Source organism: Pseudomonas sp. Irchel s3f7, from assembly GCF_900187615.1.
Taxonomy (GTDB): Bacteria; Pseudomonadota; Gammaproteobacteria; order Pseudomonadales; family Pseudomonadaceae; genus Aquipseudomonas.
On sequence record NZ_FYDO01000004.1, the window covers coordinates 1 to 56,357 of the forward strand.

Consider the following 56,357-nt stretch of genomic DNA (forward strand, 5'->3'; position numbering starts at 1 on the left):
GGGCTGGAGCACAATCTACGTCACAGGCATAAAGCCTAAGGAGCTGCACGGCTTCCAGAACCCTCCCTCGATGATCAGTCGAGAACTATCGCTCCTGATGGAGCGATAGTCGAGATACAAGGAGCTGCGGTGTCAGATCTGACTGTAGCGCTTGCGATAAGCGCCCGGTGACACGCCGAAGCGCGATTTGAAGGCCGACGAGAAGTAGCTCGAATCCGAGAAACCCCAGGCATAACACAGTGCCGAGAGCTTCTGCTCGACATCGGCGCGGCGCAGGTTTTCGGCGCAGAAATCCAGGCGGCGGTGCTTGATGTATTGCGCCACCACCAACCCGCGCTTGGAGAACATCCGGTACAGGCCGCGCACGGATATCCCCACTTCACGGGCGATCAGCTCAGGGCACAGTTCTTCGTCGCTCAGGTGCGCATCGATGAAGGCGATGATCTTGCGAAATTGCCGCTCATGGGCGTCGGCACCACAGTCACGGGAGCTGATGCCCGGCAGCAACAGGCTGGCGAGCGCATCGAGTACCGCTTCGCTTTCCTGCATGTCCAGGCCTTCCTGCTGGCGGGTGTCCAGCACCAGCTTGTTGGCCATGGCCGCCAAGGGAGTATTGGCCGCGATGCGCGTGGCGCAATTGACCGCATTGAAATGCGACCCACGCTCGACCACCTGGCGCGGCAGAATCAATGACAGCTGCCGGCAATCGTCGTTGTAGATCATGTCGCTCGGACGGCTGGCGTCGATCAGGGCGATGTCGCCGCAGCCCAGTTGCGTGCGGTTGTCGCCCTGCTCCAGGTGCGAGCTGCCGCGCAACTGGAACACCGCGTAATAGTGGCCGTCGCTGCTAGTGCTGACGTCCTTGCTGGTGCGATACAAATGCACGTGCGCCATGTCGACCACACTCAGGTTGATCGCACCGCTGCGAAACTCCGCCAGTTCGCCATAGAAATCAGTATCCAGCGCCCGGGCATCGAAACGCCCACAGGCCTGGTTCACCTGGCTCAACCAACTTTCGAACGCCTCGTTGCGCACCGTCGATGCTGTAATCATGTCCGCAAAGCCTCACGTTTTTGTTGTTATTTTTCGACCGCTTCATCGAGCGGTTCGTCAAAACGGTTATTTCTGTAGCCATCTCCTCCCTCGACGGCCGCCGGGCGCCCATTCAACAGGCTCCGGCCCAAGCTTTCCAGTGAACTTTCGGTTTAAAGGTCCAGTACCAGACGAGCGGAAAGCGCCCGTGATACACACGCGCAAATCTGCTTGTTGGAGGCCTTTTCCTTGTTCGACAAACAGTTGTCGCGGTGCTCCGGCAAACCGTCCAGCACCTCGACGATGCAGGTGCCACAGATACCTTCGCGGCACTCGGTGTCGATGTCGCAGCCATGGGCCTGCAACACGTCGACCAGGCTGGTGTTGGCCGGTACTTGCAGCACCACGCCGGAACTGGCCAGTTCGACTTCGAACGTGCCGGCCGGGGCGCTGTTGGCGGCCGGGTCTGCAGCGAAGTGCTCAAGGTGAATGGCATCGTCCGAGCGACTGCGGGACGCCACTTCCACCACTTTGTTCATGAACGGTGCCGGGCCGCAGGTGTAGACGTGGGCCGCCGCATTGGCGCGGTTCAGGCATTCGCTCAATGCGCCGTCCAGATCGGCAGGTTCCACGCCGTAGTGAAACTCTACGTTATCCGCGAAGTTCGTCGCCAACAGTTCGGTAAACGCCGCGTACTGCGCCGAGCGGGCGAAATAGTGCAGGCGATACGGTTGGCCGCTTTCCGCCAGTTTGTAGGCCATGCTCAGCAGCGGCGTGACGCCGATACCGGCGGCGAACAGCACGTGCTCGCTGGCCGTTTCATCGAGACGGAACAGGTTGCGCGGTGCACCCATTTCCAGCTCCATGCCCTCTTCCACTTGCTCGTGCAAGGCCAGCGAGCCACCCCGCGACTGCGCTTCTTTCTTCACCGCCACCAGATAGGCGCGGCGATCCTGTGGCGGGCTGCACAGCGAATACTGGCGGGTCACCCCGGTCGGCCCGGTCAGGTCGACGTGGGCACCCGGTTCATAGGTGTCGAGCGGCTGGCCGTCACTGCGCACGAGGCGAAAGGAACGGATATCCAGCGCTTCGTCGACGATCCTTTCGATTTTCACCTTCATCATGGCATCACCTGAATACAAATTTTTCGTTTAACACAGCCCCCTGTAGGAGCTGGCTTGCCGGCGATGGCGGTCTTGATTACTGCATCGCCAATCCGGGCGCCATCGCCGGCAAGCCGGCTCCTACAGAGGGCCCATCTGCCACAAATCTCACTCATCCCGGGCCCTTGTAGGCGCTGGCTTGCCGGCGATGGCGGTCTTGATTACTGCATCGCCAATCCGGGTGCCATCGCCAGCAAGCCGGCTCCTACAGAGGGCCCATCTGCCACAAATCTCACTCATCCCGGGCCCTTGTAGGAGCTGGCTTGCCGGCGATGGCGGTCTTGATTACTGCATCGCCAATCCGGGCGCCATCGCCGGCAAGCCAGCTCCTACAGAGGGCCCATCTGCCACAAATCTCACTCATCCCGGGCCCTTGTAGGAGGAGCTGGCTTGCCGGCGATGGCGGTCTTGATTACTGCATCGCCAATCCGGGCGCCATCGCCGGCAAGCCGGCTCCTACAGAGGGCCCATCTGCCACAAATCTCACTCATCCCGGGCCCTTGTAGGAGCTGGCTTGCCGGCGATGGCGGTCTTGATTACTGCATCGCCAATCCGGGCGCCATCGCCGGCAAGCCGGCTCCTACAGAGGGCCCATCTGCCACAAATCTCACTCATCCCGGGCCCTTGTAGGAGCTGGCTTGCCGGCGATGGCGGTCTTGATTACTGCATCGCCAGTCCGGGCGCCATCGCCGGCAAGCCGGCTCCTACAGGGTTATTTGTCCTGCCATAAAATCTGCTGTCAGCGCATGAACAAGCCGCCGTTGACGTCCAGGCACGCGCCGCTTACGGAGTTCGCGTTGTCGGCGATCAGCAGCAATACGCTGTCGGCGATGAACGTCGGGTCACCGAGGGTGCCGGACGGGATCATTTTCAGGATCTGTTCCAGACGCTCCGGGGCCACACTTTCACGCACTATCGGCAAGTCCAGCGGACCTGGGGAGATGCTGTTGACCGTCACGCCTTGCGGTGTCAGCTCGCGGGCGAAGACCTTGGTCAACGTTGCCACGCCACCCTTGGCCGCCGCGTAATGCGCGCCGGTGGCGGTGCCGCCGTTCTGCCCGGCCAGCGACGCGATGTTGACGATGCGACCGAAGCCGCGCTCGGCAAAGTGCGCGCCGAACACCTGGCAGGCGACAAAAGTGCCGCGCAGGTTGATCGCCATCGACTCGTCGAACTCTTCCGGCGTGATGTCCATCAGCGCCGCGACTTTCGACACACCGGCGTTGTTCACCAGAATGTCGGTGCCGCCCCACTGCTCAGTGAGCAGGTCGCGAGCACGCTGGAAGTCGGCTTTGCTGCGCACATCCAGCTCGATGGCGACGGCAGTAGCGCCGCTGCCATCCAGTTCGGCGGCCAGTTGCTGCACACCTTCAAGGCGCACATCGGCCAGTCCGACGCGATAACCCGCTGCGTGCAGACGACGGGCGATGCACTCGCCCAGTCCGCGCGAGGCACCCGTTACAAGGGCTACTCGACTCATGATGTTGTCCTCACAAAAGGAAGCCGAGCGCGCTCAGGCTGTCCGTGGAGTTGATCAGCCGCACCACTTTGCGCTCCAGGGTCGGCACGCCATCGGTGAAACGAATGCGGTGGTTCAGGTCGGCCACGAACGGCGTGTGCACGCCGCGCTTGTAGGCGTACAGCACCTGCGCCGAGTTGACTTCGACGATGTCGCCCGCCGCTTCCACCAGGCGGAAACGCGAGATGGTGCGAATGGTCTTCGCCGCGTCGACGGCCGACGGCGAGTAGCCGGCGGTCAGGCGTTCGATGCGCAGATCACGCATGCGCGCATCGTCGTAGGCGTAGTTCAGGGTCGCTTCGAAATCTTCGGTGTCCGGGTCGATCGGCACGATGTACTTGCCGCTTTCGCTCCACAAGGTCGCCCATTCGGCGTAGTTCTTGTGGTCGAGCAGTTCGGCTTCGCGCCAGATGAATTCGATGGCCTGGGCCAACTGGCCGGAAAAACCGTTCAGGGTGTCTTGATTGCTCATTGGCTCATCATCCTTTTCCACATGTCGTAGGCACCGCGCATGCCGCCTTCGTCGGTGGCGTGGCTGACCTTGTCGCCGTTTTCAGCGGTGATTTCGCGGTTCAGGCCGCGGTTGACCAGGATTGGTGCGTTGACGCCGGCATACGAGCCGCGCTGTACGCGGTCCCAGGCTTCGGCATCGTCAGGGCTGCCGAAACCGAACGGGCCCTGGAAGTGCTCGTGGATACGCATGCGTTCGCGGTTGGCGATTTCCGGGCCGCCGTCCATGCCGAGCGCCACGTGACGGATTTCGGTTTCGGTGACCGACACCGGGCGCAGTACGCGGAAGAACGACATCGACATTGCCACGTTAGGGAACAGGTTCAGGTTGAAACCCGCGCCGTGCAACGAGCGCACGATGCGACGGACCTGATCGGCCGGCATGGTTTTCGACAGCTCTTCAGTGACGTGTGCGAAACGCTCCTGCAACTGTTCGGTGCCGTCGTCGTGATCGAGATCGACGTGCTCAGGCACCATGACCATTACGCTGTGGCCGTTGCCCAGGGAGTGGGTCACGGCTTGTTCGTCGGTCATGAACGAGAGCATTTCCGAGGTTTCTTCATCCACCGACGACATGAACGACTTGTGCACGATCGGGAAGTGGTAACCGTCGGTGGTGTTTTCCAACTGGATCTTCCAGTTGCCCTTGAAGCTGAACTTGTGTTCGCCCTGGGTCTTGATCGGGTAACCGGCGCCCTGTTTCATGAACAGGTCCATCCAGTGTTTCGCGCCGCCGAGGAAGTCTTCCAGCGGTTCGATGTCGTCGTTGTAGCTGGCGAAGACCATGCCGGCGTAGCTTTCGACGCGCAGGCTGGTCAGCGGCAACTCGGATTTCTCCAGGATGCCTTCGTAGCCATCCGGATACGGCAACGCACGCAGCTTGCCGTCCAGGCCATAGGACCAGCTGTGGTACGGGCAGGTGAAACCGGTGGCGTTGCCCTTGTGCTTCTCGCACACGGTGGCGCCACGGTGACGGCAACGGTTTTCCAGCACGTTGATGTTGTTCTTCTTGTCGCGCACGACGATCACCGGGCGACGGCCGATCATGGCGGTCTTGAAGTCGCCGCTGTTGCGCACTTCGCTTTCGTGGGCAACCCACACCCAGGTGCGGTAGAAAATCTTGTCCAGCTCGACTTCGAACAGCGCCGGGTCGTTGTACAGCGAGACGTCGACGCGGTCATGCTGGACCAGGTCTTCGGGGCTTTTCGACGATGCGATCAGCTGATATTCATGAGTGCTCATGCGGTTCTCCTCATGGCTTCTTTTTATGATTTGGTTTTAGCAGCCGGTCGTTGACCGGCCATGCTGAGTTGCAGCTGCGCACCGAAGGCGCAGACGAGTTCGTCCTGACCTTTACGGCCAACGATTTGCAGGCCGACGTTCAATCCGCCGCAATCGAGTTCCACCGGCACCGTCAGGGCCGGATGACCGCTGAGGTTGAATGGCCGCACCAGCGGGGTCATGCCGGCCACGGCTTTGCTACCGGCGCGGGCCTCGCTGAGGGTCGGCGGCAGGGTCGGCATCGTCGGCAGCAGCAACACCGCAAAGTCTTCCAGCGCCGCATCCACTTGTTGGGTGAACGCTGTGCGCACGGCTTCGGCCTGGGCCAGGTCTTCGCGGGTGGTACGGCCGGCCGCCAGCAAACGTGTTTCCACATCCGCGCCGATCAAGCCTTTACCGGTCAGGTGACCGAAGGCCGCCCAGTTTTCAAAATTGATCACGGTCAGGCCGGCGGCGAACGCTGCTTCGAACTCGCTTAGATGCAGGTTGCCGCGACGCCATCCGGCGCGGTCGGCGGCGGCACCCAGGCAAGCTTGCAGGTGCGGGTCGCAGCCCACGTCCAGAAAGGCGACCTTGGCACCGGCACCCGGCAGGCCCTGCATTTCAAAGCCCGGGCAAATCACCTGCATCGCGGCAATCAGGTCGCCCATGGATCTGGCGAACGGACCGACGCAATCGAGGCTCGATTCCAATGGATGGGCACCGACACGGCTGACACGGCCATAAGTCGGCTTCAGCCCGGCAATCCCACAGCACGCCGCCGGCACCCGCACCGAACCACCGGTGTCGGTGCCGATGGCGATGTCTGCCAAGCCCGCCGCGACCGCCGCAGCCGAACCGCTGGACGAACCACCCGGCACGCGATCCGGTGCTTGCGGGTTGATCGGCGTACCGGTGAAGTCGTTGATGCCGGTGACGCCGAACGCCAGTTCATGCAGGTTGGTCTTGCCGACGATCTGCCAGCCAGCGTCGAGGATCGCATCAACCACTTCGGCGTTTTTCGTCGCGGCCGGTGCATCGGCAAACGCACGGCTGCCCGAACGGGTCGGATAACCGGCGATGTCGATGGAATCCTTGATCGCAACGCGTTTGCCATTGCCACCGAGGAGGAATTCGCTGATGAACGTACTCATGCGCTCAACTCCGTATTGAACAGACGCTGCGTACGGAAATGCGCGATCAGCCAGACGCCGTCGACACAACGAAAATCGATGTTCAGGCGGGTGCCGAACAACTCGTTGCGTCCATCGGCGTAAGTGGAAACCTGCTGCATGATCCATTGCCCTTGCGCAGCCTTGCCGTCGACCACAATCGATTCGCTGGTGAGGTAATGCAGGTTCAGCTTGAAGTGGTCGGACGGCGGCAGGTAACCACCGACAAACGCCGCCACTGCTTCACGCCCTTGATGCTGACCGAAGGTCTGTGCGGTCTGGGTGCCGAGGCCTTCCCAGATCGCATCTTCGGTGAACAACTGCGCCAACTGGCTTTGATGAATCGCCGCCCGCGGCACGTCGCACAGGTCCATGTAGCACGCCATCAAGCGGCGCACGGCACTCTCCCCTTCAAGCGTCGCCAGACGCTGCAGCAAGGCCTCGTTCATGGCTTACACCTTGGCCGCATCAGGAATGGTCAGCGGGCGACCGATGCGCGCTTCGATCTTGGCGTAGCGCCACAGGCTGTACTGGCCGACCGGCGTGGTGCGGAACAGGTTGCAGGCGTCGATCACCGACTGGTGGCAGTCAACGTCGGCCATGATGTACACGGTCCACGGCGAGGTGGTGGACGGGCCGACCATCAGACGGTCGTCGTCCATCGCGCCGAGCACGTTAATGCCGGGCATCGCGCCGAGATCGCCCATCATCTGGCTGAAGCCTTTCCACACGCTCAAGCCTTCGCCGGTAGGCAGGTCGAAAAAATTCTGGGTGATGCCGATGCAGAAGACGACGCGCAACGGTTCCTGGGTAGCTTGGGACATGCTGTTGATCCTTGAAAAAGTGAAAAATGAATAGGGTTCAGATGTAGCCCGGGAACGGCTGGACGCCGAGGAACACCGAGCCGGCGCCGTCGTACAGGCCTTCGCTGAGGAACGCGTGCTGGGTCACCACCATCGAGTCGCGCAGGTAGCGTTGCAGCGGATGGCGCAGGTAAATGGCGGTGGTGCCCGCCAGGCTGTAGGCGCTTTGCACGACTTCGGCACCGGCCTGGGACACGTGAATCGCAGACAGGCGCAACAGGCTGGTCTGCTCTGGCGTGACCGGGTTGCCGGCAACGATCGAGTTCCACACCTGTTCGGTGGCGTTGTAGAAGAAACCGCGTGCGGCGCTGAGCTTGGCTTCAGCCTTGGCGATCTCGATGCGCACGTAGGCGCGGTCGGACAATTTCGGCGCGCCGGTAATGCCGCTGCCGCCAGCCATACGGCTGATTTCGTCGAGGGCCGCACGGGCCAGGCCGAGGTTGACCACTGCCAGCACTTGCGCGGCGTAGGCGATCGACGGGTAGCGGAACAGCGGTTCGTCGATGGTCGAGGCACCGCCACGGATGAAGGTCCAGCGCTCATCAACGTGTTGATCGGTCACGCGCAAGTCATGGCTGCCGGTGCCTTTGAGGCCGACCACTTCCCAGTTCTCGACGATGTCGACCTGCGCCGGACGAAACACTGCGGTGCGTGGCTTGCCGCCGGCAGCGCCGATGCCAACGCCCAACAGGTCCGCGCCTTTGCAGCCGCTGGCGAATTTCCAGGTGCCATTGACCTGATAGCCGCCTTCTACGGCCTCGGCCGGTTGCAAGGGGAACAGGCCGCCAGCGAATACGAGATCAGGGCTTTCGGCGTAGAGCTCAGCCAGGGTTTCCCGTGGCAAGGCGGCGAGATAAACTCCGGCGCTGCCGAAGCTGGCCACCCAGCCTGCCGAGCCGTCGGCTTCGGAGATGCGTTCGATCATTTCCAGGAACAGTGCCGGTGCCAGGGCGTCACCGCCGAAGCATTTCGGCGTGGCGGCGCGATAGATGCCGACCTGCTTGAAACGCTCGATCATGTCCCGCGGTACGTGGGAACCTTCGTCGAATTCATTGCGACGCTGGCGAACTTCTTCCAGTACCTGCGCAAAGGCTTGGCTGTCGACGACATTCTCGTCAACGCCAATCAGTGCGTCTTGTTGCGCAACCGCTGAACGCAGCATGGGGCATTCTCCGTTTTGATTATTGTTAGTGGGCTGAACCGGTATCTTCTGTAGGAGCGAGCTCGCTCGCGAAAAAGTCTGAACAACGCGGTCATTCAGACAGGACGCGTTTTCGTTGACGTCCATCGCGAGCAAGCTCGCTCCTACAGGTAGCCGTTTCGTAGCCTTTGCATTGCGGTCCAGTGTAAAAACCGAGTCCGGCCGCAACTATTGGTGCGTGCAGCCCCCCGGCTAAAGAAAACCCCTAGTTCGACGCCGGTTACCTCTGAGCGCATCCCCATGCGCGAGCGGGTATAAAAAGCCATACTTCTGACTTCACCGGTCGGACCCCTCTGCCGCCAAGGGCTGTGCGATGTATTTGCCAAAACCGAACGACTTTTATGCGCTGATCGAAGCCATGCCGCTGTGCATCATTCTTCACGATGCGCACACCAAGGAAATTCTCTGGGCCAACGCTGCCGCCCTGGCGGCGCTGGGCTTCACCCTGGAAGAACTGACGCCGCTCAAAGCCCCGGACATGACTCGCAACGCACCCAAGTACCGCCGTTCAGTGGGTCTCCGCTGGCTGGAAGGCGCCGCGCGCACGGGCCAACGGGCCATCGAGTGGTGCTATCGGTCCAAGCAAGGCGTGGAGATTCTGTCCGAGGCGGTGGCGACGCTGGTGCACCTGGACGGTCGCGATGTACTGATGGTGCAGTTCCGCGACATCTCCAAGGAAGACAAGGTCAAGCGCGACCTCAAACGGTTCGAAAGCCGACTCACGGCCTTCATGCAAGACCTGGCCGAAGGCGTGGCCGTACTCGGGCCAGAGGGCGATATCCGTTTTATCAGCGACTCCGGCGCGCTCCTGCTCAACAGTGAAGTGCGTGAGTTGATGGGTAAAAACTTCCTGGCCTGGTGCGACGATGCTTCGCGCCGGCGCCTGCTGCAACAGCTTGCCAACGAGACACCGGAACACGCGCCGTTCAGCGTCCACTATAAATTGCAGCGACGTGACGGCCAGTGGCGCTGGCATCACGCAACGTGCCGCTACATCGAGATCGAAGACGATCTGGTCGGTCACCTGCTGTTGTTCCGCGATGTCACTGAACAGGTGCAGGCAGAAGAAGCACGGCGGGTCAGCGAGCAGAAGATCGAATACCTGGCGCGCTACAACGCCATGGGCGAAATGGCCGTGGCCATCGCCCATGAACTGAGTCAGCCGTTGGCGGCGACCCGTAACTTTATTGAAGGGGCCGTGATTCGCCTGAGCAAATCAGCCGATGCCGACCAAGGCGTGGCCTGGGGTTTGCAGAATGCGGTGCGGCAAATCGAGCACGCCTCTGTGATTATCAAGAGCGTGCGTGATTACGTGGTCAAGCTTGAGCAATCGGAGGAACTGGTCGACCTTAACGAGCTGCTGCGTGAAACCCGCTACTTCATCAGCCTGCGCGCCGATCCGAGCCTGGTGCGCGTGGAGATCGTGCCCTCGCCCGTGCCGCTCCGTGTGAGCTGCGAGAAAGTGCTGATCGGCCAGGTAATCCTCAACCTGGCGTTCAATGCCATCGAAGAAATGGCCGACCTGCCGACCGAGCGGCGCTTGTTGCGCATTCAGGCCAGTGCCGACAACGGCGTGGCGCTGGTGCGGATTGAAGACAGCGGCCGAGGCATTCAGGCCGCGGCGCAAGAGAAACTGTTCGACGGCTTCTTTTCGTCCAAGGTCAGCGGCAACGGGATCGGGCTGGCGCTGTGCAAGAACATCATCGGCCGCCACCGCGGTGATATCTGGGCGCAAAACCAGGAGCCGTGTGGCGCGGTGTTCAGCTTTTCCCTTCCCCTCGTCTGACACCCCCCTTTTTGACATACACATTCCCTGTGGCGAGGGAGCTTGCTCCCGCTGGGTCGCGAAGCGGCCCCTGAATTTCCCCAATCACACCTTGCTGGCAGGTTTTGCGGCTGCTGCGCAGCCGAGCGGGAGCAAGCTCCCTCGCCACAAATGCTCCTTTGCCCCCCGCCTTATCAGCTTGTGCAGCCACTTTCATGACACTGGCACAGACACACAAACACTTGGCAGGCAGCGCAATTCACCCGGTCGCCGCTCAAGGCAGAATCAAACGGTAAAAATCTGCCAAAGCATCCGCGATCCGCGTTACCAACAATTCAGGAAGTTCCCCTTATGCGAACAAACAGGATCTCCGTACAGTCAGCGCTAGGCCTGAGCCTGCTTGTACTCGGTTTGAACAGTGCCCGTGCGGATCTGCCCGCCGGTACGATTGGCCAGACCGTTCTGGCGTTCCCGCCCGAAGCTCACCGCGCATTCGTTGTCGACGTCGAGTTCGACAGCTTCGTGGCTGGCCGCGTGACCGTTGTCGATCCGGACCAGAAACGCATTCTCGGCATGGTACCGACCGGTTTCGCCGCACCATCGGCCCTGAGCCATGACAAGAAAACCCTCTTCGCCGCCGATATCTGGTATTCGCGCGGTACTCGCGGTACTCGCACCGACGTGCTGACTGCCTGGGATACTTCGACCCTGTCGCCGGCCTGGGAAGTGCTGATCCCGAACAAGCGTGCCGAGTCGCTGACCCAGCGTTACTCGCTCAAACCAAGCGGCGACGACAAGTTCGTCTACGTCTACAACTTCACCCCGTCGACGTCGGTGACCGTGGTCGATACCCAGGCCAAGGCCGTTGCCACGGAAATCGCCATCCCCGGTTGCGTGCTCAACTACCCAATCGGCAACCGCCGCTTCGCCTCGCTGTGCGGCGATGGCAGCCTGCAGGTGGTGACCCTCAACGATCAGGGCCAGGAAACCGCGCGCAGCCGCACGCCGTTCTTTGATCCGAACGCAGAAAAACTGGTCGAGCGCGCCGTCAATGTCGGCGACACCTACTACTTCACCACCACGACCGGCACCGTGCGCCCGGTGGATTTCGCCGGTGATGCACCGAAAATCCTGCCGTCCTGGTCGCTGATCACTGACGAAGAAAAGAAAGCCGGTTGGGCCCCGGGTGGCTGGCAGCTGATGGCCGTGTCGCCGAAGCTGAACCGCTTGTACGTGCTGATGCACGACGCCCACGAAGCCATGAAATGGGAAGACCCGAGCCCGCTGATCTGGGCGTTTGATCTCAAGACTCACCAGAAAGTCGCGACCCTCGAAGCACCGGTGCCGGTGTGGAGCATGCAGGCGACCGGCGATGACAAACCGCTGCTGCTGGGCACCGACGTCGAAGGCGGCTTGCAGATCTTCGACCTGAAGACCAACAAGCTCACGGGCAGCATGCCGAAAGTCGCCAAAACCGCGACTCAGGTCATGAGCTACTAAGAGGTTCGGCCATGCACATAGATCCGATCTTCATCATTGCCAGCGCCGTCGCCATTGCGGTGTTGCTGGCCAGTGCCGCGACCCACAAGGTGCGCGCACCGGCCCGCTTCAGGAAGCAACTGGCCGACTACCAGTTGCTGCCCGAAGTGCTGGTACGTCCGAGTGCGCGGTTGATTCCATGGGTGGAACTGGCCATCGCGTTTGCCCTGCTGGTGCCGGTCAGTCGTGGCTACGCCGCAGTAAGCGCCGCCAGCCTGCTGGCGCTGTACGCCGCGGCCATCGGCATCAACCTGTGGCGCGGTCGCGCAGACATCGACTGCGGCTGCGCCGGGCCTGATCAGGCGCAACCACTGCGCCCGGTCCTGCTGCTGCGCAACAGTGCACTGGTAGCGCTGGCTCTGGTTGCCAGCCTGGCGCCGGTCGCCCGCGACCTCAACGTGTTCGATGGCTTCGTGACCCTGGCTGCGGCCGCGGTGGCACTGCTCATCTACGCCGCGGCCGATGGCCTGCTGGCGAACTCCCCTCTTCTGCTCAAATTGATTGGTAGGTAACTCAAATGGAAGGCTTGATAGTTTCCAACGTTCTGCTCTGGGTGCTGCTGGTGGCCGTGGCGTTTGTCGTCATGGGCCTGGTTCGTCAGATTGGCGTGCTCCACGGCCGCCTGGCCCCGGCCGGTGCGCTGATGGTCGACAAAGGTGTGGCCGTCAACGAAGCCGCGCCGCAAGTCACCGCTTCCGACCGAAATGGCCGCCCGGTGAACTTCGGCTATGCCGGTGAAAAATCGCAACTGCTGTTCTTCCTCTCGCCGACCTGCCCGATCTGCAAGTCGCTGCTGCCGGCAATCAAATCCATCGCCAAGGAACAGGCCGGTACGCTCGACGTGGTATTTGTCAGCGACGGCGACATGGATGCCCAGCAAGCGCTGATCCGCGAGCACAAACTCGAAGACGCCACCTACGTAGTCGGCCCGGAAGTGGGCATGACCTACCAGATCGGCAAGCTGCCGTACGCCGCGCTGATCGACAAGTCCGGCACCCTGCGCGCCAAAGGCCTGGTCAACTCTCGCGAGCACCTGGACAGCCTGTTCGAAGTCGAGAATTTGAAGCACGCCACGCTGCAGCAGTACCTCAATGCGCAACCGCACGCCCACGATCACGACCACGGCCATAGCCACTGATAAGGCAGGGAGACCTTTATGAAACTGCTGGATCTGTTGTTTGAGCGTTCGTCCCGCCGTGTCGCCGACACTACTTCGCGCCGCAAACTGCTGGCGCGCATGGGTTCGCTGATGGTCGCCGGTGCCGCCCTGCCCCTGTTGCTGCCGCTGGACCGCACCAGCAAGGCCCTCGCCGCAGAGCCGGCACAGGCGGGTGATCCCGGTGATCCGAACAGCTGCGACTACTGGCGCTACTGCTCCATCGACGGCTTTCTGTGCAGCTGCTGCGGCGGGTCGGTAACGTCCTGCCCTCCGGGCACAGAAGCCTCGCAAGTGACCTGGATCGGCACCTGCCGCAACCCGGCCGACGGCAAGGACTACATCATTTCGTACAACGACTGCTGCGGTAAGCAAAGCTGCGCCCAGTGCGCCTGCACCCGTAACGACAGTGAAGAACCGGCCTATCGCCCGTTCAACAACAACGATGTGAACTGGTGCCTGGCCGCCAAATCGCACATCTATCACTGCACTGTTTCGGTCATCCGCGGCGTCGCCGTTTAAACGCGCACTTTCCGCCGGTTGCTCACGCAATCGGCGGTTTTTTTATCGGTCAATAACAGTCAACTGTGGCGAGGGAGCTTGCTCCCGCTGGAGTGCGCAGCGCTCCCAAAAGCTGCGCTTGCCTTAACTCTGGCAAATGGTTTTGGGGCTGCTTCGCAACCCAGCGGGAGCAAGCTCCCTCGCCACAGGGTGCAATTTCTTTCAAGCTGACTTTTTTCTTTATCGGCCACAACAACAAGAGAGGCCCTTCATGCGCACGTTGCTACTCCTCGGTCTCGTCTGCACGCTGACCGCCCCGCTCGCTTTCGCCCGTGCCATTCCCAACCCGGCGCAGGGCCATGCGCCGGGAAACGAAGAAGTCCAGAAGCCGATCGCCCAGGCCGGTTACAGCAATACCGTGAATTACCAGCTGCAATGCGCCGGTTGCCACCTGGGCGATGGCAGCGGTTCTGCCGCCAACGACACGCCGCGGATGAAGGGTTTTGTCGGCAACTTCCTGAAAGTCCCCGGCGGCCGCGAATTCCTCGTGCGTGTTCCCGGCATGTCGCAATCGGCGCTGAACAACGCGCAACTTGCCGACCTGCTCAACTGGTTAATGCGCGAAGACGGCATGGCCGGCAGCAGCCGACCTGCGGACTACCAGCCTTACACCGCTGAAGAAGTCACGACATTGCGCGCCAAGACCATGCTCAACCTACCCGGCACCCGTGGCGATTTAATCAAAGCCATGCGTGCCCAGGGCATCGACATCAATGACGGTATGAATTACTGACCATCGCGAGCAAGCTCGCGCCTACAGGATCAGGGGCCTCAATCACGCAATCACTGTCGCATAGACCGATCGATCAACATTTCCCCCGGACAGAATCACCCCCACCTTTTTGCCCTGCATCGTTTCACGCTCCTGAATCAGCGCAGCCAAGGCCGCCGCGCCCGCCCCTTCGGCGAGGTTGTGGGTGTCGGTGTAATACACGCACATGGCCTCGGCGATCTGCGCGTCAGTGACCGAGACGATCCGCGCCGCGCCAGCGGCATAAACGGCAAACGCTTCGGGGATGGGTTTGCGCACGGCCAGACCGTCAGCAAAGGTATTGGCCGAAGCGGTTTCGCGGAGGCTACCCGCCTCGAACGATAGTTTTGCAGCTGCCGCCTCGCTGGACACCACCCCCACTACCTTTGTGCTCAAGCCCAACGCGTCGCGGGCAGCAATCACGCCACAAATCCCCGAGCCACAGCCAATCGGTACATAGACCGTGTCCAGGTCCGGCGCGGCCTTGAACAGCTCCAGCGCATAAGTCGCCACGCCTTTGACCAACTCGGTGTGAAATGGCGGAACCAGGTAAAGGTCATGCACTTGCGCCAGGCGTGCAGCCTCTTCACGGGCCTCATCGAAATCACGGCCATACTCGACGACCTCGCCACCAAAGCCGCGCATGGCCTTGTTCTTTTCGACCGAATTACCTTCCGGCACCACGATCAACGCTCTCAATCCCAGGGCGCTCGCCGCCAGTGCCAGACTCTGACCGTGATTGCCGCGAGTGGCGGTGACGACGCCTTTGACGTCTGGGTGCTCGCGCTTGAGCCAGTGCATGAAGGTAATACCGCCGCGCACTTTGAAAGCACCCGTCGGTGTGTGGTTTTCGTGCTTGACCCACACCGTGCAACCCAACCGCTCGGCCAGCAAGGGCCACGCGTACTGGGCGGTGGCTGGCATCACTTGGTAAACGTGGCGAGAAGCTTGTTCGATATCGTCGCGGGTCAGTCTGTGCATGAGAGGGTTCCCTGAAGTTTTGCCCAGTCTAGACTCGGCTGCCGCGTGGCGGCTTTCAAAAAACTGACCTGACTTTTGTGCTTCCACTTCACTACTATGCGGTTATGAGCCATCGAAACCGTCCGCCACCACTGCTGCCCTCTGAACCGGTCCGCCGCATCGAGGCCGGGCCATGGGCGATTGAATTGCTGCCCGCCTCAGCCTACGCAACCCGCTATGTGGCCACCCAATCGGCAATTGGCTTTGCCTTCGACAGCCAACGCGGCCTGCACGCTATCGGCAGTGACCGGGTGCTTCCCTTCGAGGCGATGCCCAATGGCCTGGCGTTCGTTCCTGTTGGGTGTGATGTTTTGTCCGAGTCGCCCAAGGGTGGTGAATACCTGCGGGTGATACGCACCGACGGCATTCCACTGGTGGGTGATCGCGCCTTCAACAATCGCCTCGACCCGCAAGCAACAACCCTCGCGCTGCAGATGCGCAGCGCGCTGTTACGGGCCTCGGTTGAAGACGATTGGGAGGCGTGGGCGCTTGCTTTGTCTGATCGGGTAAACGCTAGCGACGCGTTAGCGACGCCGCCCCATGGCTCGATAACCGGTAGCCGCATGCGTCTGCTCGATGAGTTCATCGACGCCGGCCTCGACAGTCCGCTGGGTGTACCGGCCATGGCGCAGTTGCTTGGATTGTCCGAAGGCTATTTCATCCGGGCCTTCAAGCACGCAACAGGCAAAAGCCCCCACAGCTACCTGATCGACCGCCGCCTCGCCAAGGCCCGCGCCTTGATGTGCGATTCGACCGCCAGCCTGTCGGCGATCGCCCACACCTGTGGTTTCAACTCTCAGGCGCACATGGCGACCACCTTCAAGCAACGCCTTGGCGTCAGTCCGGCGCAGTTGCGAGGTCACTCGAAGAGTTTTTAGCGCCTGGGTAACGGTAGATTGTTGCTAGGCGCATGACGCGGCAATGCGATCGAAATCAACGCTGCAAACAACACAAATGCACTCGATATCCATAAGCACGCTTGCAGTCCATACACCTGATAAACCCAACCGGAAAGCACCGTGCCGATCAAGCGCCCCATCGCGTTCGACATGTAATAGAAACCCACGTCCAGCGACACCCCGTCTTCCTTGGCATAGGACACGATCAAGTAACTGTGCAACGACGAATTCACCGCGAACAGCACGCCGAAAACCATCAATCCGCCGAGCAGCACAGCCTGTTGCGAAAGGCCGGTGTTCAGCCCTAGGGCGATTGCCGCAGGCAGGCCCGCCAGAGCAAGAGCCCAAAGAAATGCCGCACGACCATCGGGCACATGCCCACGTTTCTTGCCCGTGATGTTGGGCGCGAACGACTGCACGATGCCGTAGCCAATCACCCAGGCTGCAAGGAAGCCGCCAACCTTCCAGAAGTCCCAGCCGAAGACACTGCTCAGGTACACCGGCAACGCCACCACAAACCAGACATCGCGGGCGCCGAACAGAAACATACGCGCCGCCGAGAGGATATTGATCGCCCGGCTCTTGGAGAGAATGTCGCGAAACTTTGGCTTGGCTTTCGCTTTGCCCAGATCCTTCTTCAACAGGATCAAGCTGCCAACCCAGATCAACGCCAGCACGCCCGCCATGGCCAACAAGGCACCTTTGAAGCCGATCAAGGCCAGCAAGGCGCCGCCAAGAAAGAAGCCAACGCCCTTGAGTGCATTCTTCGAGCCGGTGAGGATCGCCACCCACTGGTAAAGCTTGCCCTGCTGCCCATCGGGGACCAGGAGCTTGATCGAGCTTTTGGCACTCATCTTGTTCAGGTCTTTGGCAATCCCCGACACCGCCTGAGCGCCCATCACCCAGGGGATGGTTAGCCAGGCCACCGGAACCGTGAGCATCAGCAGTGCCGCAACCTGGAGGCCCAGCCCGATGTTCATGGTTCGGTTCAGGCCCAGCCGGGCGCCGAGGTAGCCACCCACCAGGTTGGTGATCACACCAAAGAGTTCGTAGAACAGAAACAACGCCGCGATTTGCAGCGGGCTGTAGCCCAACGCGTGAAAGTGCAACACCACCAACATGCGCAAGGCGCCGTCGGTGAGGGTGAAGGCCCAGTAGTTGCCCGTCACGAGCAGGTACTGCCGCACTTGCGGCGCGAGGGCTGACAAGGCTTTCATGACCGCTCCTTAAACGGCCAGACCGACCATTTTGGCCAGCTCGACAGTACGGTTGGCATAGCCCCACTCGTTGTCGTACCAGGCATAGAGTTTGACCTGGGTGCCGTTGATGACCATGGTCGACAGCGCGTCGATGATCGATGAGCGCGGGTCGGTGCGGTAGTCGATGGACACCAGCGGGCGCTCCTCGAAACCGAGGATATCTTTCAGTTCATTCTCGGAAGCGTCCTTGAGGAACTGATTCACCTCTTCGACTGTGGTGGGACGCTCGACTTCAAAGACACAGTCCGTCAGCGAAGCGTTGGCCAACGGCACGCGCACGGCGTGACCGTTCAGGCGCCCACGCAGCTCCGGGAAAATTTCGGCAATAGCCGTGGCCGAGCCGGTGCTGGTCGGAATCAGGCTCATGCCTGAAGCACGTGCACGGCGCAGATCCTTGTGCGGTTGATCGAGAATGCTTTGGGTGTTGGTCAGGTCGTGAATGGTGGTGATGGAACCGTGGCGAATGCCCAGCTTCTCGTGGATGACTTTCACCACTGGCGCGAGGCAATTGGTGGTGCAGGAGGCGGCAGTGACGATGCGGTGCTGCGCCGGGTCAAACAGCTGATGGTTAACGCCCATCACCACGTTCAAGGCGCCTTGCTCCTTGACCGGCGCGCAGACCACCACACGTTTCACGCCTTGGTCTAGGTAAGCCTGAAGCACTGCGACGGTTTTCATCTTGCCGCTGGCTTCAATCACCAGATCGCAGCCCGACCAATCTGTGTCGGCAATCGCCTTGTTGGCCGTTACTTTGATCCGTTGACCGTCGATGATGACGCTGTCGCCCTCGGCGCTGGCTTCGTTGTTCCAGCGGCCATGCACCGAGTCGAAGTTGATCAGGTGGGCATGAGTCGCCGCGTCACCTGCTGGATCATTGATCTGCACGAATTCGAACTCTGGCCAGCTCCAGGCCGCTCGCAGAGCGAGTCGACCGATCCGGCCAAAACCATTGATGCCAACTTTGATAGTCATGTTGTTGTGCTCTGTATCTGTTGTCAGAGGGCGTTCGACTGGCTGTCGAACGGGCCGGTGTATTGGATGTGGGCAGGATGCCGAGTGCCGCGTGGACGTTCATCGGCTGATCCTCAGATGGAGCGCTGATAGACACGTTTCATGGATCAGGTGATTTTGCTTTCACAGCACGCGGCTGCGCGTTCAGGACGGTCGCCCATGTCATCAAGGCGTTTGGCATCAGGGCTCAACCAGTGCTTGTTGCTTTCCAGCACAGTGGTCAGCACGAGATGAACCCAATCGGGGAGATTCGGGTGCAGCCGGTAATACACCCATTGGCCTTGCCGCCGGTCCGACAACAGGCCGCAGGTGCGCAGCTGCGCCAGGTGCCGGGAGATTTTTGGCTGACTCTCGTTCAACGCGCAGGTCAGCTCGCAAACACACAGCTCACCTTCACGGGTGATGAGCATCATCGTGCGGACCCGAGTGTCGTCAGCCAGGCATTTGAAAACAGTGGTCGGTGTCAAAGGCTCAGCCATATCGAGGCCATGGGCTTTGCTGGTCAAGGTGAAGTCTCGCCTAATATGCGGTTTGGCGAATATATGGTTATCCGCATATAAGGTAAAGCGGCAACGAACGACTAATCCATGAAGTCGATTGGCTGTCGTCCTGGAGATGGCGGGACAGAGGGCAGTCCCTCCCCCCGCCTCGATCGCAGCGACGCTATTGGCGAGTCATTTAATCGCCCATTTACTTACGGATCTGCAGCACCCGAAACGGCGAAAATGTTGCAGGGCACTTGATACAGCACATGCTCCGTCGTACTGCCCACCCATTTGCCCAGTCCCTTGCGATGGGCATTTCCCATGACGATCACATCGGCCCGGTGATGGGCTGCAAACTCGGCCAACGCTTTGCCCGGTGGCCCTTCAACGAAGTGTTGTCGCTCAAGGGGCACACCGTAGTGGTCGGCCAATGCGCTGAATGACTTTTGCAGCGACTTGCGCACATCGCTGCTGAAACCCGGCATCGTCACGGCCCCCGCGCCAGCGTCGGATAGATGCGTCTGCGACAGATCGTAGGCATGCAACAGATGCAACTCCGCGTTGCACTGCATGGACAACCCGTTCGCCGCCTGGATGATGCGGTCGTTGATGCCGGTGATCTGAGTCTCGGGGTGTGATGGATCGACTGCCGCCACGACCACCCGTGGCAGTGGGCACCTGACTTCGCTGACCAAGTGCACCGCCACTGGACATTCGCGCAACAGGTGCCAATCCAGGGGCGTGATGAAAACGCGTTTAAGCGCAGACTCGTGTTGCACGTCCTTGATCACCAGATCCGGCTGCATTTCTGCCACATGCCGAAGTATTTCTTGCAACGCGGTTCGCGTGACAAGCACTTCGGTACTCACCGTGACCCCGCGCCCGCGGATCAGATCGGCTTCATCCTTCAACCATTTTTCGTTCTCTTGCTGACAGGCCTCACGAAAACGCGCACCCGCACTCGTTAACTCCAAGAGGTGGGAGTCTTCGATGAACACCGTGATGTGCAGCGCCGCGCCCGTGGCCTCGGCAATGGCGACAGCTCGCTCCAACGCCGGGGTATGACGCATGGCGGGACCGACTATCAGAAAGAGTCGTTGATATTGGCTCATGTAACACCTCCAAACGTTCCGGGATATCCAGCGCCCCCAGCACTCTGGTCAGTCACGCCACCGACGATTGACTATCGCCTCAACTTTTTGGATCGACACTATCAATATACGCCTGGATACCATGGCGTGCCTGCCTTGTAGAGCACAGCTCCGGCGTGTTGCTGCGGCTGTTTAACCAGGCCATAACCAAAGGTAAACACATGCTGATTTAGTCAACCTTCAAACGGTGGGAGTATCGGCCACCATGATTTCGCGCCTGCGCTTGATCCGTCGCCAGTTGCGCCCTTCCTTCCCGAAATCAGAAGATTCGAACCAAGTTGCCCCGATATCAGCCCTTCAGATGGACCGGCGGGCAGGCACCTCGAGAGCAGACCTATACTGCCAAGTCATGTTGGGTCAGTGACAGCTTTGATCTCGAGGATAGGCGACATGGACCTTGATCAATTTGAAATGCTCCTCGGCGACATCTATGAGTCCGCCTGGTCAACGGCACACCGGAGCAAGGTGCTGAACCGGCTGGCGCAAATGACCGACTGCACAATTGCGCACCTGTATATTTCCGACCATCGCACCCGCAGGATCCTCGAGTCCTACTGTGGTGGGGATGAGCGGCCACTCAAAGAAAATGATATCGCTGTAGGTTCGCGTGGAAAATCGCATCCAGTAAACAAACATATAGCTTCGCAAATCGAGTTTCGGATATAGGTCTACGCTTCTCCATTTACACACACTTGGAGACACCGCGATGATCCGAGCCCTGCTGATCGCTTCCATGCTAGTTGCCGTCAGCTTTCCAGCGACTGCTGAAGTGACGCCATTCCCTTCATCGTTTCGGACGCAAGACATCGCAGTAGACGGTGCCAAAATCCATGTGCGCGTGGGCGGCAAAGGGCCGGCTGTCGTGATGCTGCACGGCTTCGGCGATACCGGTGATATGTGGGCGCCTTTAGCCGCCGACTTGGCCAAGGATCACACCGTTGTAGTGCCTGACCTCCGCGGCCTGGGCTTATCGTCTATTCCGGAGGGAGGCTACGACAAGAAAACCCAGGCGGGCGACGTTCGTGGGGTGTTGGCGGCGCTGGGCATCGAGAACGCGGTGATCATTGGCCACGACATAGGCACCATGGTCGCCTTTGCCTACGCCTCTCGCTATCCGCAACTGACCGATCAGTTGGTGGTGATGGACGCGCCTGTGCCGGGTATACCACCGTGGAACGACATTGTTCGCTCGCCAATGCTCTGGCACTTCGACTTTGGCGGCCCCGACGCCGAGCGTCTGGTGGCCGGCCGCGAGCGCATTTACCTCGACCGTTTCTGGAACGAATTCGCAGGTGACAGTGCCAAGGTCGATGAAGCCACCCGACAGCACTACGCCAAACTCTATGCCCGCCCTGGCACCATGCGCGCAGCCTTTGCCCAGTTTCGCAGCATTCGCCAGGATGCGGTGGACAACGAAGCGTCTATGAAGACAAAGCTGACCATGCCGGTGCTGGCCGTGGGCGGCGAAAAGTCCTTCGGCAACAACGAAGCGATCGTGATGCGCAATGCCGCAGACAACGTCAAGGAGCTGGTAATTCCGGGCGCAGGACATTGGCTGATGGAGGAAGCGCCCACTCAAATCATCCAGGCGATTCGCGATTTTATAACCCAGTGACGGAGTCTGAGTCTCGCCCGGCTCGACTCCGGAGTTGAATCTGCTGCGAGAGGCGAAAAAAGGCGCCGTATTGGCGCCTCAAAGTTATTAAGCGATTTTGATCACAACCTTTCCAAATGCTCCCCTCGCGAGATGCTCGTAAGCTTCTCGTGCTTTCTCGAACGGATATACCTGGTCGATCACGGGACGGATCTTGTATTCGTTGAGGAACGTATTCATCCGGTCGAACGATGAGCGCGGCGCTACAGCGATACCGCGAATGGTCGTCTGGCGAAAGATAAGTGGCATCAGATTGAGTTCAACGGTCTGGCCCGGCTGGATTTGTCCAAAGTCCACTAGCGAATACCAGGCCGTGAGCGCAGCAATAGGAAGTGTTGCGGCCTCTTCGTCGCTCATGTTGTCAGGTGCACCGACGGCGCTGTCCTCATGGATAATCATGTATTCGGCCAAACCACCGGGCAATGGCGAGCCGAAGCAGTACTTGCCGAACTCGGCAGCTTTACCAAAGCCGCAGAATCGCTGGACATCGGGCGACCTCAGGTCACTCGGTATATCCAGGAGTTGGAGAGGTCATTAGGTGTGCGCCTGTTCCAGCGCACCACGAGAAAGGTGGCACTCACCGCCGAAGGCGAGAGGTTCTATGAGCGGGTACAGGAAATTCTGGCGGGTATTTCTGCTGCGACCTCGATGTTCGACCGATCCGGAGCAACGCTCGCAGGCCGACTTCGCGTCGATATCCCGACCGCTTTCGCGCAAATGAAATTCATCAAAAGCCTTAAAGAATTCACCGCCTCCTACCCCGGTATCAACATGGTACTGGGCGTGACTGACCGGGCCGTCGATCTGATCGGTGAAGGCATCGACTGTGCGTTGCGTATCGGCGATCTATCGGATTCGACTTTGATTGCTCGCCCTATTGCGATGGCGACCATGGTGACGTGTGCAGCGCCCGAGTATCTGCACGAGCATGGTGAACCCGAAACACTCGACGATCTGGCCTCCCATCGTGGCGTTAACTTCTTGTCCGGTCAGAGCAACAGGACATTGCCTTGGCATTTCTCGGTAAAAGGTCAGGATCGCGCGTTTGTGAGTAACGCCGGCATCACCGTCACCGAGTCGAATGCGTACGTTCAGTGCGGGGTGTCGGGCTTCGGAATAATCCAGGCACCAGGAATCACCGTGGCCAAGCATTTGGACAGTCGCGGCTTGGTGGAAATTCTAAAGCCCTATCGACCAGCCCCTCGGCCTGTGTCATTGCTGTACCCAAGCCGGACGCATCTGGCGCCACAGGTTCAAGTTTTTATTGAGTGGCTGCGAGAGCGTTTTCCGCAGCTTCATTCTGACTGGCTGAAACCATAGCGATCATTGAACCAGTTCCGTGAGCGCCTGCTCTGGGCCGGCTGCAGCCCTTCGAAACAGGCAGCAACCAGTCAAACGCAGCCACTCAAGACGCCTAAAAATCCAAAGGTCGTTCAGCTTTGTGCTGAACCACGTGAATGTTAAACCGCCCCGACAACGCTTACGGGTAGGCCGGGACTGTCTTTGCCTGCTCGATCAGCCAATCGATGAGCAACGCTATCTCAGGGACATCGCGACTCTCTTCGTTGCAGATACAGAAATAATCCATCCCCGTCGGCACTTTCAGTGCAAAGGGCTGCACCAGGCGGCCCTCGTCCAAATCGCGTAATGAATTGATCTCGTCGCTGAGTGCAACACCATAGCCATCTCGCGCCGCCTGCAGGGCAATGCCGAAATCTTCCAGATGAACATCGGCATCACCTGGGTAAGGCAAGCGCGCCTCAAGTAGCCAGCGCCGCCATTGAGCGCCATCATCCTCATGCAACAGGCGGTGGTGAACAAGGTCGGACGGCTGCTTGAGCGCACGCGGGCCGCGCAGCAATTGCGGGCTGCAGACGGGAAACATATGCAGGCTTTGCAGTGGCCGCCACCAAAACCCCTCCCACGTCGGAGCGTCGTAGAGCACGGCGATATCGGCCCTGCGCCAGTCCACTTCGCTGATGTCGTCGGCAGTAATGACGCGCAGGTGAATGTGCGGATGTTCTGCACGGAAGGCGAATAACTTCGGCATCAGCCAGGCCGCGCCAAAAATCGGTTCCGTGGAAACGGTCAGGACTTTCGTCACCGGCTCCTGGAAGTACGCCTCGGAAATCTGTCGCACCCCTTCGGTGATCTCGCCGATGCCGCGGGCTACCGAGCGTTGTAGCGCCAGGCCTCGTTCGGTCAGCACCAAGTGGCGGCCCTGCTTGTAGAAAAGATCGATGCCGAGTGAGCCCTGTAACGCTCTTATCTGCTGACTGACAGCCCCGGCGGTGACATGCAGCTCAGCGGCAGCCGCACCGACATGGCCCAGCCTTGCAACACATTCAAATACGCGAAACGCATGGAGCGGAGGTAAGGGCATGCGGGTCAACCGTTTAGTTTTTCTGCCTGTTTTCCTGTCAGTTTATATAGATTTATTGGAATACGAGCAACCGCAACAATTCATCCGGAGCCAGGCCAAAAACAATAATTCAAAAGGTGAGAAATTGATCAAGCACAAACTCCCCCGTTCGCTCCTCGCTACGATCTGCAGCCTGGGCCTGCTGACTGCTAACGCGTATGCGCAAGAGCGCACGCTGCGTGTCTACAACTGGTTCGACTACGTCGCCCCGCAGACGCTGGACAACTTCAAGAAGGAGAATGGCGCAAATCTGGTCTACGACATCTTCGACAGCAACGAAACCCTGGAGACCAAACTGCTTACCGGCCACTCCGGCTATGACGTGGTGGTGCCGTCCGACAGTTTCCTCGCCAAGCAGATTCAGGCCAACGCTTTCCAGCCACTTGACCGCAGCAAGCTCCCCAACTGGAAGCATCTGGACCCGCAACTGATGAAGCTGATCGAGGCCAACGATCCGGGCAACCGCTTCGCCGTGCCTTACCTGTACGGAACCGTGCTGATCGGTTTCAACCCGGCCAAGGTCAAGGCTGCGCTCGGCGAGAACGCGCCGGTGGACAGCTGGGATCTGATCTTCAAGGAAGAGAACATTGCCAAGCTCAAACAGTGCGGCGTGGCCCTTCTCGATTCGCCGACGGATATGATCCCCATCGCCCTTCACTACCTGGGTCTGCCGCCCAACAGCACTCAGGCCAAGGACTACGAGAAGGCCGAAGAACTGTTGAAGAAGATCCGCCCCAACGTCGCCTACTTCCACTCCTCCAAGTACATGACCGATATCGCCAATGGTGACATCTGCGTGGCCGTGGGTTATTCCGGCAGTTTCTCCCAGGCGGCCAATCGCGCCAAGGAGGCCGGTAACGGCGTGGTGGTGGACATGCGCTTGCCCAAGGAAGGCGCACCGGTCTGGTTCGACGTGCTGGCCATCCCCAAGGATGCGAAGAACCCGGAGGATGCCCATGCCTTCATCAACTACTTGCTGCAGCCGCAGGTGATCGCCCCGATCAGCGACTTCGTCGGTTATCCCAACCCGAACAAGGACGCCACTGCCCTGGTCAGCCCGGAAATCCGCAACAACCCCAATCTCTACCCCGCCGCCGACATCCAGACTTCCCTGTTCCCGCTGGTGCCACTGCCGTCCAGTGCAGAACGCGCTCGCACCCGTGCATGGACCAAGCTCAAGTCAGGAACCTGACAGTAAATTGCGCTGTGTGAGCGTACACATTTCTGGGTCAGCTTCAGTTAAACCGCATTGAGAATCCCATGCTAAATGACAATTCAATAATCGATCAGGCGATGACGCGTGACAGCCTGTATGGCACCGACGGTGAACCGACCTACGGTGGTATCACCAGTTTTATGCGGCGCCGCTACACCCGCGATTTACGTGGCGTGGATATCGCCATCAGCGGCATCCCGTTCGATACCGCGACCAGCAATCGACCGGGCAGCCGCTTCGGACCACGGGCCATCCGCGAAGCATCGGTACAGTCCGCCTGGGCGCGTCACTGGCCTTGGGAGTTTGACCCGTTCGATCTGCTGGCGTGTGTCGATTATGGCGACTGCTATTTCGATTACGGCACCCCGGAGCAGACCCCGGCGGCGATCCGGGCCCATGCCGAGCGGATCCTGGCGGCGGGTACTGCGATGCTGACCCTGGGCGGCGATCACTTCATCAGCTATCCGCTGCTGCAAGCTCACGCGGCCAAGTATGGTCCGCTGTCATTGATCCATTTCGATGCGCACCATGACCTGGAGTCGGACGGCGAGGACAAGCGTATCGACCACGGCTCGATGTTCTATCACGCCGTCCGCGAAGGGTTGGTGGATCCTGCACGGTCCATCCAGATTGGCCAGCGCACGACCAATGACGACGTCATGGGCTTTCAGGTGCTCAATGCCAGCGAAGTGCATGATCGCTCTAGCAAGGAACTGGCGCAGATTATCCGGGCGCGCGTTGGCGACCATCCGGTCTATCTCACCTTCGATATCGACTGCCTCGACCCGGCGTTTGCCCCAGGCACGGGGACGCCGGTCTGCGGTGGACTATCGAGCCATCAGGCCTTGGCGATTCTGCGAGGTCTGCGCGGTATCAACCTGATCGGCATGGACGTGGTCGAAGTGGCACCGCCCTATGACCACGCCGAGATTACTGCGCTTGCCGGGGCCGCGCTGGCGATGGAGATGATCTGCCTGTATGCCGCGCGGCATAAGCTGTAAACCAGGGGGCGGGACTGGCAACCCGTTGCTGTCATGCGGTCAGTGTTCACAAGCACACCGACTCACCAGAACTGCGTGCTCAACTGAAGACGATGTTTCACGACGCAACCCCACCCGTTGAAACACCGCGTCCTGCTTAGTACCCAGGAGCTACAGAGGAATGATTGAGCTCCGCAGACCTGAGGGTATTTTTTTATAGCTGGCACAATTTGAATGACGAAGGAGCCCCCCAAGGAGCTGCCGATGGCTGTTCCTTGGGGGGGCTTTCGGCGACCTCATCGCTCTGGAATCCCGTATTGCGCGGCAATCCGCCTCGCCCCTCATAACCGCGCTCCAGCTCGAACATGCTCATCACTTACACGTTGCAGTCCGATAGAGGCCCAGCATCCGATCCCGTCCGATTTCCAGGTGTGCGGGCATTGAACCTTCATTGGAAAAAATGAACGAAGCGAACGCATTGTCAGGGGTAATCAACGGAGTGTTCCACTTAAGAGTTTTCTGCCTCAGGTGCACGGAAGGCCTTACTGTAGTAGCCGGACGAGTCGAAACAGCAAACCTGCTTCTTGCCGGATGCAAGCATATCGCAGGCATCACCGATTCGTTTTGCGCGCGTCTTAAGTTGCTTGGCTGAAGTAATCCAGTGTATCCAGTCTACTCGTGCGATGGTCGTCGTATTCTTCCAGACTTCAAGAGCCTCAGGCGTGGCTGCCAGTGCCTCCTGAAAGTCTTCCGGGATGTCAGGCTCGGGTTCCTTCTTCACAGGGGTTAGCTCTAGTGCAACGGTATCCCCAATGGCCACGCCTGCGGCTTCGAGCAACGCTTTACTGACCTGCAACCAATGGCTCAGCTGACCATCGGGCTCAAGGGTTGCCTGGAAATGGTGCCCATTGATTGCGCCTTCAACGGTCGTCCTTCCTCGCCTCGGAAGCTGTTCACTCGCGGCTCTTGGCAGTACTACGAATGCCCACGACGTATCATTACCAGGCTTTGCCGGACGAAGTAGCTTTGCTTCGAATCGAGATTTCACATCGTTTGTTGTCATTGCAACGCCTCCCACATTTGGCGAAATCATGATCATCTGGCTCTATACGTCGCGGTTCAGCTTTTTCACTCGGTTGATCATGCACAGCGTAATGAATCGCCCTCGCTGCAACCACTAATCCCCTTGGTAATATCGAAGAGCAGCATTCGTTCTATTAAGCTCGCTACAGCTGGCTAATCTACTGAAGTTGTGGGGGAAGAACCTCCAGAAAGGTGCAACCACATGGACACAAAGCGCTGTTGGCCTTTCTGAACAAGCTTTGATGAAGCAGTTGAATGTCTATCCCAAGTGGAAGGGTTGTCAGTTACTTGATCTGTTACGCTCATTTTTCACTTTCTTTTCCGCTGATCAATGACAATGCCCACCTCGATGACCAACCAGACACCTGACCCTCAATCCGTCTGCAGCCCCATTACCAGCAGCGCTATCTTCATCGTTGCAACACGTCTACGGCTTTGGTTCCAGTGCCTGGGACTCGCTCTTCGGTAAGGCGCCCCCCCGCTACAGGCTGCACACCTGCTTTAATACTCACCTCTCATTCATCCTGCAGTAGGTGCCATCATGGACATCAAGCAACTCAAATTCCTGATCGCCCTGGAGCAGACTCGACACTTCGGCCAGGCAGCTGCGCGCTGCCACATTACTCAGCCGACGCTGTCCATGCGCTTGCGCAATCTTGAGGATGAACTGGGTCTGGAACTGGTTACCCGAGGCCAGCGTTTTGAAGGATTCACCCAAGCGGGTGAACGCGTACTGGCCTGGGCCAGAACCTTGCTGGCCGCCCATGACGGGTTGTTCGCCGAAGCCGCTGCGTGTCGCGGTCAGTTAGTCGGTAATTTGCGCCTGGGCCTGGTGCCACTCAGCGGCTTCAATCCAATCGGCTACATTCAGGCGCTTGCCAAAACCTTTCCGGAGCTCAAATACAGCCTGTCTTCCATGAGTTCAGACCAGATCATCGAAGCCCTGGGCACCAACCAACTGGACTTGGGTGTCTGCTATCTCGACCATGTGAACCCCAATTACCTGGAGTTTTTCGAACTGGGTGAAACCCGCGTCGGTTTACTGTACGACACGCGCCACTTCCATTTCGAAGGCACTGAAATGAGCTGGGAAGATGCCGCCGAACTGCCCTTGGGGATGATCAGTAATGGCATGCACTATCGAAAATCCATCGACCTGAGCTTCCGCAGCCGCGGGCTCGATCCGCAGCCGATTCTCGAAAGCGATTCGACGTATCAGTTGTATCAGGCAATCCACGAAGGTTTTTGCTGCTCGATCATGCCGCTGGACAGTGTCCTGGAAAATCCGATCGAGAATCTGGCCTTTATCAACCTGCCGGATGCCAGCGTGCTCGCCCCCCTGGGCCTGGTCATGCGCAAAACCGAACCGCGCTCGGCCATCGCCGAAAAATGTTTTGCTGAAGCCCGAAAACTGTTTTGCGCACAGTCTGGGAGCTGATGCCGACTTCCCTAAAGCCCGCCTCGCGGGCTTTTTATTCCCTGCCCTCTGAACGTCTTACCGCCATTGGCGTTTTTTCTTTTTGGCGCTCTTGCGTTTTACGCCAGCAGGCTCCGCGCTTGGCGCTGGCTCCTTGAGGGCAACCGTGGTCGATGGCTGCCGGAGTCGATCCAGATCCCTGGTCCCCTTGCGCGCCACTTTGGCAACCAGCCAATAGAAGACGATGAGCAAGGGCACTGGCATGACCGCCATCAGCAGTGCGTGTTTGACGTCCGATAGACCGCTGGAGTCCACGTCCTCCAGCAACGAGACCAGTAGAATCATGGTCACCAACCACGAAAACAGGTTGCACATGCAGAGGGTCATCAACCGATAAAAAATCCGCCAGGGCCTGGAGGGATGATCGATGTTCTCGGAAGATGGCGGGATGACTTGTTGAGGTATCACGACACAGCAGCCAATGATACCGGCGGCAAACTGAAAGGCTAAAACGTAAGGTGTCAGTGTCATGAGGAGGGGCAATCAAGTGCAGTGGCGAGGAGCACGCTGAGGAGTACACATGCGCTCTGGGCTTGAATCAGGGTCATATTGGCTATGACCCTGAAGCTCTGTTTCTGGAATTGTTTACCAGCGCATGCCTTTAAACGGATTCCATCCCTGTTCGCCTTTTCGTTCCTTGAGGTAGTAAGCGTAGTTGGTCGAAAGGGCGTAAAGCAGATTGAAGCAGAAGCCCACGGCAAAGTTGATTTGCTTGGCAAAGCTGACGTCGACGAGAGCGAAGACAACGTCCAGCGCGAGGGAAATGGCAATGAGGATCGCAAGCAGCGTCAGGTTTTTCTTCCACAGTCCCAGCACAAACAGGTAAATCGGCCCAAAGAAGAACGCAATGATGTTGGCGTTGATCTTTATCTTCTGTTTGAAGGGAAGTTGCTGCATTGCCGATTTGTAATCCGGTGCATTGGGCGCACCGTGAGCATCAAAAAACGCGAAACGCTCCTGCCATTTTGCGTTGTACTTGCTGCTGTCTTGCACTTGATCTGTCGTGTTCATTCAATAAGTCCTTTAATCCCTGAATGGTGTGTCTTCCAGATGTCCTTGGTGCTGCGTTGTATCTGGCCTGTTTCATATAGCCATTGCCAGTGTCATGAATGACCGGCAGATATGTCAAGTAGCCACCAAGCCACCGTATGAGCGCTCCTCCCGAAGTAAGTTCCCACGCCAAACCTATTTTTTACACACCCTGTTCGGCGCTGGCGCTACTACGATACCGGACTTGTCCGCTTGCCCGCCGGGAACCAGGCCGTGCTGGTCAATGACCGGCAGGATGGTTCGGGAAATCAGATTCCACTCGTCGTTGATACTGAAAGGCAGCACCGGCCGGATATTGATGACGCTTTGATAACCCTCCCCGCGGGGGCCGAGTTTCTGGTTCCAGTTGTATTGAATAGGCACGCTGTAGAGTGCGGCCACCGGGTTGAGCGATTGCTTGGCCAATTCTGCCTGGCTATCGGCTGACAGGCCGATATCGGGATAAATGAATGCAAAAGCCACCACCGGTGTGTAGCGATTTTTTTATTCATCAGCAACGCTTCCCGACTTGGAGAACATGGACTACCACTTGATAGGTGTGGCTGATCCAGGCCGGTTCAGCTTAGTTCAGGTTTTCTCGACTATAACTAAACGAATTGAGAAGGACAGCGCCGCGCCAGCGGGCTGAATGCCGATCTCTGGGTATTCATTCGCAGTTGCGCCTGATTGAACGGCCAACAGACGTTGGCTCAATACACTTCCAGCAGAGGATGCTGACATGCCCCCGTCTTCATCGCTTCGACTCTCAAGATGGCAGCGACCGTTGCTCGTCGCGGCCCTCGTTGCCAGTGTGCTGGCGTTAGGTGCCTGCGCATCGGTAGATGCACAGACCACAGCTTATGTCGGCGTCGAACACCCTGAGCCGACCCTGCCCAATGAAGTCCAGGTGCTACGCACTGAACCGACAAGACCCCATGTGCGGTTGGGCGAAATCCTGGTCGATGCCTCGGTCGACCCGGCACCGCCGATCACCGAGGTCGAACAAAAACTGCGTGAAGAAGGCGCCAAGCTTGGCGCGGACGCCGTGGTTGTCGTTTACGACCGCATTCAACCCGTCGCGGCCTATGTCACTGGGCCGTTGTGGAGCCGGGACATCGAAACGATTCAAGGACGCAAGCTGAAAGGCATTGCAATCAAGTACCAATAACGAGGTGAACCGCAAGGCAGTTAAGCTGTACCTGCCTTCTGCAAAAATCTTGTAGGAGCGAGCAAACTCGCACCTACAAGACCTCCCCCGGCAAATAAAGCAAAATTGCCATGTGTTCCCCTCGTTCTTTCATACGTCGCAGTGTTCACTGCCCGTTTTTGTCTGTCTGGAGTTTTCTCGATGTCCTCGCCCAATTCCCTGCCCGCAGCGCTGCTGGGGCTGGCCCTTGTCTGTCCGGCCATGACCCAAGCCCAAGGCCTGGAACTGGGGCAAGTGCTGATCGGCGCCGAGGATCAGAGCGACGAAGACCAGACGATCGAAGACGCCAAGGCCCGGCTGGCCGAAGTGCCCGGCGGCACCAACGTGGTCGACATGCGCCGTCCGCTGCAAGGTCGCGTCGCCAGCAATCAGGATGTATTGGCCTATCAGCCCGGGATATACGCCCAGTCTGCCGGCAACGAAGGCACCAAGATTTCGATCCGCGGATCGGGGATCAACCGTGCACCGGGCGCCCATGCTTCGGGGTTGTACGCCATGCTCGACGGTCTGCCGTTGACCGGTCCTGGCGGTACGCCCTATGAATTGCTGGAGCCGCTGTGGCTCGATCATGTGGAAGTGTTGCGCGGCGCCAACGGTTTCGACAGGGGTGCATTGGCCTTGGGCGGGGCCATCGACTACATCAGCCATACCGGCTACGACGCGCCGAAATTGCAGGTGCGCTACGCGACAGGCAGCCACGGTTATCAGCAGCGCCAGGTCAGTTCCGGGCAAGTGTTGGGAGCGTTCGACTACTACGTCGCCCTGACCGATGCGAACGCCGATGGTTATCAGGACCACACGGCCAGCGAGAGCCAGGGCGTCATCGCCAACTTCGGTTATCGCTTCAACCCGAACCTGGAAACGCGCTTCTACCTGCGCCATCGTTCGACCGACAATGACCTCGCCGGCCGCGTGACCAAACACTCCATCGAGCACGACCCACGGGCAGCCAACCCCGCCTACGTGAAGCGGGACGACAGCCGTGACCAGCCCGGCAGCACGTTTATCGGTAACAAGACCACGTTCTACATCGATGACGATTCAAGCATCCAGACCGGCCTTGTCTACCACGACTACCCCATGGACTTGCGTGAGGGGCCCAACCGCCTGAAGGTCGCGTACACCGATGTCAGCGGCACGTTCGATTACAAACGCCGCGACACGCTTTGGGGCCTGGCGAGCAACAGCACGATAGGCCTGCGCGTCACCAAGCATTTGCCCAATGCCGGTGCCAGCGAGTTCGTGCGCATCCCCACCGGCAACACCGCCGGTTATGCCCCGGGCACGCTCATGCGCAACTTCACCTATCAAGGTTCGGACACGGTCCTGCATGTGGGCAATGATCTGGAAATCGCCGATGACCTGTGGCTGACCACCGGCCTCGCCGCGATCTACACCCGTCGTGAAAGTGATGTCACCTACCCGCAAGAAGGCGGCAAGACCAGCCTCAACGATTGGGACTACGCCCCGCGCGTGGGCCTGCGTTATCAAGTGACGCCGGACCTGCAACTGTTCGGCAACCTGAGCCGCTCGGTCGAGGCGCCACACCCGTGGTCGCTGATCTACAGTTCCAACATTCGTTTCCCGGTCGGCAGCGGCCCGGCCACCGGCACTCAGCGCGACCCGATCGAGCTGCAAAACCAGACCGCGACCACCCTGGAACTCGGCGGTCGTGGCGACAGTGCGATGGGCCAGTGGAGCCTGTCCTGGTACTACGCTCAAGTACACCACGAATTGCTGTCGGTGCTGCCAGATGCCAACGCCACCACGCCTTACGAACTCAACGCCAGCCCCACGGTGCATCAGGGCGTGGAAGCCAGCCTGCAAAGCAACCTGTGGTCCGGCGACGATGGCGGCCAACTGAACTTGCGCCAGAGCTACACCTTCAGCGACTTCCACTACAGCGACGACGATCACTTCGGCGACAACCGCCTGCCGGGCCTGCCGATGCACTACTACCAGGGCGAACTGCGCTACGACTGGACGCAGGGTTTCTTCACCGCGCTCAACACACAGTGGGTGTCCAAGGTCGCGGTCGATTACGCCAACAGCTACTACGCCGATCCTTACGCGATCTTCGGCGCGACCCTGGGCTACAACGCCCCCAAGGACGACTGGCAGACCTGGCTGGACATCCGCAACCTGACCGACAAGCACTACGCCGCCACCGTCACGCCGGGTTACGACGACAAAGGGTTGGACGCGGCGCGGTCGACGCCTGGCGAGGGAATGGCGATGTACGTCGGGGTGTCGTGGAGCCTGCGCTGAGGCCTCGCTGCACAGCTGAAATGTCGCTGAACAAACGGGGAAAAACAGGTTTCGATCATCGAAACTTGCGAAAAGCGACAGTCAGCTAAGCTTAGGCTCAGCTAATTGCCCACGATGCTCGCGGCGGCAGTGTTTGGATTTTTCTGGAGAGCGTCTGCAACAGCTATTCAGAGAATTCCAACATTAGCGCAGGACTGCCGTGATGACCGAGCCTCTCCTCAGTTTTGACGAACTCAAGCGTGCTGCTGCCAACGGCGAAATCGACACCGTGCTGGTGTGCATGGTCGACATGCAAGGTCGACTGGTCGGCAAGCGATTCCAGGTCGAGTTTTTCATCGACAGCGGCCATGAAGAAACCCACTGCTGCAACTACCTGCTGGCCGACGACATCGACATGGAACCGGTGCCAGGGTACGCGGCCGCCAGCTGGAGCAAAGGCTACGGCGACTTTGTGCTCAAGCCCGACATGCGCACCTTGCGCAAGGTGCCGTGGCTCGAATGCACGGCGCTGGTGCTGTGTGACGTGCTCGATCATCACCATCGGCAAGACCTCCCCCACAGCCCGCGGGCGATCCTGAAAAAGCAGGTCGAGCGCCTGCGCGAGCGCGGCTACACCGGCATGTTCGCCTCTGAACTGGAGTTCTACCTGTTCGACGAAAGCTACGAGGCCATCCACAAACGCAATTACCTCAAGCCGAAAACCGCCGGGCACTACATCGAGGACTACAACATCCTGCAGACCACCCGCGAAGAACCGGTGTTGCGGGCGATCCGTAAACACCTGCAAGCCTCGGGTATTCCCGTCGAGAATTCCAAGGGTGAATGGGGGCCGGGCCAGGAAGAGATCAACATCCGTTATGCCGATGCCATGACCATGGCCGACCACCACGTGATCATCAAGCACGCCTGCAAGGAGATCGCGCAGCTACAGGGCAAGGCGATCACGTTCATGGCCAAGTGGCGTTATGACGCGGCCGGTTCCAGCAGCCATATCCACAATTCGCTGTGGGACAAGAACGCGAAAAAGCCGCTGTTTTATGACGCCAAGGCCGAGTTCGGCATGTCCATACTGATGCGCTCCTGGGTCGCCGGGCAGCTCAAATACGCCAACGACATCACCTGTTTTCTCGCGCCTTACATCAACTCCTACAAGCGTTTTCAGGCGGGCACGTTCGCCCCGACCCGGGCGGTATGGAGCCGTGACAACCGCACCGCCGGCTTTCGTTTGTGCGCCGAGGGCAGCAAATCCATCCGCATCGAATGCCGCATTGGCGGCGCCGACCTCAACCCGTACCTGGCCTTCGCCGCCCTGATTGCGGCAGGGCTGGCCGGCATCGACGAAAAACTCAGCCTCGAAGCGCCCTTCGAAGGCGATGCCTATGTCGACGAGCATTTGCCGGAAGTCTCCAAGACCCTGCGCGAGGCCAGCGCCGCGCTCAAGGGCTCGAGCATGTTGCGCGAGGCGTTCGGTGACGAAGTGATTGACCACTACGTGCACACCGCCGAGTGGGAACAGAAAGAGTACGACCGACGGATCACCGACTGGGAACTGCAGCGCGGCTTCGAGCGCTATTGAGTAGCTCATGACTTCAATCATTCAACTGATCTCACCGGTCGATGGCCGGGTCTATGCCGAACGTCAGTACGCCGATGCGGCCGCGATCGAACAAGCGCTGGCCGCCGCCGCAAACGCCCAGAGCCAATGGAAACGTCGACCGCTAAGCGAACGCGCGGCGTTTTGCAGCGCTGCGGTGGACGCGATGTTGGCCATGAAGGATGAAATCGTCCCGGAACTGGCCTGGCAGATGGGTCGCCCGGTGCGCTTCGGCGCTGGCGAACTGCGCGGTTTCGAGGAGCGTGCACGGCATATGATCGCCATTGCACCTGACGCACTGGCGGCGCACGAACCCACGCCCATCAACGGGTTTCGACGGCTGATCAAACGTGAGCCACTGGGCACTGTGCTGGTGGTCGCCCCGTGGAATTACCCGTACCTGACGGCGGTCAACACGATCATCCCGGCACTGATGGCCGGCAATGCCGTCATCCTCAAGCATGCCTCGCAAACGCTGCTGGTCGGTGAGCGTTTCGCCGAGGCCTTGCGTCGCGCTCATCTACCCGATGGGTTGTTCCACAACTTGCTGCTCGATCATGCCCAGACAGCCGCGATCATTGGCTCCGGATGTGTGCAGCAAGTGAATTTCACCGGGTCGGTGGATGCGGGCAAGGCCATGGAAAACGCCGCCTCGGGACACTTCCTCGGCGTGGGTCTGGAGCTTGGCGGTAAAGACCCGGCCTATGTGCGAGCGGACGCCAATCTGGAGCATGCGGTAGAAAACCTGGTGGACGGCAGCTTCTTCAACTCAGGACAGAGTTGCTGCGCCGTTGAACGGATCTACGTCGATGAAAAAATCTACCCGCCGTTTATCGAGCGCTTTGCCGAGTTGACCCGACAGTACGTGCTGGGCAATCCGCTGGATGAAGCCACCACGCTCGGTCCGTTAGTGACACCGGGGGCGGCGTTCTTCGTCCGTGGGCAGATCGCCGAAGCGTTGGCCCAGGGCGCCAATGCCCTGATCGATTCGCAAGCCTTTGCCGCCGACGTGCCGGGCAGCGCCTACCTCGCGCCGCAGGTGCTGGTCGACGTGACCCACCAAATGTCGGTCATGCGCGATGAAAGCTTTGGTCCGGTGGTCGGCATCATGCCGGTGAGCGGCGATGACGAAGCCATCGCCTTGATGAACGACAGCGAGTTCGGGCTCAGCGCGTCAATCTGGACCCAGGACCTCGATGCCGCCGAACACCTGGGCAACCTGATCGACACCGGCACCGTCTTCATGAACCGCTGCGATTACCTGGACCCGACGCTGGCCTGGACCGGGGTGAAAAACAGCGGGCGCGGCGTCACGCTGTCGCGCCTCGGCTACGAGCACCTGACCCGCGCCAAATCCTTCCATTTGCGCCACGAGATTTGAGCCATGAGCCTGACTGGAAACTGGAATTACCCCACGAGCATTCGTTTCGGTGTCGGCCGCATCAGCGAGCTGGCCGAGGTCTGTCGCAGCCAGGGTATCCAGCGACCGCTACTGGTCACCGACAGTGGCCTGGCCCGGGCCCCGATCACCACGGCCGCACTGAACGCGATGCGCGATGCGGGCCTGGGGGCCGAGTTGTTTTGTGACCTCAAGCCCAATCCCGTCGAAGCCAACCTGGCCGGTGGGCTCGACGCCTGGCGTGCGGGAAAACACGATGGCGTCGTCGCCTTTGGCGGCGGCAGCGGCCTGGACATGGGCAAGCTCATCGCCTTCATGAGTGGCCAGACCCGCCCCGTCTGGGACTTCGAAGACATCGGCGATTACTGGACCCGCGCCGATGAAAGCCGCATCGCCCCGGTCATTGCCGTGCCGACGACCGCCGGCACGGGCTCCGAAGTGGGCCGCGCCGCCGTGATCATCGACGAGCTGACCCACACCAAACGCATCATCTTCCATCCGAAAATGATGCCACGCGTGGTCATCAGCGACCCGGCCCTGAGTGTCGGCATGCCGGCCAAAGTGACGGCTGGCACCGGCATGGATGCCTTGTCGCATTGCCTGGAAGCCTACTGCGCCCCCGGTTTTCACCCGATGGCCGACGGGATTGCCGTGGAAGGCATGCGCCTGGTGGCCCAGGCGTTGGTGCGCGCGGTACTCACCCCGTCCGATCTTGAAGCACGCGGGCAAATGCTCGCGGCGGCGGCGATGGGCGCCACTGCATTTCAGAAAGGTCTGGGCGGTATGCATGCGCTCGCGCATCCGATCGGCGCGCTGTACGACACCCACCACGGCATGACCAATGCGACGCTGATGCCCTACGTTCTGAAATTCAATCGCCCGGCCATCGAAGAACGCATCACCCGTCTGGCTGCGTACCTGCGCCTGCCCTCCCCGGGCTTCGACAGCTTCATGGCCTTCGTCCTCAAGCTGCGCAAGGACATCGCCGTGCCGCACACGCTGTTCGAGTTGGGAGTGGATGAGCAACAGGCCGAGCTGATCGCGGACATGGCAATTGTCGACCCTTCCGCCGGGGGCAATCCGTTGCCCTTGACCAAGGCCGGCGTGACGGAGATTTTCCAGTCGGCATTCCACGGACGTTTGTAGGCGCGAGCTTGCTCGTGATGGACTCAAGGGCGACGCGGCTATTCAGAAAGCACGCGTTATCGTTGACGTCCATCGCGAGCATGCTCGCTCCTACAGACAGGTTTATCGGTTGCAAACAGGAGCAGTACGACAAGGGGTTGAAGGCCAGACCATCCGGTATTCCGGATGGATGCGTATCAAAACCTGAAGGGGCACACAACATGAACCCAGCAAGCCAGCCCGGCACCGGCGCACCGCCAGACGACGACACCAAGGTGCTGCACAGCATGGGCTATGCCCAGCAGCTCTCGCGAAGAATGGGCGTTTTCTCCAACTTTGCGATTTCCTTTTCGATCATCTGCATCCTCTCCGGTGGCATCAACTCTCTCGCCCAGGGCACTTCCGGGGCGGGCGGTGCCTCAATCGGCATCGGTTGGCCGATCGGCTGCCTGATCTCCGGGGTGTTCGCCCTCGCCATGGCGCAGATCTCCTCGGCCTACCCCACCGCTGGCGGCCTGTATCACTGGGGTTCGATCCTTGGTAACCGCTTCACCGGATGGCTGACGGCCTGGTTCAACCTGCTGGGGCTGGTCACTGTGCTGGGCGCGATCAATGTCGGTACCTATTACTTTTTCTTCGGTGCCTTCGGCCCGGGATTGGGCATGGAGGACACCACCACGACCCGGGTGATTTTCCTGGCGATCCTGACCGGGGTGCAGGCCTTGTGTAACCACTTGGGCATCGGCCTGACGGCCAAGCTCACGGACTTTTCCGGTTACCTGATTTTCGCCACTGCGCTGGCGTTGACCATCGTTTGCCTGATCTCGGCACCGAGTTATGAGTTCGCCCGACTGGTGACGTTCGCCAACTATTCCGGTGAGGCCGGCGGCAGCGTCTGGCCAGCGGTGTCCAACGGCTGGATTTTCATGCTCGGCCTGCTGTTGCCGATCTACACCATCACCGGCTACGACGCCTCCGCGCATACCTCCGAAGAAACCCGCAACGCCGCCATGTCGGTGCCACGGGGCATGGTGATGTCGGTGGTCTGGTCGCTGCTGTTCGGCTGGGTGATGCTCAGCTCGTTCGTGCTGATGCTACCGAACATGGATGAGGCTGCCAGCAAAGGCTGGAGTGTGTTTTTCTGGGCCATGGACACTCAGGTGAACCCGACATTGAAGCTCGCGTTGTATGTGGCGATTTTCATCTCGCAAGTGCTCTGCGGATTGGCGACGGTCACCTCTGTTTCTCGCATGATCTTCGCCTTCTCCCGTGACGGCGGCCTGCCGTTTTCCAAAGCGCTGTCTTCGGTCTCCCCGACCTTCCGCAGCCCGGTCGCGGCGATCTGGACCGGTGCCACCCTCGCCGTCCTGTTCGACTGGGGTTCGTCGGTGATCTCGGTCGGTGCGACGCCGGTTTATACGATCGTGGTTTCCTGCACGGTGATCTTCCTGTTCTTCTCCTTCATCATTCCTATCGTGCTGGGTCTGTTTGCCTACGGGACACCGAAATGGCCGACCATGGGGCCCTGGAACATCGGGCGCTTCTGGTACACCGTGTTCGCCCTGCTCTCGGTGCTTTCGATGGTGATCATTTTCATCATCGGCATTCAGCCACCAAATGATTGGGCGCTGTACATCACCATCGGTTTTCTGGTGTTGACCGCCATCGTCTGGTTCGGCTTTGAAGCCCGGCGCTTTCAAGGCCCGCCGGTGGGTGACATGATCGTCAAGCGCCAGGCCGAGATTGCGGCGGCGGAAGCGGCGTTGAACACGCGCGCGGGTGGCTGACGCCATTGCGTTCGGCCCGTTGGCGACACAGAGGGGGAAGCAGGATGACTGGAATAACAGAGCGCAAAGGCTCGACCTGGGGCCTGCTTTCCCTGCTCGCCATCAGTCTGGTGTTGATTCCGGGCTGCTCAGGCAACAAGTCCACGACTCGCTATGCGGCCCCCCGCATTGGCTCGGCGTGTTATGCAAAAGCGCTTCCCACTGTAGGTGAAGGCGGCCTGGCCTGGGGCGACACCTTGAGCATGGCGCGGCAAAAATCCCTGAGCAATTGCGCGCGCTATGCGGGGCGATCCGGTGGCACGCCGAGTACCTGCCAAGTGGTGCTGTCAGAGTGCAAGCATTGATACAGCGAATTTTCGTTTGTGCGCCGCTTTTGCCGTTCTGTGCGACAGATCGCCTTTCAGGGGCTCCCGCATCACGCCCTCACGGTGGTAGTTTTGGAAATATCTGATTAAACGATCAGACTTTTCCCACAAACCGCCTGCAAAGGAATGCCACCAGAAATGGACTTTTCACTCAAGCACCTGGCCGCGGCCAGCCTGATGCTCGCCAGCCTGTCGTCGTTCTCCACGGCCGCGCACGCCAACATTTCCCCGCAACAGAGCGCGATCATCCTCAAGACCTTCAGCGATGCAAAGGTCACGGATTTCCGGCAGTTCCTGGGCAGCCTGGCCAAGAGCGACATCGCCAAATCCAACGACCTCGGCCCGGCCATCCGTGCCTTCCTCGACAACAAGCCGTTGACGGCAGAGCAGCAAAACGAAATCCATCGTTTGCTTGGCCTCTATGCCCGCGTGAAGTACGGCAGCGCGGCCACCGAAACCTTGAAGGAACTGGTGGCCATTCCGACCGTGCGCGTGGAAGGTGTTGAGCAGCACGACAACCCCGAATTCATCAAGATTGCCGAGAAGATCAAGGCCCTGGCCAAATCGTTCAACCTGAACTTCCGCAACATCGACAACCGCGTGTATGAAATCTCCCTCGACGGCACCGGCGATGAAGTCGTGGGCATTCACGCCCATGCCGATGTCGTGCCGGTCACACCGGAGAACTGGGTGTTGCAGGACGGCACCCGCCTTGACCCATTCAAAGTCACCCTGATCGGTGACCGCATGTATGGCCGAGGCACCGAGGATGACAAGAACGGCATCGTGGTTTCGCTTTACGCCATGAAAGTCATCAAGGAAGAGAAACTGCCGCTGGCGAGAAACTTCAAGCTGCTGGTCGACACCACCGAGGAAACCACGGGCGACGCCATCCCCTACTACTTCGAGCGCAACCCGACACCGAACTACAACCTGGCGCTGGATGGCGGCTACCCGGTGGTGATCGCCGAGAAAGGCTACGGCACCGTCATGGCCAGTTTCGCCAAGCGCGCCGCGCAAGGCAAAGGCGCAGAAATCACTTCGATGACCGGTGGCCTGGCCACCAACCAGATTCCGTCGACATCGGTCGCGACCCTGGTGACAGACAAACCCGCAGAACTGGCGGCTGACCTGCAAAAGGCCGGCGCGGAGTACGCCAAACGCAATGGCGGCAACTTCACCGTCGCCGCCAAGGTCGAGGGCAAGGACGTCAAACTGACGGTCACCGGCGTTTCCGCCCACTCCTCCAAGCCCGAGTCCGGCGTCAACCCGGTCGCCAGGATGCTCGACTTCATCAATGGCCTAGACGGCAAGGTTGCGTTCAAGCACAACGAGATCACTGACGCTGCCCGCTACGCCGCTGATAACTGGGGCCTGGATTACCTGGGGGGCAAATTGGGGGTTGGTTTTTCCGATGAGTTCATGGGCCCGCTGACCACGTCCCTGACCTATGTCGGCATGGATGACAAAGCCTTCAAACTGGCGGTCAACCTGCGTGTGCCAAAGGGCAAGTCGCCTGAAACGCTGAAATCCGAAATCGCCGGAAAACTGGATGCCTGGAGCAAGAAGAGCAAAATCGCCCCGGCCTTCGACTACGACATTGCCGAACCGATGTTCCGCAACCCCGAGGGTGAATGGGTCAAGGCGTTGCTCGCCGTGGCCAGCGAAAACCTCGGCATGGAACACAAGTTCGGCACCTCTGCCGGCGCCACGTCGGTGCATGAACTGCCCAACGGCGTGCAATTCGGCCTGGCCATGCCAGACGTCAAATACACCGGCCACAACGACAACGAGTTCAAGACCACCGAGCAGTTCCTGCTGGACTTGCAGATCGTGACCGAAATGATGGGCCGCATCGGGCAATTGCCGAAACTCTGATATCCCTTCGGACCCGCCGCCCTGGCGGGTCCATTTGCCTTCGCTTCCACTCCAAATGACATCCCTTCCCCAGTAGGAGCGAGCCTGCTCGCGAAAAACCAGAGGACGCCGCATTGCGTCTGGTTTCCCGCGTCATCGTTGGCCTCCATCGCGAGCAGGCTCGCTCCTACACGGGTGGATTCGGCGGATTGATGAACAATCCTCATGAACCCTTGCCGATTTACCCGTCTAGTTTCTAACCCTTCGCTCACTTACTGTTTGCACGATGTCAGTCACGATCCATCACGCTGCACGATTATTCAGGAGCAACATTGATGAATCCCCTGATCGCCCCATTGGTTGCGTTATCGCTCATGGCTGGAGAAACCAGCGCCCGGGCCGCCAGCGAGATCCGCATCACCAACGCGGGTTCCCAGCCCTCAATCAAGGGCGCGGCAGAAAACTTCACCGGTACGGTCCGGGTTGACGGCCTGTTCAAGGGCGATGCCCCTGCCCGCATCGGCGGTGGCACGGTGACCTTCGAACCCGGCGCACGCACGGCGTGGCACACCCATCCGCTGGGCCAGACGCTCATCGTCACTTCCGGCGTCGGCTACGTACAGCAAGAGGGCCGCCCACGTCAGGAAATTCGTCCGGGTGACATTGTCTGGATCTCGCCGCAGACACGTCACTGGCACGGCGCAACGGCCGCCGACGGGATGACCCACATCGCCATCGCCGAAGCCGAGGACGGCAAGGCTGTCACCTGGGCGGAAAAAGTCTCGGATGCGCAGTACCAAGGTCAATAGCCTGCGCAAGACCTGTAATGGATGGAGCTTTTTACGATGACCACTGACTCACCGAATGCACATCGCAAGACCGGCCCCCTCCCCGCGCTGATAGCCCTGTGTCTGGGTTTTGGGTTGGTGTCAGGGGTTGCCACTCGGAACGCCGAGGCATCGCAACCCATGGTCAGCACACAACCCGCATCAGAAACGTTGTCGACCCGGCAACAGGCCATTCCACTGATCGCCGCGTTCATGGCGACCAGCGACATGCCCAAGCTCAACGAAGCCTTGAACCAGGGCCTCGACGCGGGCCTGACGGTCAGTGAAACCCGGGAAATCCTGGTGCAGCTCTACGCCTACGTCGGTTTCCCACGCAGCCTCAATGCATTGAATGAACTGATGACGGTGGTGCAAGCGCGCAAACAACGTGGCATTCACGATGAGCCTGGACGCGAACCAAGCCGTGCCATTCCCACCGGTGAGGCTTTGCTCACGGCAGGCACGGCCAATCAAACCCGAATTTCGGGCGGGCCGGTCAAGGGGCCGGTGTTCGAGTTCGCCCCGGTCATCAACCAGTTCCTGCAAACCCACCTGTTCGGCGACATCTTCGAGCGTGACAACCTCGACTGGCAAAGCCGTGAACTGGCGACCGTCGGGGCGTTGGCCGCAACGCCGGGGGTGGAGTCGCAGTTGCGCTCGCACATGCGGGCGAGCCTGCGGGTCGGGCTGAGCGCAGCGCAATTGCGCCAGCTCACCGAGCTGCTGGCAAAGGGCGACGAACCCGCCGCCAAACGTGCAAGCACGGCCCTGGCACAGGCGCTTGACGCCTCGGGAGGTTGAACATGAAGACCGGAAAAAACCTGCTGAGCGCTGCGTTGCTGAGCTCGCTTGCCGCCTGTGCAAGCCATGCCAATGCCGCCGCGCCCTTGATGATTCAGGAGCAAGGCAGCTTCGCCGCTGGCGGGACGATGATCACCGCACCGGGCACGTTCGATCCACGCAAACCCATGACGCCAGATGGCCAGACTTACCACGGCGACCATGCCTACACCTTCTACCAAATCCCGGTCGATGCGCGAAAACTGCCCATCGTCATGTGGCACGGCGCAGGCCAGTTTTCCAAGACGTGGGAAACCACCGCTGACGGCCGCGAAGGTTTTCAGAATATCTTTCTGCGGCGCCAATACGGTGTGTATCTGATCGACCAGCCGCGCCGGGGCGATGCCGGGCGCAGCATGGTCGAGGCGACAGTCAAGCCTGTCCCGGACGAGCAACTGTGGTTCAACCAGTTCCGCATCGGCCTGTGGCCCAACTATTTCGAGGGTGTGCAAGTTGCCAAGGATGCGCAAACGCGCGACCAGTTCTTCCGTGCGATGACACCGAACACCGGGCCGTTCGACATGAACGTGGTCTCCGATGGCGTGTCGGCGGTCTTCGAAAAAATCGGCCCGGGCATCCTGTTCACGCACTCGCAGGGTGGCGGGCCGGGTTGGTTGACGGCGATCAAGAACGACAAGGTCAAGGCCATCGTCGCGTTCGAGCCGGGCAGCAGTTTCGTCTTCGCGCAGGGTGAAGTCCCCGCACCGATTCCCAGCGCATTCGACACGGTGCAAGGCGCAGCGGTGCCGATGGATCAATTCATGGCGCTCACGCGCATTCCGATCCTGATCCTCTACGGCGACAACATTCCGGAGCACGCCGTCGACCTGCCCGCCCAGGACAGTTGGCGCGCCCGCCTCACCATGGCCCGACTTTGGCGCGATGCCGTCAACCAGCATGGCGGTGATGTGCGGCTGATCCACTTGCCGGAGATTGGCATCAAGGGCAACACGCACTTCCCCATGTCGGATTTGAACAACGTGCAGATTGCGGATCTGGTGTCCGGGTTTCTGACAGAAAAGCATCTGGATTGACGGCTACAGAACTTTTTTCAAACGGCCTTTTTAGTGCTCCGGAGATGCTTATGAGATACACCCTTTTGAAAGCTTCGCTGATGGCCGCCATGGTTGGTATGTCTGCTGGCGAAGCCGGTGCCGCCGACTACAAGAAGAACCCGTTCACCCTGGCCTACGACGGCGCCATTGCCAGGAATGAACCCGGCAAGGTCAACATCCATCCGGTCACCTACAAGCTCAATGACCTCGACATTGCGGCCAACGTTTACACCCCTGCCAACTACGATGCGAAGAAGGCTTATCCGACGGTGGTGGTGGCGCATCCGAACGGCGGCGTCAAAGAGCAAGTCGCCGGTTTGTATGCCCAGCGCCTGGCGGAACAAGGCTACATCACCATCTCCGCCGATGCCGCGTATCAAGGTGCAAGTGGCGGACAACCGCGCAGTATCGACAAGCCGGGGTACCGCATCGAGGACATCCACGGCATGGCGGATTTCATCACTCAGTATGCCGGCGTCGACGGCAAGCGCCTGGGCCTGCTCGGTATCTGCGGTGGCGGTGGCTACTCGCTGGCCGCCGCGCAAACCGACAAGCGATTCAAGTCGGTGGCGACTGTGAGCATGTTCAACTCCGGCCGGGTGCGTCGCAATGGCTACAACGACTCGCAACTGGACACCCTCGCGCCACGCCTGCAACAAGCTTCCGCTGCCCGCGCCCAGGAAGCGGCCGGCGGTGAAGTGCTGTATTCGGGTGATGCCAATCTCACTGACGAGCAGATCGCCAAGCTTCCGTTCGAGCTGTATCGCCAGGGTTATGAGTACTACTGGAAAACCCATGCCCACCCAAACTCGACGTTCAAATACACCACGAGCAGCCTGCTGGATCTGGTGCGCTTCGACGCGACCAACCAAATCGAACTGATCAATCAGCCGTTACTGATGATCGCCGGCAGCAAGGCCGACAGCTTGTACATGACCCAGGATACATTCCCCAAAGCCACCGGCACGAAAGACAAAGAGTTGTTCATCATCGACGGCGCCACGCACATCGAAACCTACTGGGTGCCCAAGTATGTGGACGCTGCATTCGGCAAGTTGACGCCGTTCTTCGCAAGAACCTTGTGACGGGCTCGTCGGGGTCGCGCATCCATGCGGAACCTGATTACATGGAATAATCCCGCGCTCCGCATGAGAGGCTCTCATCAATGTCCCGCGCCAACCTCAACGACCTGCAAGCCTTCGTGGTCATCACCCGCGAAGGCAACTTCACTCGCGCCGCCGCACAACTGGGCGTCTCGCAGTCCGCGCTGAGCCACACCATGCGCGCGCTCGAAACCAGGCTCGGCGTTCGCCTGCTCACCCGAACCACCCGCAGCGTTTCCCCTACGGAGGCTGGGCAACGGCTGTTTCTTTCGATGGCGCCGCGGTTCGAAGAAATTGAACTGGAGTTGGCGGCGGTCAGCGAGTTTCGCGACACCCCGGCAGGCAACGTGCGGATTTCAGCTTCCGAACATGCGGCGAACAACATCCTTTGGCCCAAGCTGTTGAAGGTCCTGCCCGACTACCCGGACATCAAGGTCGAAATCACCGTCGACTACGCCCTCTCCGACATCGTCGCGCAACGCTACGACGCCGGCGTGCGCCTGGGCGATCAGGTGGCCAAAGACATGATCGCCGTCCCGATCGGCCCCCCGTTGCGCATCGCGGTAGTGGGGTCGCCCGAATACTTCAAACAGCGGCCAATTCCAAAAGAGCCAAGGGATCTGGCCGCCCAAAACTGCATCAATCTGCGGCTGCCCACCCACGGGAGCCTGATGCAATGGGATTTTGAAAAGGAGGGTCACGAACTCAAGGCCCGTGTCGAAGGACAATGGACGTTCAACAGCAGCGTGCCGATCCTGCGCGCTGCCGTCGCGGGATGCGGCTTGGGGTTCCTGCCAGAAGATATGGTCGCGAAGGAACTTGCGGACGGAAGCCTTGTGCGGGTACTCGAAGATTGGTGCCAACCGTTTGCCGGTTACCACCTTTACTACCCCAATCGCCGTGAGCATTCTTCAGCGTTCGGCGTCGTGGTGGATGCGCTGCATTACAAGCGCTGAAGCGTCCATCGCTGAAAATGGCTCGTTACTTTGTCTCGTCCTTGGGGGTGCAGACGGTGTGGATATGGAACTGCACCCCGTCGAGTGATGCCTTGACCTGATCGGCTGCGTGCTGACAGGCCTCCTTGTTCTGATACTCGGCATGGTCGAGCGCCGGCGCTGGCAATGGGCTGTTTGTGCCAAGAATGATCCAGAGAATGTAATTCATGTTGCCTCGGATGCTGCGGGTAGATGAAGGAGTCTAGCCGTGGATTGATGACCGCGACACCGGGCATTTTTGAGTCTGTAGTCGATACCCGTCATGCAGGGACGTGGGCCGAGGCTGAGGGCCTGAGCCCGGATGCGATCGAGAAAATGTACAGCGGCCTGGTGAACCACGCCATTGCAGAAGAGTTGAAACACTGCGGCCCATCAACCCGACACCTGTCGCTAGTGTCAGGACTATCCGCCATGGATCGATCGCAGCCCTTCGCGACAGGCAACAATCGGCCAAAAACAGCCCGTCAGGTGTGCCTATGAAACCAGGACCGATTCAGAAGTCGCTCTGCTGGCGATTCAATATTATGATCGAAAGGCCAGCGAGGCTTGTACGATCGTGGCAGGCCAGGAGTTAGAACGGTTTGCCTAAGCCTTGAGAGCGCTTGCAAGGTCGCTCTTCACCCTCGCGTTAATATTGAAGAATGTTTATGCGATTAGCGGTGACTCCTGCAGTAGACAATAACTATCGAGGGAGCGAAACATGAATGGTGATGGGGTAATGGAAAACAAGATTGGCAAAGGACAGTCTTTTGCCAAACGAATCTACCTGCCACGCCTTATTGGCCTGGCGATTGGCATGCTGAGCGTACTGGCCGCCATTGCGCCGCTGGGCCTGCCGGGATGGGTATGGGTACTGTTGCTTTTCAACGGCTTGGTTTGGCCGCACCTGGCCTATCAATTGGCCACCCGTGCTAGTGAGCCATATCAGGCGGAGCGGCGCAACTTACTCTACGACTCAGTGATGGGCGGGTTCTGGACCGCGACCATGCAGTTCAATCCGTTGCCTGCCGTCACCATTCTTTCGATGATGACGATGAACAACGTCGCTGCAGGCGGCCAGCGTTTATTCGTGCATGGCGCGCTGGCCCAAGTTGTCGGAATTCTGCTTGCGATAACACTGTTCGGCCCGCAGGTGCAACTTACTGCAACCGCCCTACAGATCTACGCCTGCTTGCCAATGCTGACGCTCTACCCATTAGCGCTGGGCTGGGTCTGTTATCGCCTGGCCATTAAGCTCGCCGACCACAAGCGCCGTCTTAGCGCCCTGAGCTGTACCGACAGTCTCACCGGCCTGCTCAATCATGGGGCGTGGAAGGATTTGCTTCACCTGCAGTTTTTCGCCTTCCGGCAGGAGAGCTTCGAAACGGTGATCGCGATCATTGATGTCGATCACTTCAAACAGATCAACGACACTTACGGCCATCTCGTTGGCGACAGCGTGCTACGCCAGCTGAGCGCCGAACTTAAGAAAAACCTTCGCCAAGGTGACCTAGCCGGTCGCTTTGGTGGAGACGAGTTCTGTGTGATCCTGCCCAACAGCCCACTGAGCCAGGCTGGCGAAATTATGGAACGACTGCGAGGGGCAATGGGCAACTACCGCAATGAGCAACTGCCTGAGCTGCGAGTCACCCTGAGTATCGGCTTGGCATCGTGCTGCAGTGCAATGACCGACGCCGCAGACTGGCTCAACGAAGCCGACAAGGCACTGTATGCGGCCAAGAACAGTGGGCGCGACAAGGTCCATTTCACCTTAGGCGACATCGTCAACGCACCTTGAATCACAGTGGATTCGCTAGACACCTAGTAAACCAATTTTTTGATCTGTAAACCAATGAGGTTAACAACTCAAAAAAGTGGTTTATAGCAACCAGGTAATTTCCTCGTGGAAACTGCTGGGATAATGCCCCGATGGAGCTCGTGTTTCGCAGCTTGAAAACGGAATGGACCAGCACACGCCGTAGTTACGACCGGCAGAGAACGGCCAGACTCGGTCGCTCGACAGCCGTACTCTCATCGTCGAGAATGAGCCGGGCACTCAGCGCCCGATGGCGATCAGCAATACTAAGGGATGGTTCCGTCCACAGGACTCGCGAGGAAGCACATGATCGATGGTTCCGCCGTTTTGACAGTTTTTTTGGTCTACTTGGCCGGTGTCGTTATCCCTGGGCCAAATTTCGTCGCAGTGATCCATAAAGCGGTGGCTGCTACACGGTCAGAAGCTCTGGCCTTGGTAGCGGGTATCGTACTGGTCAACTTGTTCTGGTCCACCTGTGCAATTGCAGGTCTCGGGATTGTATTTGCTGCGCTCCCTTGGGCTGCACTTGCTGTAAAGGTTCTAGGGGCCGCCTACCTCATGTGGTTCGGATTCCGACTGTTGATCAATGCGGGGAAGAATGCGCTTGGGCCGCTAAATGATGCCGTCGCCGGTAGTTGCAGGCAGTCTTTTATTCAGGGGGTGATTACCAACATTGGCAACCCCAAGTCCATGGCCTTCTATGCCGCTGTTTTTTCAGCCGCTGCCCCCGCCCATGTTTCATTAGGCACGTTTTCGTCGATGCTGGCAGTTGTAGTGGTGGTTTCAATGACCTGGTATGGAATGGTCGCAATCGCTCTATCGCAGCCTAAGATTGCTTCCACGTATCAAGGTCGGAAAAAAGCAATCGATCGACTGTGCGGTGGTTTGATTTTGTCTCTGGGGATCCGCCAGCTGGTTTAGAACTTGTTCTGTGATACACGAGCTGCCCTTATGGACAGGCAGAAATCGGCCCAGAGTGTGTAAAAACACCTTCGCGAACCCTTGCTATGATTTCTGAGGATTTCATCGCAGGGATCGCCCATGAAGCGCTTTATCCAAGGTGAACATCGAGGCCAAGGCACCTTACTTCCCGAGAGCCTCGACGACTACGTCAGCGATACCAATCCGGTGCGCGTAGTCGACGTTTTTGTCGACGAACTCAACCTGGTTTCCTTGGGTTTTGACGGTGCTATTCCGGCTGACACAGGCCGTCCCGCTTACCACCCCGCGATCCTGTTGAAGATATACATCTACGGCTATCTCAACCGCATCCAGTCGAGCCGACGCCTGGAGCGAGAAGCTCAACGCAACGTCGAGCTGATGTGGTTGACCGGGCGTTTGATGCCGGATTTCAAGACCATCGCCAACTTCCGAAAAGACAACAGCAAGGCCATTCGAGGCGTCTGTCGCCAGTTCGTTGTGCTCTGTCAGCAGTTGGGACTGTTCGGAGAAAATCTGGTCGCCATCGATGGCAGTAAATTCAAAGCAGTCAACAACCGCGACCGCAATTTCACCAGCGCCAAACTGAAGCGGCGAATGGAAGAAATTGAATCGAGCATCAACCGTTACCTGACAGCACTCGATGCTGCCGATCGGCAAGAGCCAACAGCCTCCGAGCCCAGCGCCGTGCGGCTGGAGGAGAAAATTGCCAAGCTGAAGACGCAAATGAAAGAGCTTAAAGCGATCGAAATCCAGCTCAACGAATCGCCGGATAAACAGGTCTCACTGACCGATCCAGACGCCCGCTCCATGATGACGCGCGGCACGGGAATTGTCGGCTACAACGTGCAAACAGCGGTCGACACCCAGAACCATTTGATCGTTGCTCATGAAGTCACCAACTTCGGTTCCGACCGAGATCAACTCAGCTCGATGGCGAAGCAGGCTCGCGATGCCATGGCGTCCGAAACGCTGGCGGTGGTAGCTGACCGAGGTTACTTCAAGAGTGAAGAAATCCTTGCCTGTCACGACGCGGATATCACTGCCTACGTGCCAAAGCCGATGACTTCAAGCGCCAAGGCGGATGGTCGATTCAACAAAGATGCGTTCGTTTATGACGCGACGAAAAACGAATACATCTGCCCGGCTGGAGAGGCGCTGCCTTGGCGCTTCTCCAGTATTGAGAAAGGCATGAATATGCACTGTTATTGGAGTTCGAAATGCCAGGGTTGCGCGCTGAAAACGCAGTGCACGCCGAGCAAAAATCGTCGAGTAAGGCGCTGGGAACATGAAACGGTGCTGGAGGAAATGCAGCGTCGGTTGAACGATGCACCGGACATGATGCGAATCCGAAAAAGGACAGTTGAGCATCCCTTCGGGACGCTCAAACAATGGATGGGCTCAACGCATTTCCTGACGCGCAAACTGATTGGGGTAAGCGCTGAGATGAGTCTGAATGTACTCGCCTACAACATGAAGCGAGTTATGAGCATTATCGGTACAGCAAGCTTGCTGAAGGCGATGTCGGCGTAAAGTCTCGGTTTTCTCTGCCCCTGAAGGCGCTCAACCGCTACATAACCGCTTTGGAACGTCAGTAATGCTTATCACGGAAAACGCTTGGGCAATCGCATCGCCCAGAAACGCCTGAATGACGCACTCGATATACGAAAGCGTTTTTACACACTCTGGGCCAGAAGCTGACGTTCAAAACGCCATCAGAAATTTACCCGCAACAACCCCGTGAGTCCGTTCTCATGAACGTCGCTGGCAAACTGGCCGTTGTAGGTCAGGCTCAGGTTGGTAGCGGCTGTCAGGGCTGCCTCGTACCCGAAGTTGACGACCGTCACATCCTCGGCCAGCGGCACGCTGGGTATCCCGAATGTGTTTGTGGTGCGTGCGAATGACATGGTGTCGGAGGATTCAAGGTCGCCAAAAGTGTGTCGCCAGCCCAACCCGCCCTTCACCCGCATTGGCATGTCGTTGCTGAAAAATGTGTAGCTGGGCCGTACCCCCAGGGTGCTGAACGTCGCGTCGTTGTCGCTGCTGTCCACTGTGAGTGCCGCCGGCCCACCTTGTTCGTCGAAGCCATCGACATTCACATAGACCCAGGCGATGTCAGCGTATGGCTCCAGCACCATCGGCCCGGCGTTGAACCTGTACCCGACATCGCCGAAGACCTGGGTGGTATTGGCCGAGTAATCTGCGCTGGGGGCGTCACTGAAATCGCCGAAGCTCACCGTCCGCTTGGTATCGATCTCGTTGAACGTATAACTCGTGCCCGCCTTGAGCGACCACGGTCCGATCAGCTCGCCGATATAAATGCCGAGGGTATAGTTATCGCCGTTGGCCGAGCTGTAGGGCGCGTCCACGTCCGACCGTGTGTAGCCGAACAGAACGCCCAGCGTTGTGGTATCGGTGATGCGCGAGTCAATTCCCAGGAACATCCCGCCGGTGTTCACCGATACGTCACCTTGCTCCCGGTCTGCGCCGACACCTTGCACCCACGCGGTCAGGTTTGGGGCCAGTTGCACCCTGTTGTCCGATTGCAGGATGGGGGTGATCGGCTCGTCCAGTGGCGCATCCAGGCGGTCGAAAATCGCGTCCCGCACAAAGTGGCTGTCTTCCAGCATGACAGTCATGTGTGACGGGTAGATCTGTCCGGACAATTGATCAAGGGCAACCCGGATTTCACCCACGGTGGGCAACAGGACGATTCCGCCGAAGATCGGGTTGGTCGGCGGCAACTCATCCACGCCTCCCCCTGTCGAGGTTTGTGGCGGGGTGATCGCAATAGGGGGTAGCGGTGAACTGACACCGGGAGGGATCACTATCGGGGGCTCAGGCGTACCGCCACCAGGAGGAATCACTATTGGGTGCTCTGGCGTACCGCCACCGGGCGGCAACACAACTACTGGCGGTAATGGTGTACCGCCGATGGGCACCTCATTGCGGGCGACAAGAAAGTAAGCGTTGTTCTGGTCGTAAACGAGGCTGACGGTCGACAGCGGCAGTTCTCGGGTCGGATAGGTGAATGTGCCGTTGACGCCGCCGTCGGCGGTGAGGATCGCGTACCGCTGATTCACTACCGGGATAAAGCCATTAAGCAGGGTGGTGGCATTGGCATTGTTCAACGTGGCGGTCCCGCTGGCATGAATCAGGTCCTGCGCGCCGCTTGGATTGAAGTCAACGATGTAATTGGCCGTGGGTGCAGTGATCAGGTTTCCGGCGATGCTGAGGGTACCGGTTGTATCGCGGGCGGGACCTGGTGAAACGACACCGCCGATGGTGCTGCTCGGTAGTGTGCCGGTGCCACCGAGGAATGTCCCCGGATGGGTTGTCAGCTGGTTGGAGCTTGCGATTGAGCCATTGACGAACAGCAACCCGCTGTTCAGGTTGGTCGTACCGGTGTAGGTATTGCCGGCATTGAGGGTCACCAGTCCGCCAGGGCCGCCGTCACCGTCCATGGCCAGAGAGCCCGGGCCACTGATCACACCGTTCAGGGTGAAACCGGTGCCGACATTTTGCGTAAGTGAAGCGTTGCCGGTCAGGTTGACCGAGCGGCTTGTCGCGAAAGTCTGCTTGGTGTTCAGTCTGCCGTCGCCGATGGTCAATGACCCGGTGGGAGCCCCGAGGTTGTTGTCCGTATTGACGGAAAGAGTGCCAGCGTTGATGGTGGTGCCGCCGGTGTACGTGTTGTCACCGTTCAGCACCAGCGTCCCGCTGCCGTTCTGGGTAACACCACCGTTCCCGATGAGGTTATTGCCGATAGCGATCAAATCGGTGGAGTCGCTGACCACGCCGGGACCGTCGAAGGCAATTGGAAAGCCTACTATTACGTAATCTTGCCCGTTGGCTGCGAATACCCAGGATGATGGGCCTACCCCTGGCGAGAAGGTCATTTCGACCCTGTTTGCGCCGCTGCTGGTGAATAAAGCGTCTTCTCCCGGATTGTCAGGGACACCTTGAGGGGTCCAGGAGCCCGGGCATGTGTAACAACCAGAACCCGTCCAGACGAAAGTCTCGGCAAATACCGGCGCCACAGGCATCAGTCCGATCGAAAGCAACAAGATAATGGGGGGACGTGCCACGCTGCTCACCTCTAGAACAGGACGGCTGATCGCGTCATACACACGCAGCAAATCGCCAGTCAGTCGAGTTGTCACCCTTCGCGAAGAAGGTAGTGAACAGGGTAGTCAAGATTTCGGAGGCTCACCATGAGCTATATCCTTCGACTATTTTTTATTGTGGGTAAAGGTCGCTTAGCTGTTCGATGAACGTCCGATATGGGTCGAACTGCGACCACCGCTCGTTCTGACTGATCCACCCTTGTCCTCCATCAACATGGAGGACACGCCATGAATACCGCTACTAGATCCCGCCATCAGCCTTGGAACAAGGGAAAGCTTGTCGGGCAGAAAGCCCCGCTCCGAGTCAGAGATATCTGGGCCATCCGGATCAGACTCCAGCTCGCAGAGAAGACACGTGATTTGGCGCTTTTCAACTTGGCCATCGACAGCAAACTGCGTGCCTGTGACTTAACCAAGCTGCGAGTCCGAGACATCGCCCATGGGGAGCATGTGTCGTCACGGGCCATCGTGATGCAGCAGAAAACTCAGCATCCAGTGCAATTTGAAATCACTGAGCAAACCCGAACGGTATTGGAAGCTTGGATGCATCGGGCGCGTCTGCGAAGCGAGGACTTTTTGTTTCCGAGCCGATTGCACGACTCAGACCATCTTTCCACCAGACAGTACGCTCGAATAGTCAAAGCGTGGGTGACCGCCATTGGCCTTGACCCAACCATGTACGGAACTCATACGCTACGGCGGACCAAGGCATCGTTGATCTATCGCAGGACGAAGAATCTGAGAGCTGTCCAACTCCTGCTTGGTCATACGAAACTCGAAAGCACTGTCAGGTACTTGGGCATCGAGGTCGATGATGCTTTGGAAATGGCAGAGCAGACAGAGGTTTAACCAACACTGCGACGGTCTGGGCCAGACCGTCGCTATCCGGCCAAGAGGAGCCGTCCAGCCATCCAAAAACGGACGACTGATGCATTTACTGATTCGCCATGGAATGACAGAAATGGGCTACCTTGTTGACCCATTTACTCATAGCTCAGGGAGAGCGCCATGTCTGTAGAAATCCAGCTTTCGGAAAATGCGACTGAAGCAGAGCGGTTAGGAATTTTGACTCCATTACTGGCCCATAATCTGGCCAACGGTGGAGACGACGCCCATGAAACATTTGCCCTGTTGCTACGAGACCCAGACAGTAACGAAATTATAGGCGGGCTTTACGGCAGGTCTCATATCAATGGCTGCTCATTGATCTTGTCAGCGTTCCCGAGTCGATGCGTGGCAGAGGTATTGGAGAACGGCTGATGCGCATGGCCGAAGATATCGCACAGAAAAAGAGCTGCACTGGCATCTGGCTGGAGACCTTCAGCTTTCAGGCACCAGGCTTTTATCAAAAACTGGGCTACTCCGAGTTCGGACGCCTGGCAGACTATCCACCGGGACATACCCGGCTCTACTACCAGAAGCTGTTGTGCTGACAACGTTTTGATCTTTGCCCGATAGCTGTTTCATAGCAGACCACAATCGGCCAGAAACGGCCCCTCCAAATTCTCTCGCTCTGCGCTCGAAATTGAAGTATCTCCTTCCCGCAAGGGCGCGCAGATAATCCCTACGTCCGCCGAACCTTGCATAGGTATAGGGGGTATGCCTATCATGCGCAATGTATAGGTAGGGGGGGTATCCCATGGGTCATATTGCAGCAAACAAAGACGATCTTCTCAAGCGCGTAAAACGCATCGCCGGACAAATCCAAGCCGTTGAGCGGGCATTGGAGTCGGACCTCGATTGCGCCAAAACACTGCACCTTGTTGCCGCTACTCGCGGAGCCATCAATGGCTTGATGGAGGAAATCATCGAGGAACACGCGCGGGAGCATGTCGCGAACCCTGCTCTCAGCGAAGAGGAGCGTAACCAAGGCGTCGAGGAACTTCTTGAAGCCATTCGCCGTTACTCCAAGTGAACGCATCCAGGAACACGCTCATGAAGAGCACGAACATCAACTACACACACGACCATGTGTTCCTTGGCTCAGCGCACGACGAAAATGCCAAGCGTACGCTTTGGGTTGTGGCACTGACCGTTGTGATGATGGTTGGCGAGATCACCGCTGGCTATATCACAGGCTCGATGGCGTTACTGGCTGATGGCTTTCACATGGCAACTCATGCTGGCGCATTGGGCATCGCGGCGGCGGCTTATGGATACGCAAAACGCCACGCTTCCAGCCAGCGCTACAGTTTCGGTACCGGAAAGGTTGGAGACTTGGGCGGATTCGCCTCGGCGCTGATTCTCGGTATGGTCTCCCTGGGAATTGGCGTTGAGTCTGTCATGCGCCTCTTGCAGCCAACGGAAGTTCAGTTCGGCACCGCTACGCTCATCGCGATTGCCGGTTTGATCGTCAACATTGTCAGTGCCCTGCTGCTGGGCCACGGGCACAGTCATGGGCACGATCACGATCACGATCACGGCCATGCCCACGCCCATCACGGGAACGACAACAACCTGAAATCGGCCTACGTCCACGTCATTGCAGACGCGCTGACTTCCGTTCTGGCCATTGCTGCACTGCTCGCCGGCCGGTATCTCGGCTGGGTGTGGCTGGACCCGGTCATGGGCATTGTCGGCGCCATTGTTATTGCGCGCTGGGCATGGACCTTGATGGGGACCACCGCAGGAGTACTGCTGGATCAGACAGACGCACACGTTGCCGAGGAAATCCGCGAACTGGTTGAGAAACCGGGGGATGCCACTATCACGGACTTGCACGTCTGGCGGGTTGGACCGCAAGCCCATGCGGCCATCGTCAGCGTCCTTGGTGAGGCCACTGCGAACGCCGATAGCATTCGTGAACGTCTCAAGCCAGTTCACGAAGTCAGTCATCTGACAGTCGAGTTTCGACCTCTCTGATTCAGCACTTGCCCACCATTGTCTCCAAAGGAAC

Annotated in this window: 52 protein-coding genes and 4 pseudogenes; 34 read left to right on the forward strand and 22 right to left on the reverse strand. The window is 59.1% G+C overall.

What is annotated here, in order from left to right; translation table 11 throughout:
* Window positions 1-132: 132 nt before the first annotated feature.
* The 9 genes from feaR to CKW19_RS04190 all read right to left on the reverse strand — a co-directional run bounded on the left by feaR (window position 133) and on the right by CKW19_RS04190 (window position 8,681).
* A complete protein-coding gene (gene feaR, locus CKW19_RS04150) occupies window positions 133-1,053 on the reverse strand; it encodes a transcriptional regulator FeaR (protein WP_095056729.1) in 921 nt (306 codons plus the stop codon).
* Between the two features lie 152 nt (window positions 1,054-1,205).
* Window positions 1,206-2,156: a PDR/VanB family oxidoreductase gene (locus CKW19_RS04155; protein ID WP_095056730.1), complete on the reverse strand. Its 951-nt coding sequence runs from the start codon at window positions 2,154-2,156 to the stop codon at window positions 1,206-1,208.
* Window positions 2,157-2,934: 778 nt separating this feature from the next.
* Complete coding sequence (locus tag CKW19_RS04160) at window positions 2,935-3,675, reverse strand: SDR family NAD(P)-dependent oxidoreductase (RefSeq protein ID WP_095056731.1); 741 nt, start codon at window positions 3,673-3,675, stop codon at window positions 2,935-2,937.
* Between the two features lie 10 nt (window positions 3,676-3,685).
* On the reverse strand, window positions 3,686-4,186 hold the full coding sequence (locus tag CKW19_RS04165; protein ID WP_095056732.1) for an aromatic-ring-hydroxylating dioxygenase subunit beta: 501 nt from the start codon (window positions 4,184-4,186) through the stop codon (window positions 3,686-3,688).
* Window positions 4,183-5,466 (reverse strand): Rieske 2Fe-2S domain-containing protein, encoded by a 1,284-nt coding sequence (locus tag CKW19_RS04170; RefSeq protein ID WP_095056733.1) that lies wholly within the window; start codon window positions 5,464-5,466, stop codon window positions 4,183-4,185. The genes CKW19_RS04165 and CKW19_RS04170 overlap by 4 nt, the downstream gene beginning before the upstream one ends.
* Window positions 5,467-5,489: 23 nt before the next feature.
* Window positions 5,490-6,638 carry an amidase gene (locus CKW19_RS04175; RefSeq protein WP_095056734.1) on the reverse strand — a complete coding sequence of 383 codons (1,149 nt, stop codon included), beginning with the start codon at window positions 6,636-6,638 and terminating at the stop codon, window positions 5,490-5,492.
* A complete protein-coding gene (locus CKW19_RS04180; RefSeq protein ID WP_095056735.1) occupies window positions 6,635-7,105 on the reverse strand; it encodes a nuclear transport factor 2 family protein in 471 nt (156 codons plus the stop codon). The genes CKW19_RS04175 and CKW19_RS04180 overlap by 4 nt, the downstream gene beginning before the upstream one ends.
* A gap of 3 nt (window positions 7,106-7,108) precedes the next feature.
* Window positions 7,109-7,480 (reverse strand): hypothetical protein, encoded by a 372-nt coding sequence (locus CKW19_RS04185; RefSeq protein ID WP_053161170.1) that lies wholly within the window; start codon window positions 7,478-7,480, stop codon window positions 7,109-7,111.
* Window positions 7,481-7,517: 37 nt separating this feature from the next.
* The gene (locus CKW19_RS04190) at window positions 7,518-8,681 is read right to left on the reverse strand and encodes an acyl-CoA dehydrogenase family protein (protein ID WP_095056736.1); all 1,164 of its coding nucleotides are present in this window, start codon (window positions 8,679-8,681) and stop codon (window positions 7,518-7,520) included.
* Window positions 8,682-9,033: 352 nt separating this feature from the next.
* Between CKW19_RS04190 and CKW19_RS04195 the strand changes: the two genes are divergently transcribed.
* The 6 genes from CKW19_RS04195 to CKW19_RS04220 all read left to right on the forward strand — a co-directional run bounded on the left by CKW19_RS04195 (window position 9,034) and on the right by CKW19_RS04220 (window position 14,474).
* Window positions 9,034-10,506, forward strand: coding sequence for a nitrogen regulation protein NR(II) (locus CKW19_RS04195; RefSeq protein WP_095056737.1), 1,473 nt, complete (start codon window positions 9,034-9,036; stop codon window positions 10,504-10,506).
* Between the two features lie 330 nt (window positions 10,507-10,836).
* A complete protein-coding gene (locus CKW19_RS04200) occupies window positions 10,837-11,985 on the forward strand; it encodes an amine dehydrogenase large subunit (protein ID WP_095056738.1) in 1,149 nt (382 codons plus the stop codon).
* Window positions 11,986-11,996: 11 nt separating this feature from the next.
* The gene (locus CKW19_RS04205) at window positions 11,997-12,536 is read left to right on the forward strand and encodes a MauE/DoxX family redox-associated membrane protein (RefSeq protein ID WP_095056739.1); all 540 of its coding nucleotides are present in this window, start codon (window positions 11,997-11,999) and stop codon (window positions 12,534-12,536) included.
* A 5-nt stretch (window positions 12,537-12,541) separates the two neighbouring features.
* Window positions 12,542-13,162 carry a methylamine dehydrogenase accessory protein MauD gene (gene mauD, locus CKW19_RS04210; protein WP_095056740.1) on the forward strand — a complete coding sequence of 207 codons (621 nt, stop codon included), beginning with the start codon at window positions 12,542-12,544 and terminating at the stop codon, window positions 13,160-13,162.
* A gap of 18 nt (window positions 13,163-13,180) precedes the next feature.
* Window positions 13,181-13,702, forward strand: a complete 522-nt coding sequence (locus tag CKW19_RS04215; RefSeq protein ID WP_008050506.1) for a methylamine dehydrogenase light chain — start codon at window positions 13,181-13,183, stop codon at window positions 13,700-13,702.
* A 250-nt stretch (window positions 13,703-13,952) separates the two neighbouring features.
* The gene (locus tag CKW19_RS04220; RefSeq protein WP_095056741.1) at window positions 13,953-14,474 is read left to right on the forward strand and encodes a cytochrome C; all 522 of its coding nucleotides are present in this window, start codon (window positions 13,953-13,955) and stop codon (window positions 14,472-14,474) included.
* A gap of 42 nt (window positions 14,475-14,516) precedes the next feature.
* Here the strand turns inward: CKW19_RS04220 and CKW19_RS04225 are convergent, their stop codons facing one another.
* Window positions 14,517-15,473, reverse strand: coding sequence for a threonine dehydratase (locus tag CKW19_RS04225; RefSeq protein ID WP_095056742.1), 957 nt, complete (start codon window positions 15,471-15,473; stop codon window positions 14,517-14,519).
* A 104-nt stretch (window positions 15,474-15,577) separates the two neighbouring features.
* Between CKW19_RS04225 and CKW19_RS04230 the strand changes: the two genes are divergently transcribed.
* Window positions 15,578-16,390, forward strand: a complete 813-nt coding sequence (locus tag CKW19_RS04230; RefSeq protein WP_095056743.1) for a helix-turn-helix transcriptional regulator — start codon at window positions 15,578-15,580, stop codon at window positions 16,388-16,390.
* On the opposite strand, the gene arsJ is transcribed toward CKW19_RS04230, so the two are convergent.
* The 4 genes from arsJ to CKW19_RS04250 form a co-directional block, all read right to left on the reverse strand.
* Entirely contained in the window at window positions 16,387-17,628 is a 1,242-nt protein-coding gene (arsJ, locus tag CKW19_RS04235) for an organoarsenical effux MFS transporter ArsJ (protein ID WP_095056744.1), read from the reverse strand. The two genes, CKW19_RS04230 and arsJ, sit on opposite strands and share 4 nt — an antisense overlap.
* A gap of 9 nt (window positions 17,629-17,637) precedes the next feature.
* Entirely contained in the window at window positions 17,638-18,642 is a 1,005-nt protein-coding gene (locus CKW19_RS04240; protein ID WP_095056745.1) for an ArsJ-associated glyceraldehyde-3-phosphate dehydrogenase, read from the reverse strand.
* A gap of 146 nt (window positions 18,643-18,788) precedes the next feature.
* Window positions 18,789-19,160 carry a metalloregulator ArsR/SmtB family transcription factor gene (locus tag CKW19_RS04245; protein WP_095056928.1) on the reverse strand — a complete coding sequence of 124 codons (372 nt, stop codon included), beginning with the start codon at window positions 19,158-19,160 and terminating at the stop codon, window positions 18,789-18,791.
* A gap of 215 nt (window positions 19,161-19,375) precedes the next feature.
* Window positions 19,376-20,278, reverse strand: coding sequence for a universal stress protein (locus CKW19_RS04250; RefSeq protein WP_095056746.1), 903 nt, complete (start codon window positions 20,276-20,278; stop codon window positions 19,376-19,378).
* 429 nt (window positions 20,279-20,707) lie between these two features.
* On the opposite strand from CKW19_RS04250, the gene CKW19_RS04255 reads away from it, so the two are divergent.
* Window positions 20,708-20,983, forward strand: a complete 276-nt coding sequence (locus tag CKW19_RS04255; protein WP_095056747.1) for a hypothetical protein — start codon at window positions 20,708-20,710, stop codon at window positions 20,981-20,983.
* A 40-nt stretch (window positions 20,984-21,023) separates the two neighbouring features.
* Window positions 21,024-21,932, forward strand: a complete 909-nt coding sequence (locus CKW19_RS04260; protein WP_095056748.1) for an alpha/beta fold hydrolase — start codon at window positions 21,024-21,026, stop codon at window positions 21,930-21,932.
* An 87-nt stretch (window positions 21,933-22,019) separates the two neighbouring features.
* Here the strand turns inward: CKW19_RS04260 and CKW19_RS04265 are convergent.
* Window positions 22,020-22,412, reverse strand: a pseudogene (locus CKW19_RS04265) (zinc-binding dehydrogenase); the annotation flags it as partial.
* On the opposite strand from CKW19_RS04265, the gene CKW19_RS04270 reads away from it, so the two are divergent.
* Window positions 22,359-23,291, forward strand: a complete 933-nt coding sequence (locus tag CKW19_RS04270; RefSeq protein ID WP_095056749.1) for a LysR family transcriptional regulator — start codon at window positions 22,359-22,361, stop codon at window positions 23,289-23,291. The pseudogene CKW19_RS04265 and the gene CKW19_RS04270 sit on opposite strands and share 54 nt — an antisense overlap.
* Window positions 23,292-23,451: 160 nt before the next feature.
* On the opposite strand, the gene CKW19_RS04275 is transcribed toward CKW19_RS04270, so the two are convergent.
* On the reverse strand, window positions 23,452-24,354 hold the full coding sequence (locus CKW19_RS04275; protein WP_095056750.1) for a LysR substrate-binding domain-containing protein: 903 nt from the start codon (window positions 24,352-24,354) through the stop codon (window positions 23,452-23,454).
* A 163-nt stretch (window positions 24,355-24,517) separates the two neighbouring features.
* Between CKW19_RS04275 and CKW19_RS04280 the strand changes: the two genes are divergently transcribed.
* Together CKW19_RS04280 and speB are read left to right on the forward strand one after the other, a co-directional pair.
* On the forward strand, window positions 24,518-25,585 hold the full coding sequence (locus CKW19_RS04280; RefSeq protein WP_256580301.1) for a polyamine ABC transporter substrate-binding protein: 1,068 nt from the start codon (window positions 24,518-24,520) through the stop codon (window positions 25,583-25,585).
* A 68-nt stretch (window positions 25,586-25,653) separates the two neighbouring features.
* Window positions 25,654-26,610 carry an agmatinase gene (speB, locus tag CKW19_RS04285; protein WP_095056751.1) on the forward strand — a complete coding sequence of 319 codons (957 nt, stop codon included), beginning with the start codon at window positions 25,654-25,656 and terminating at the stop codon, window positions 26,608-26,610.
* A 487-nt stretch (window positions 26,611-27,097) separates the two neighbouring features.
* On the opposite strand, the gene CKW19_RS04295 is transcribed toward speB, so the two are convergent.
* Window positions 27,098-27,652, reverse strand: coding sequence for a YdeI/OmpD-associated family protein (locus tag CKW19_RS04295; protein ID WP_095056930.1), 555 nt, complete (start codon window positions 27,650-27,652; stop codon window positions 27,098-27,100).
* A gap of 561 nt (window positions 27,653-28,213) precedes the next feature.
* On the opposite strand from CKW19_RS04295, the gene CKW19_RS04305 reads away from it, so the two are divergent.
* Window positions 28,214-29,110, forward strand: a complete 897-nt coding sequence (locus CKW19_RS04305) for a LysR family transcriptional regulator (protein WP_095056752.1) — start codon at window positions 28,214-28,216, stop codon at window positions 29,108-29,110.
* Between the two features lie 57 nt (window positions 29,111-29,167).
* Here CKW19_RS04305 and CKW19_RS28270 read toward each other — a convergent pair whose 3' ends face one another.
* From CKW19_RS28270 to CKW19_RS04320, 3 genes and pseudogenes are all read right to left on the reverse strand, one after another.
* A complete protein-coding gene (locus CKW19_RS28270; protein WP_143500285.1) occupies window positions 29,168-29,434 on the reverse strand; it encodes a hypothetical protein in 267 nt (88 codons plus the stop codon).
* A gap of 300 nt (window positions 29,435-29,734) precedes the next feature.
* Window positions 29,735-30,160, reverse strand: a complete 426-nt coding sequence (locus tag CKW19_RS04315) for a DUF2628 domain-containing protein (RefSeq protein ID WP_095056754.1) — start codon at window positions 30,158-30,160, stop codon at window positions 29,735-29,737.
* A gap of 213 nt (window positions 30,161-30,373) precedes the next feature.
* A pseudogene (locus CKW19_RS04320) lies at window positions 30,374-30,664 on the reverse strand (transporter); the annotation flags it as partial.
* Between the two features lie 253 nt (window positions 30,665-30,917).
* Here CKW19_RS04320 and CKW19_RS04325 point away from each other — a divergent pair.
* The 13 genes from CKW19_RS04325 to CKW19_RS04385 all read left to right on the forward strand — a co-directional run bounded on the left by CKW19_RS04325 (window position 30,918) and on the right by CKW19_RS04385 (window position 46,561).
* Window positions 30,918-31,346 (forward strand): hypothetical protein, encoded by a 429-nt coding sequence (locus CKW19_RS04325; RefSeq protein WP_095056755.1) that lies wholly within the window; start codon window positions 30,918-30,920, stop codon window positions 31,344-31,346.
* Between the two features lie 180 nt (window positions 31,347-31,526).
* Entirely contained in the window at window positions 31,527-33,653 is a 2,127-nt protein-coding gene (locus CKW19_RS04330; protein ID WP_095056756.1) for a TonB-dependent receptor domain-containing protein, read from the forward strand.
* Between the two features lie 202 nt (window positions 33,654-33,855).
* Entirely contained in the window at window positions 33,856-35,229 is a 1,374-nt protein-coding gene (locus CKW19_RS04335) for a glutamine synthetase family protein (protein WP_095056757.1), read from the forward strand.
* A gap of 7 nt (window positions 35,230-35,236) precedes the next feature.
* Window positions 35,237-36,628, forward strand: coding sequence for an aldehyde dehydrogenase family protein (locus CKW19_RS04340; RefSeq protein ID WP_095056758.1), 1,392 nt, complete (start codon window positions 35,237-35,239; stop codon window positions 36,626-36,628).
* Between the two features lie 3 nt (window positions 36,629-36,631).
* The gene (locus CKW19_RS04345) at window positions 36,632-37,792 is read left to right on the forward strand and encodes an iron-containing alcohol dehydrogenase (RefSeq protein ID WP_095056759.1); all 1,161 of its coding nucleotides are present in this window, start codon (window positions 36,632-36,634) and stop codon (window positions 37,790-37,792) included.
* 200 nt (window positions 37,793-37,992) lie between these two features.
* Window positions 37,993-39,558, forward strand: coding sequence for an amino acid permease (locus CKW19_RS04350; protein ID WP_095056760.1), 1,566 nt, complete (start codon window positions 37,993-37,995; stop codon window positions 39,556-39,558).
* Between the two features lie 44 nt (window positions 39,559-39,602).
* A complete protein-coding gene (locus CKW19_RS04355; RefSeq protein ID WP_095056761.1) occupies window positions 39,603-39,902 on the forward strand; it encodes a hypothetical protein in 300 nt (99 codons plus the stop codon).
* A 159-nt stretch (window positions 39,903-40,061) separates the two neighbouring features.
* Window positions 40,062-41,801: a dipeptidase gene (locus CKW19_RS04360; RefSeq protein WP_095056762.1), complete on the forward strand. Its 1,740-nt coding sequence runs from the start codon at window positions 40,062-40,064 to the stop codon at window positions 41,799-41,801.
* Between the two features lie 314 nt (window positions 41,802-42,115).
* The gene (locus CKW19_RS04365; RefSeq protein WP_095056763.1) at window positions 42,116-42,589 is read left to right on the forward strand and encodes a cupin domain-containing protein; all 474 of its coding nucleotides are present in this window, start codon (window positions 42,116-42,118) and stop codon (window positions 42,587-42,589) included.
* Window positions 42,590-42,625: 36 nt separating this feature from the next.
* A complete protein-coding gene (locus CKW19_RS04370; RefSeq protein ID WP_095056764.1) occupies window positions 42,626-43,408 on the forward strand; it encodes a carboxymuconolactone decarboxylase family protein in 783 nt (260 codons plus the stop codon).
* A gap of 2 nt (window positions 43,409-43,410) precedes the next feature.
* On the forward strand, window positions 43,411-44,481 hold the full coding sequence (locus tag CKW19_RS04375) for an alpha/beta fold hydrolase (RefSeq protein WP_095056765.1): 1,071 nt from the start codon (window positions 43,411-43,413) through the stop codon (window positions 44,479-44,481).
* A 50-nt stretch (window positions 44,482-44,531) separates the two neighbouring features.
* Window positions 44,532-45,587 (forward strand): alpha/beta hydrolase, encoded by a 1,056-nt coding sequence (locus CKW19_RS04380; protein ID WP_095056766.1) that lies wholly within the window; start codon window positions 44,532-44,534, stop codon window positions 45,585-45,587.
* 80 nt (window positions 45,588-45,667) lie between these two features.
* The gene (locus CKW19_RS04385; protein ID WP_095056767.1) at window positions 45,668-46,561 is read left to right on the forward strand and encodes a LysR family transcriptional regulator; all 894 of its coding nucleotides are present in this window, start codon (window positions 45,668-45,670) and stop codon (window positions 46,559-46,561) included.
* A gap of 25 nt (window positions 46,562-46,586) precedes the next feature.
* Here CKW19_RS04385 and CKW19_RS04390 read toward each other — a convergent pair whose 3' ends face one another.
* Entirely contained in the window at window positions 46,587-46,769 is a 183-nt protein-coding gene (locus CKW19_RS04390) for a hypothetical protein (protein ID WP_095056768.1), read from the reverse strand.
* Window positions 46,770-46,870: 101 nt separating this feature from the next.
* On the opposite strand from CKW19_RS04390, the pseudogene CKW19_RS28985 reads away from it, so the two are divergent.
* The 4 genes and pseudogenes from CKW19_RS28985 to CKW19_RS04410 all read left to right on the forward strand — a co-directional run.
* Window positions 46,871-46,994, forward strand: a pseudogene (locus tag CKW19_RS28985) (isochorismate-pyruvate lyase); the annotation flags it as partial.
* A 324-nt stretch (window positions 46,995-47,318) separates the two neighbouring features.
* Window positions 47,319-48,377 carry a diguanylate cyclase gene (locus tag CKW19_RS04400; RefSeq protein ID WP_095056931.1) on the forward strand — a complete coding sequence of 353 codons (1,059 nt, stop codon included), beginning with the start codon at window positions 47,319-47,321 and terminating at the stop codon, window positions 48,375-48,377.
* A 324-nt stretch (window positions 48,378-48,701) separates the two neighbouring features.
* Window positions 48,702-49,316 (forward strand): LysE family translocator, encoded by a 615-nt coding sequence (locus tag CKW19_RS04405; protein WP_095056769.1) that lies wholly within the window; start codon window positions 48,702-48,704, stop codon window positions 49,314-49,316.
* Window positions 49,317-49,436: 120 nt separating this feature from the next.
* Window positions 49,437-50,867, forward strand: a complete 1,431-nt coding sequence (locus CKW19_RS04410) for an IS1182 family transposase (protein ID WP_095056770.1) — start codon at window positions 49,437-49,439, stop codon at window positions 50,865-50,867.
* Window positions 50,868-51,049: 182 nt separating this feature from the next.
* On the opposite strand, the gene CKW19_RS04415 is transcribed toward CKW19_RS04410, so the two are convergent.
* Window positions 51,050-53,233, reverse strand: a complete 2,184-nt coding sequence (locus CKW19_RS04415; RefSeq protein WP_160012828.1) for an autotransporter domain-containing protein — start codon at window positions 53,231-53,233, stop codon at window positions 51,050-51,052.
* 456 nt (window positions 53,234-53,689) lie between these two features.
* On the opposite strand from CKW19_RS04415, the gene CKW19_RS04420 reads away from it, so the two are divergent.
* The 4 genes and pseudogenes from CKW19_RS04420 to dmeF all read left to right on the forward strand — a co-directional run bounded on the left by CKW19_RS04420 (window position 53,690) and on the right by dmeF (window position 56,323).
* Window positions 53,690-54,310 (forward strand): tyrosine-type recombinase/integrase, encoded by a 621-nt coding sequence (locus CKW19_RS04420; RefSeq protein ID WP_095056772.1) that lies wholly within the window; start codon window positions 53,690-53,692, stop codon window positions 54,308-54,310.
* A 159-nt stretch (window positions 54,311-54,469) separates the two neighbouring features.
* A pseudogene (locus CKW19_RS04425) lies at window positions 54,470-54,894 on the forward strand (GNAT family N-acetyltransferase).
* A gap of 206 nt (window positions 54,895-55,100) precedes the next feature.
* Window positions 55,101-55,376: a metal/formaldehyde-sensitive transcriptional repressor gene (locus CKW19_RS04430; protein ID WP_095056773.1), complete on the forward strand. Its 276-nt coding sequence runs from the start codon at window positions 55,101-55,103 to the stop codon at window positions 55,374-55,376.
* Between the two features lie 20 nt (window positions 55,377-55,396).
* Window positions 55,397-56,323: a CDF family Co(II)/Ni(II) efflux transporter DmeF gene (gene dmeF, locus CKW19_RS04435; RefSeq protein WP_095056774.1), complete on the forward strand. Its 927-nt coding sequence runs from the start codon at window positions 55,397-55,399 to the stop codon at window positions 56,321-56,323.
* Window positions 56,324-56,357 lie beyond the last annotated feature (34 nt).

What these genes read in the sequence shown, in the direction of transcription:
- CKW19_RS04370 (WP_095056764.1), top strand. Translation starts at nt 42,626, where the DNA reads ATGACCACTGACTCACCGAATGCACATCGCAAGACCGGCCCCCTCCCC.
- CKW19_RS04365 (WP_095056763.1), top strand. Translation starts at nt 42,116, where the DNA reads ATGAATCCCCTGATCGCCCCATTGGTTGCGTTATCGCTCATGGCTGGA.
- feaR (WP_095056729.1), bottom strand. Translation starts at nt 1,053, where the DNA reads ATGATTACAGCATCGACGGTGCGCAACGAGGCGTTCGAAAGTTGGTTG.
- CKW19_RS04275 (WP_095056750.1), bottom strand. Translation starts at nt 24,354, where the DNA reads ATGCCCTTACCTCCGCTCCATGCGTTTCGCGTATTTGAATGTGTTGCA.
- CKW19_RS04205 (WP_095056739.1), top strand. Translation starts at nt 11,997, where the DNA reads ATGCACATAGATCCGATCTTCATCATTGCCAGCGCCGTCGCCATTGCG.
- CKW19_RS04160 (WP_095056731.1), bottom strand. Translation starts at nt 3,675, where the DNA reads ATGAGTCGAGTAGCCCTTGTAACGGGTGCCTCGCGCGGACTGGGCGAG.
- CKW19_RS04335 (WP_095056757.1), top strand. Translation starts at nt 33,856, where the DNA reads ATGACCGAGCCTCTCCTCAGTTTTGACGAACTCAAGCGTGCTGCTGCC.
- CKW19_RS04255 (WP_095056747.1), top strand. Translation starts at nt 20,708, where the DNA reads ATGGACCTTGATCAATTTGAAATGCTCCTCGGCGACATCTATGAGTCC.
- CKW19_RS04245 (WP_095056928.1), bottom strand. Translation starts at nt 19,160, where the DNA reads ATGGCTGAGCCTTTGACACCGACCACTGTTTTCAAATGCCTGGCTGAC.
- CKW19_RS04230 (WP_095056743.1), top strand. Translation starts at nt 15,578, where the DNA reads ATGAGCCATCGAAACCGTCCGCCACCACTGCTGCCCTCTGAACCGGTC.
- CKW19_RS04305 (WP_095056752.1), top strand. Translation starts at nt 28,214, where the DNA reads ATGGACATCAAGCAACTCAAATTCCTGATCGCCCTGGAGCAGACTCGA.
- CKW19_RS04180 (WP_095056735.1), bottom strand. Translation starts at nt 7,105, where the DNA reads ATGAACGAGGCCTTGCTGCAGCGTCTGGCGACGCTTGAAGGGGAGAGT.
- CKW19_RS04215 (WP_008050506.1), top strand. Translation starts at nt 13,181, where the DNA reads ATGAAACTGCTGGATCTGTTGTTTGAGCGTTCGTCCCGCCGTGTCGCC.
- CKW19_RS04350 (WP_095056760.1), top strand. Translation starts at nt 37,993, where the DNA reads ATGAACCCAGCAAGCCAGCCCGGCACCGGCGCACCGCCAGACGACGAC.
- CKW19_RS04400 (WP_095056931.1), top strand. Translation starts at nt 47,319, where the DNA reads ATGGAAAACAAGATTGGCAAAGGACAGTCTTTTGCCAAACGAATCTAC.
- CKW19_RS04220 (WP_095056741.1), top strand. Translation starts at nt 13,953, where the DNA reads ATGCGCACGTTGCTACTCCTCGGTCTCGTCTGCACGCTGACCGCCCCG.
- CKW19_RS04355 (WP_095056761.1), top strand. Translation starts at nt 39,603, where the DNA reads ATGACTGGAATAACAGAGCGCAAAGGCTCGACCTGGGGCCTGCTTTCC.
- CKW19_RS04325 (WP_095056755.1), top strand. Translation starts at nt 30,918, where the DNA reads ATGCCCCCGTCTTCATCGCTTCGACTCTCAAGATGGCAGCGACCGTTG.
- CKW19_RS04225 (WP_095056742.1), bottom strand. Translation starts at nt 15,473, where the DNA reads ATGCACAGACTGACCCGCGACGATATCGAACAAGCTTCTCGCCACGTT.
- CKW19_RS04390 (WP_095056768.1), bottom strand. Translation starts at nt 46,769, where the DNA reads ATGAATTACATTCTCTGGATCATTCTTGGCACAAACAGCCCATTGCCA.
- CKW19_RS04190 (WP_095056736.1), bottom strand. Translation starts at nt 8,681, where the DNA reads ATGCTGCGTTCAGCGGTTGCGCAACAAGACGCACTGATTGGCGTTGAC.
- CKW19_RS04200 (WP_095056738.1), top strand. Translation starts at nt 10,837, where the DNA reads ATGCGAACAAACAGGATCTCCGTACAGTCAGCGCTAGGCCTGAGCCTG.
- CKW19_RS04270 (WP_095056749.1), top strand. Translation starts at nt 22,359, where the DNA reads ATGGATAATCATGTATTCGGCCAAACCACCGGGCAATGGCGAGCCGAA.
- CKW19_RS04330 (WP_095056756.1), top strand. Translation starts at nt 31,527, where the DNA reads ATGTCCTCGCCCAATTCCCTGCCCGCAGCGCTGCTGGGGCTGGCCCTT.
- dmeF (WP_095056774.1), top strand. Translation starts at nt 55,397, where the DNA reads ATGAAGAGCACGAACATCAACTACACACACGACCATGTGTTCCTTGGC.
- arsJ (WP_095056744.1), bottom strand. Translation starts at nt 17,628, where the DNA reads ATGAAAGCCTTGTCAGCCCTCGCGCCGCAAGTGCGGCAGTACCTGCTC.
- speB (WP_095056751.1), top strand. Translation starts at nt 25,654, where the DNA reads ATGCTAAATGACAATTCAATAATCGATCAGGCGATGACGCGTGACAGC.
- CKW19_RS04405 (WP_095056769.1), top strand. Translation starts at nt 48,702, where the DNA reads ATGATCGATGGTTCCGCCGTTTTGACAGTTTTTTTGGTCTACTTGGCC.
- CKW19_RS04380 (WP_095056766.1), top strand. Translation starts at nt 44,532, where the DNA reads ATGAGATACACCCTTTTGAAAGCTTCGCTGATGGCCGCCATGGTTGGT.
- CKW19_RS04375 (WP_095056765.1), top strand. Translation starts at nt 43,411, where the DNA reads ATGAAGACCGGAAAAAACCTGCTGAGCGCTGCGTTGCTGAGCTCGCTT.
- CKW19_RS04385 (WP_095056767.1), top strand. Translation starts at nt 45,668, where the DNA reads ATGTCCCGCGCCAACCTCAACGACCTGCAAGCCTTCGTGGTCATCACC.
- mauD (WP_095056740.1), top strand. Translation starts at nt 12,542, where the DNA reads ATGGAAGGCTTGATAGTTTCCAACGTTCTGCTCTGGGTGCTGCTGGTG.
- CKW19_RS28270 (WP_143500285.1), bottom strand. Translation starts at nt 29,434, where the DNA reads ATGATTCTACTGGTCTCGTTGCTGGAGGACGTGGACTCCAGCGGTCTA.
- CKW19_RS04415 (WP_160012828.1), bottom strand. Translation starts at nt 53,233, where the DNA reads ATGACCTTCTCGCCAGGGGTAGGCCCATCATCCTGGGTATTCGCAGCC.
- CKW19_RS04430 (WP_095056773.1), top strand. Translation starts at nt 55,101, where the DNA reads ATGGGTCATATTGCAGCAAACAAAGACGATCTTCTCAAGCGCGTAAAA.
- CKW19_RS04195 (WP_095056737.1), top strand. Translation starts at nt 9,034, where the DNA reads ATGTATTTGCCAAAACCGAACGACTTTTATGCGCTGATCGAAGCCATG.
- CKW19_RS04260 (WP_095056748.1), top strand. Translation starts at nt 21,024, where the DNA reads ATGATCCGAGCCCTGCTGATCGCTTCCATGCTAGTTGCCGTCAGCTTT.
- CKW19_RS04240 (WP_095056745.1), bottom strand. Translation starts at nt 18,642, where the DNA reads ATGACTATCAAAGTTGGCATCAATGGTTTTGGCCGGATCGGTCGACTC.
- CKW19_RS04345 (WP_095056759.1), top strand. Translation starts at nt 36,632, where the DNA reads ATGAGCCTGACTGGAAACTGGAATTACCCCACGAGCATTCGTTTCGGT.
- CKW19_RS04175 (WP_095056734.1), bottom strand. Translation starts at nt 6,638, where the DNA reads ATGAGTACGTTCATCAGCGAATTCCTCCTCGGTGGCAATGGCAAACGC.
- CKW19_RS04420 (WP_095056772.1), top strand. Translation starts at nt 53,690, where the DNA reads ATGAATACCGCTACTAGATCCCGCCATCAGCCTTGGAACAAGGGAAAG.
- CKW19_RS04340 (WP_095056758.1), top strand. Translation starts at nt 35,237, where the DNA reads ATGACTTCAATCATTCAACTGATCTCACCGGTCGATGGCCGGGTCTAT.
- CKW19_RS04250 (WP_095056746.1), bottom strand. Translation starts at nt 20,278, where the DNA reads ATGAGCCAATATCAACGACTCTTTCTGATAGTCGGTCCCGCCATGCGT.
- CKW19_RS04295 (WP_095056930.1), bottom strand. Translation starts at nt 27,652, where the DNA reads ATGACAACAAACGATGTGAAATCTCGATTCGAAGCAAAGCTACTTCGT.
- CKW19_RS04410 (WP_095056770.1), top strand. Translation starts at nt 49,437, where the DNA reads ATGAAGCGCTTTATCCAAGGTGAACATCGAGGCCAAGGCACCTTACTT.
- CKW19_RS04315 (WP_095056754.1), bottom strand. Translation starts at nt 30,160, where the DNA reads ATGAACACGACAGATCAAGTGCAAGACAGCAGCAAGTACAACGCAAAA.
- CKW19_RS04170 (WP_095056733.1), bottom strand. Translation starts at nt 5,466, where the DNA reads ATGAGCACTCATGAATATCAGCTGATCGCATCGTCGAAAAGCCCCGAA.
- CKW19_RS04185 (WP_053161170.1), bottom strand. Translation starts at nt 7,480, where the DNA reads ATGTCCCAAGCTACCCAGGAACCGTTGCGCGTCGTCTTCTGCATCGGC.
- CKW19_RS04360 (WP_095056762.1), top strand. Translation starts at nt 40,062, where the DNA reads ATGGACTTTTCACTCAAGCACCTGGCCGCGGCCAGCCTGATGCTCGCC.
- CKW19_RS04165 (WP_095056732.1), bottom strand. Translation starts at nt 4,186, where the DNA reads ATGAGCAATCAAGACACCCTGAACGGTTTTTCCGGCCAGTTGGCCCAG.
- CKW19_RS04155 (WP_095056730.1), bottom strand. Translation starts at nt 2,156, where the DNA reads ATGATGAAGGTGAAAATCGAAAGGATCGTCGACGAAGCGCTGGATATC.